The organism is Marisediminitalea sp., from assembly GCF_984433645.1.
On record NZ_CFIDRX010000005.1, the window covers coordinates 1 to 57,671 of the forward strand.

At 48.3% G+C, this 57,671-nt stretch carries 50 protein-coding genes; 25 read left to right on the top strand and 25 right to left on the bottom strand.

The genetic code is table 11. The features are described 5' to 3' along the window. Both AC4MRN_RS01435 and AC4MRN_RS01440 read right to left on the bottom strand, forming a co-directional pair. A partial coding sequence (locus tag AC4MRN_RS01435) for an MFS transporter (protein WP_491202287.1) occupies positions 1-1,044 on the bottom strand: 1,044 nt, incomplete at its 3' end. A gap of 12 nt (positions 1,045-1,056) precedes the next feature. Continuing rightward, positions 1,057-2,394 (bottom strand): GH1 family beta-glucosidase, encoded by a 1,338-nt coding sequence (locus tag AC4MRN_RS01440; protein ID WP_155016484.1) that lies wholly within the window; start codon positions 2,392-2,394, stop codon positions 1,057-1,059. Between the two features lie 457 nt (positions 2,395-2,851). Between AC4MRN_RS01440 and AC4MRN_RS01445 the strand changes: the two genes are divergently transcribed. From AC4MRN_RS01445 to AC4MRN_RS01460, 4 genes are all read left to right on the top strand, one after another. Next, positions 2,852-5,851: a TonB-dependent receptor gene (locus tag AC4MRN_RS01445; RefSeq protein WP_073318321.1), complete on the top strand. Its 3,000-nt coding sequence runs from the start codon at positions 2,852-2,854 to the stop codon at positions 5,849-5,851. A 110-nt stretch (positions 5,852-5,961) separates the two neighbouring features. Beyond that, positions 5,962-7,539, top strand: a complete 1,578-nt coding sequence (locus AC4MRN_RS01450; protein ID WP_491202288.1) for a tryptophan halogenase family protein — start codon at positions 5,962-5,964, stop codon at positions 7,537-7,539. Next, the gene (locus AC4MRN_RS01455) at positions 7,536-9,032 is read left to right on the top strand and encodes a tryptophan halogenase family protein (RefSeq protein WP_491202289.1); all 1,497 of its coding nucleotides are present in this window, start codon (positions 7,536-7,538) and stop codon (positions 9,030-9,032) included. The genes AC4MRN_RS01450 and AC4MRN_RS01455 overlap by 4 nt, the downstream gene beginning before the upstream one ends. 94 nt (positions 9,033-9,126) lie before the next feature. Then, a complete protein-coding gene (locus tag AC4MRN_RS01460; protein WP_491055812.1) occupies positions 9,127-9,603 on the top strand; it encodes a GNAT family N-acetyltransferase in 477 nt (158 codons plus the stop codon). Positions 9,604-9,638: 35 nt separating this feature from the next. On the opposite strand, the gene AC4MRN_RS01465 is transcribed toward AC4MRN_RS01460, so the two are convergent. The 4 genes from AC4MRN_RS01465 to AC4MRN_RS01480 form a co-directional block, all read right to left on the bottom strand. Then, on the bottom strand, positions 9,639-12,269 hold the full coding sequence (locus tag AC4MRN_RS01465) for a DUF2339 domain-containing protein (RefSeq protein WP_491202290.1): 2,631 nt from the start codon (positions 12,267-12,269) through the stop codon (positions 9,639-9,641). 173 nt (positions 12,270-12,442) lie between these two features. Continuing rightward, complete coding sequence (locus AC4MRN_RS01470; protein WP_491202291.1) at positions 12,443-13,816, bottom strand: HipA domain-containing protein; 1,374 nt, start codon at positions 13,814-13,816, stop codon at positions 12,443-12,445. Then, on the bottom strand, positions 13,807-14,112 hold the full coding sequence (locus tag AC4MRN_RS01475) for a helix-turn-helix domain-containing protein (RefSeq protein WP_491202292.1): 306 nt from the start codon (positions 14,110-14,112) through the stop codon (positions 13,807-13,809). Before AC4MRN_RS01475 ends, AC4MRN_RS01470 begins: the two co-directional genes overlap by 10 nt. A 503-nt stretch (positions 14,113-14,615) precedes the next feature. Continuing rightward, complete coding sequence (locus AC4MRN_RS01480; protein ID WP_491202293.1) at positions 14,616-14,849, bottom strand: hypothetical protein; 234 nt, start codon at positions 14,847-14,849, stop codon at positions 14,616-14,618. 293 nt (positions 14,850-15,142) lie between these two features. Here AC4MRN_RS01480 and AC4MRN_RS01485 point away from each other — a divergent pair, with 293 nt between their 5' ends. The 4 genes from AC4MRN_RS01485 to AC4MRN_RS01500 are packed head-to-tail and all read left to right on the top strand — an operon-like array spanning position 15,143 to position 17,897. Beyond that, positions 15,143-15,346 carry a helix-turn-helix domain-containing protein gene (locus AC4MRN_RS01485; protein ID WP_491202294.1) on the top strand — a complete coding sequence of 68 codons (204 nt, stop codon included), beginning with the start codon at positions 15,143-15,145 and terminating at the stop codon, positions 15,344-15,346. A 12-nt stretch (positions 15,347-15,358) separates the two neighbouring features. Beyond that, complete coding sequence (locus AC4MRN_RS01490) at positions 15,359-15,892, top strand: restriction endonuclease subunit S domain-containing protein (protein ID WP_491202295.1); 534 nt, start codon at positions 15,359-15,361, stop codon at positions 15,890-15,892. A 40-nt stretch (positions 15,893-15,932) separates the two neighbouring features. After that, positions 15,933-17,291 (top strand): AAA family ATPase, encoded by a 1,359-nt coding sequence (locus AC4MRN_RS01495; protein WP_491202296.1) that lies wholly within the window; start codon positions 15,933-15,935, stop codon positions 17,289-17,291. Positions 17,292-17,294: 3 nt separating this feature from the next. After that, a complete protein-coding gene (locus tag AC4MRN_RS01500) occupies positions 17,295-17,897 on the top strand; it encodes a hypothetical protein (protein ID WP_491202297.1) in 603 nt (200 codons plus the stop codon). 148 nt (positions 17,898-18,045) lie between these two features. Here the strand turns inward: AC4MRN_RS01500 and AC4MRN_RS01505 are convergent, their stop codons facing one another. The 3 genes from AC4MRN_RS01505 to AC4MRN_RS01515 form a co-directional block, all read right to left on the bottom strand. Next, positions 18,046-20,607 (bottom strand): DUF723 domain-containing protein, encoded by a 2,562-nt coding sequence (locus tag AC4MRN_RS01505; protein ID WP_491202298.1) that lies wholly within the window; start codon positions 20,605-20,607, stop codon positions 18,046-18,048. A 500-nt stretch (positions 20,608-21,107) separates the two neighbouring features. Then, complete coding sequence (locus AC4MRN_RS01510; RefSeq protein ID WP_491202299.1) at positions 21,108-21,959, bottom strand: tyrosine-type recombinase/integrase; 852 nt, start codon at positions 21,957-21,959, stop codon at positions 21,108-21,110. A gap of 193 nt (positions 21,960-22,152) precedes the next feature. Beyond that, complete coding sequence (locus AC4MRN_RS01515) at positions 22,153-23,016, bottom strand: YicC/YloC family endoribonuclease (protein ID WP_073318286.1); 864 nt, start codon at positions 23,014-23,016, stop codon at positions 22,153-22,155. A 201-nt stretch (positions 23,017-23,217) separates the two neighbouring features. Between AC4MRN_RS01515 and rph the strand changes: the two genes are divergently transcribed. The 3 genes from rph to tusA are packed head-to-tail and all read left to right on the top strand — an operon-like array spanning position 23,218 to position 24,828. Further along, complete coding sequence (gene rph, locus AC4MRN_RS01520; protein ID WP_073318283.1) at positions 23,218-23,931, top strand: ribonuclease PH; 714 nt, start codon at positions 23,218-23,220, stop codon at positions 23,929-23,931. A 14-nt stretch (positions 23,932-23,945) separates the two neighbouring features. Next, entirely contained in the window at positions 23,946-24,587 is a 642-nt protein-coding gene (gene pyrE, locus AC4MRN_RS01525) for an orotate phosphoribosyltransferase (protein WP_491202300.1), read from the top strand. Further along, the gene (gene tusA, locus AC4MRN_RS01530) at positions 24,577-24,828 is read left to right on the top strand and encodes a sulfurtransferase TusA (RefSeq protein ID WP_491202301.1); all 252 of its coding nucleotides are present in this window, start codon (positions 24,577-24,579) and stop codon (positions 24,826-24,828) included. The genes pyrE and tusA overlap by 11 nt, the downstream gene beginning before the upstream one ends. A 3-nt stretch (positions 24,829-24,831) precedes the next feature. On the opposite strand, the gene AC4MRN_RS01535 is transcribed toward tusA, so the two are convergent. The 4 genes from AC4MRN_RS01535 to AC4MRN_RS01550 form a co-directional block, all read right to left on the bottom strand. Further along, on the bottom strand, positions 24,832-24,999 hold the full coding sequence (locus tag AC4MRN_RS01535) for a hypothetical protein (RefSeq protein WP_174237820.1): 168 nt from the start codon (positions 24,997-24,999) through the stop codon (positions 24,832-24,834). 23 nt (positions 25,000-25,022) lie between these two features. Further along, positions 25,023-25,484 (bottom strand): hypothetical protein, encoded by a 462-nt coding sequence (locus AC4MRN_RS01540; RefSeq protein WP_491202302.1) that lies wholly within the window; start codon positions 25,482-25,484, stop codon positions 25,023-25,025. Positions 25,485-25,614: 130 nt separating this feature from the next. Continuing rightward, on the bottom strand, positions 25,615-26,154 hold the full coding sequence (locus AC4MRN_RS01545) for a YqaA family protein (protein ID WP_073318753.1): 540 nt from the start codon (positions 26,152-26,154) through the stop codon (positions 25,615-25,617). 55 nt (positions 26,155-26,209) lie between these two features. Continuing rightward, positions 26,210-27,499 carry a metal-dependent hydrolase family protein gene (locus AC4MRN_RS01550; RefSeq protein ID WP_491202303.1) on the bottom strand — a complete coding sequence of 430 codons (1,290 nt, stop codon included), beginning with the start codon at positions 27,497-27,499 and terminating at the stop codon, positions 26,210-26,212. Positions 27,500-27,744: 245 nt separating this feature from the next. Between AC4MRN_RS01550 and AC4MRN_RS01555 the strand changes: the two genes are divergently transcribed. From AC4MRN_RS01555 to katG, 3 genes are all read left to right on the top strand, one after another. Then, positions 27,745-28,068, top strand: coding sequence for a hypothetical protein (locus AC4MRN_RS01555; protein ID WP_491202304.1), 324 nt, complete (start codon positions 27,745-27,747; stop codon positions 28,066-28,068). A 48-nt stretch (positions 28,069-28,116) separates the two neighbouring features. Continuing rightward, positions 28,117-29,103 (top strand): LPP20 family lipoprotein, encoded by a 987-nt coding sequence (locus tag AC4MRN_RS01560; protein WP_491202305.1) that lies wholly within the window; start codon positions 28,117-28,119, stop codon positions 29,101-29,103. A 182-nt stretch (positions 29,104-29,285) separates the two neighbouring features. After that, complete coding sequence (katG, locus tag AC4MRN_RS01565) at positions 29,286-31,475, top strand: catalase/peroxidase HPI (protein ID WP_491202306.1); 2,190 nt, start codon at positions 29,286-29,288, stop codon at positions 31,473-31,475. A 65-nt stretch (positions 31,476-31,540) separates the two neighbouring features. On the opposite strand, the gene AC4MRN_RS01570 is transcribed toward katG, so the two are convergent. The 4 genes from AC4MRN_RS01570 to AC4MRN_RS01585 all read right to left on the bottom strand — a co-directional run bounded on the left by AC4MRN_RS01570 (position 31,541) and on the right by AC4MRN_RS01585 (position 35,539). Next, a complete protein-coding gene (locus AC4MRN_RS01570; protein WP_491202307.1) occupies positions 31,541-32,356 on the bottom strand; it encodes a hypothetical protein in 816 nt (271 codons plus the stop codon). Between the two features lie 11 nt (positions 32,357-32,367). Next, positions 32,368-33,348 carry a hypothetical protein gene (locus AC4MRN_RS01575; RefSeq protein WP_491202308.1) on the bottom strand — a complete coding sequence of 327 codons (981 nt, stop codon included), beginning with the start codon at positions 33,346-33,348 and terminating at the stop codon, positions 32,368-32,370. Continuing rightward, positions 33,338-34,546 carry a hypothetical protein gene (locus tag AC4MRN_RS01580; protein WP_491202309.1) on the bottom strand — a complete coding sequence of 403 codons (1,209 nt, stop codon included), beginning with the start codon at positions 34,544-34,546 and terminating at the stop codon, positions 33,338-33,340. Before AC4MRN_RS01580 ends, AC4MRN_RS01575 begins: the two co-directional genes overlap by 11 nt. Positions 34,547-34,693: 147 nt before the next feature. Next, positions 34,694-35,539: a DUF3014 domain-containing protein gene (locus AC4MRN_RS01585; RefSeq protein WP_073318251.1), complete on the bottom strand. Its 846-nt coding sequence runs from the start codon at positions 35,537-35,539 to the stop codon at positions 34,694-34,696. 242 nt (positions 35,540-35,781) lie between these two features. Between AC4MRN_RS01585 and AC4MRN_RS01590 the strand changes: the two genes are divergently transcribed. After that, positions 35,782-36,090 carry a DUF6482 family protein gene (locus AC4MRN_RS01590; protein ID WP_073318248.1) on the top strand — a complete coding sequence of 103 codons (309 nt, stop codon included), beginning with the start codon at positions 35,782-35,784 and terminating at the stop codon, positions 36,088-36,090. A gap of 6 nt (positions 36,091-36,096) precedes the next feature. On the opposite strand, the gene AC4MRN_RS01595 is transcribed toward AC4MRN_RS01590, so the two are convergent. From AC4MRN_RS01595 to AC4MRN_RS01610, 4 genes are all read right to left on the bottom strand, one after another. Then, positions 36,097-37,410 carry an ABC1 kinase family protein gene (locus AC4MRN_RS01595; protein WP_491202310.1) on the bottom strand — a complete coding sequence of 438 codons (1,314 nt, stop codon included), beginning with the start codon at positions 37,408-37,410 and terminating at the stop codon, positions 36,097-36,099. A gap of 6 nt (positions 37,411-37,416) precedes the next feature. Further along, a complete protein-coding gene (locus AC4MRN_RS01600) occupies positions 37,417-37,695 on the bottom strand; it encodes a hypothetical protein (protein ID WP_155016467.1) in 279 nt (92 codons plus the stop codon). 174 nt (positions 37,696-37,869) lie between these two features. Beyond that, positions 37,870-38,391, bottom strand: coding sequence for a DUF6702 family protein (locus AC4MRN_RS01605; RefSeq protein ID WP_491202311.1), 522 nt, complete (start codon positions 38,389-38,391; stop codon positions 37,870-37,872). Then, complete coding sequence (locus tag AC4MRN_RS01610) at positions 38,381-40,852, bottom strand: M1 family metallopeptidase (protein ID WP_139241501.1); 2,472 nt, start codon at positions 40,850-40,852, stop codon at positions 38,381-38,383. Before AC4MRN_RS01610 ends, AC4MRN_RS01605 begins: the two co-directional genes overlap by 11 nt. 222 nt (positions 40,853-41,074) lie before the next feature. Here AC4MRN_RS01610 and proB point away from each other — a divergent pair, with 222 nt between their 5' ends. The 4 genes from proB to AC4MRN_RS01630 all read left to right on the top strand — a co-directional run bounded on the left by proB (position 41,075) and on the right by AC4MRN_RS01630 (position 44,882). After that, complete coding sequence (gene proB, locus AC4MRN_RS01615; RefSeq protein ID WP_073318748.1) at positions 41,075-42,175, top strand: glutamate 5-kinase; 1,101 nt, start codon at positions 41,075-41,077, stop codon at positions 42,173-42,175. Positions 42,176-42,185: 10 nt separating this feature from the next. Continuing rightward, the gene (locus AC4MRN_RS01620; RefSeq protein WP_491202312.1) at positions 42,186-43,436 is read left to right on the top strand and encodes a glutamate-5-semialdehyde dehydrogenase; all 1,251 of its coding nucleotides are present in this window, start codon (positions 42,186-42,188) and stop codon (positions 43,434-43,436) included. 79 nt (positions 43,437-43,515) lie between these two features. Further along, the gene (locus AC4MRN_RS01625; RefSeq protein WP_073318232.1) at positions 43,516-43,953 is read left to right on the top strand and encodes an acyl-CoA thioesterase; all 438 of its coding nucleotides are present in this window, start codon (positions 43,516-43,518) and stop codon (positions 43,951-43,953) included. After that, a complete protein-coding gene (locus AC4MRN_RS01630) occupies positions 43,953-44,882 on the top strand; it encodes a D-2-hydroxyacid dehydrogenase (RefSeq protein WP_491202321.1) in 930 nt (309 codons plus the stop codon). The genes AC4MRN_RS01625 and AC4MRN_RS01630 overlap by 1 nt, the downstream gene beginning before the upstream one ends. 22 nt (positions 44,883-44,904) lie before the next feature. On the opposite strand, the gene AC4MRN_RS01635 is transcribed toward AC4MRN_RS01630, so the two are convergent. Continuing rightward, positions 44,905-45,186 (bottom strand): hypothetical protein, encoded by a 282-nt coding sequence (locus tag AC4MRN_RS01635; protein WP_370240358.1) that lies wholly within the window; start codon positions 45,184-45,186, stop codon positions 44,905-44,907. A gap of 138 nt (positions 45,187-45,324) precedes the next feature. Here AC4MRN_RS01635 and AC4MRN_RS01640 point away from each other — a divergent pair, with 138 nt between their 5' ends. Both AC4MRN_RS01640 and AC4MRN_RS01645 read left to right on the top strand, forming a co-directional pair. Continuing rightward, the gene (locus tag AC4MRN_RS01640) at positions 45,325-45,828 is read left to right on the top strand and encodes an RNA polymerase sigma factor (protein ID WP_491202313.1); all 504 of its coding nucleotides are present in this window, start codon (positions 45,325-45,327) and stop codon (positions 45,826-45,828) included. Continuing rightward, entirely contained in the window at positions 45,821-46,405 is a 585-nt protein-coding gene (locus AC4MRN_RS01645) for a hypothetical protein (RefSeq protein WP_491202314.1), read from the top strand. The genes AC4MRN_RS01640 and AC4MRN_RS01645 overlap by 8 nt, the downstream gene beginning before the upstream one ends. A 33-nt stretch (positions 46,406-46,438) precedes the next feature. Here AC4MRN_RS01645 and AC4MRN_RS01650 read toward each other — a convergent pair whose 3' ends face one another. Together AC4MRN_RS01650 and AC4MRN_RS01655 are read right to left on the bottom strand one after the other, a co-directional pair. Beyond that, on the bottom strand, positions 46,439-50,113 hold the full coding sequence (locus tag AC4MRN_RS01650; protein ID WP_491202315.1) for a translocation/assembly module TamB domain-containing protein: 3,675 nt from the start codon (positions 50,111-50,113) through the stop codon (positions 46,439-46,441). Further along, positions 50,110-51,855 (bottom strand): autotransporter assembly complex protein TamA, encoded by a 1,746-nt coding sequence (locus tag AC4MRN_RS01655; protein ID WP_491202316.1) that lies wholly within the window; start codon positions 51,853-51,855, stop codon positions 50,110-50,112. Before AC4MRN_RS01655 ends, AC4MRN_RS01650 begins: the two co-directional genes overlap by 4 nt. A gap of 242 nt (positions 51,856-52,097) precedes the next feature. Between AC4MRN_RS01655 and AC4MRN_RS01660 the strand changes: the two genes are divergently transcribed. The 4 genes from AC4MRN_RS01660 to AC4MRN_RS01675 all read left to right on the top strand — a co-directional run bounded on the left by AC4MRN_RS01660 (position 52,098) and on the right by AC4MRN_RS01675 (position 55,869). Then, positions 52,098-54,056, top strand: a complete 1,959-nt coding sequence (locus AC4MRN_RS01660; protein ID WP_491202317.1) for an alpha/beta hydrolase family protein — start codon at positions 52,098-52,100, stop codon at positions 54,054-54,056. A 105-nt stretch (positions 54,057-54,161) separates the two neighbouring features. Continuing rightward, positions 54,162-55,118, top strand: coding sequence for a polyphosphate kinase 2 (gene ppk2 / locus AC4MRN_RS01665; RefSeq protein ID WP_084526184.1), 957 nt, complete (start codon positions 54,162-54,164; stop codon positions 55,116-55,118). A gap of 254 nt (positions 55,119-55,372) precedes the next feature. Continuing rightward, positions 55,373-55,534, top strand: coding sequence for a hypothetical protein (locus AC4MRN_RS01670; RefSeq protein WP_155523178.1), 162 nt, complete (start codon positions 55,373-55,375; stop codon positions 55,532-55,534). Positions 55,535-55,566: 32 nt separating this feature from the next. Continuing rightward, positions 55,567-55,869: a hypothetical protein gene (locus AC4MRN_RS01675; protein ID WP_370240346.1), complete on the top strand. Its 303-nt coding sequence runs from the start codon at positions 55,567-55,569 to the stop codon at positions 55,867-55,869. Between the two features lie 49 nt (positions 55,870-55,918). Here AC4MRN_RS01675 and AC4MRN_RS01680 read toward each other — a convergent pair whose 3' ends face one another. Beyond that, entirely contained in the window at positions 55,919-57,544 is a 1,626-nt protein-coding gene (locus AC4MRN_RS01680) for a glycoside hydrolase family 43 protein (RefSeq protein ID WP_491202318.1), read from the bottom strand. Between the last annotated feature and the right edge of the window lie 127 nt (positions 57,545-57,671).

The following is a 57,671-nucleotide window of genomic DNA, read 5'->3' on the forward strand; positions in this document are numbered from 1 at the left end:
CCACGGGGTAGCAAAAGCCCCGGCGATAGACACCACCAGCAGCACAATAAAATACTGTCCGGTGAGTGATGCGTCGTTCAGGAAGTACTTGAAGTAATAAGCAATAACCCCGTATCGGATACCGTTAAACATCATGGTTAAAAAGCCCATGCCCAGCAAAATCAACCAGGGTTTATTGGTCAGCAAGTCTATGATGTCTTGTTGAGAACGCGAATTCTGAGATTCCGGGCGCGCCACTAACTTTTTGACGAACCACCAGCTAAGAAGCATCACAATGACAAACGCTGCCCCGGTCATTAAGTCCCGGTAATAAAAGAATGCGGTAATGGCAGACAGGGGTATTAAGATAAACGGCAGTTGTTTTGACAGATCCCCTAATTCTTTACCGAGGCTGGTCTTGGCTTGCTGGTGCGGGGTAATCCGCTCTTTGGTCGTAAATACCGTGATCAGCATAAGCGCAACCAGGAGTGCGGCAAATACGTACATGGTGTACTGGTAACCTATTGCGTCGTTTTCCCCGTCGCCGCCGAAAAAGGCAACCAGCATAGGCAGAAAGCCCATAACCAGTAATCCGCCAAGAAACGCGCCAGCAAACCGGAAACCAGATAACTTGGTACGTTCGTGGTCATCTTCGGTCATTACCCCCATAAGGGCTGAATAAGGTACGTTGTTTGCGGTGTACGCCAGGGTCAGGCCAATGTAGGTGATGTATGCGTATACCAGTTTACCCGTGTCTGAAAACGACGGGGTGGTAAAACACAGGATCATGAATAATCCCAGAAACGGGGTAGACGCTAATATCCAGGGCCGAAACTTACCCATTGCAGTATTTGTGCGGTCCGCAATCATGCCCATAATGATATCGGTTACGCCGTCAGACAGCCGCACCACCAGGAACAACATGGCTGCTGCCGCCGCACTTATGCCGAAGGTGTCGGTGTAAAATACGGCAAGGTACGCCAGCGCGCCACGCCATACTAAATTTGCTGCAGCATCCCCCAGCCCATAACCAATCTTTTCTTTTACACTAAGTGACTGAGACATGCTCTTACTCCTTTATGAACGCTGTGCTAACAACAACTTATAAGCGTGTGCGCTGTGCTTAAACAGACGGGTCTGGGTTTCAAAATCAACATAAACCAATCCAAACCGCTTCACGTAGCCTTCTGCCCATTCAAAGTTGTCCATCAGGCTCCAGGCAAAATAACCAGCGACATTAACACCCGCATCTATGGCATCGGACAATGCACACAAATGCGCTTCATAGTAATCGATTCTGTCGTTGTCGGCGACTTCGCCATTGACGAGCTTGTCAGCCATTGCCGCACCATTTTCTGTTATGTAGATGGGCGGTAAATCATAGCGGGCATTCAGCGACGTCAGTAGATCGTAAAATGCCTGGGGATAAATTTCCCAGCCAATATCGGTTTTGGGCTCCCGATGCGCATGCTCTGTGTATAGCTCGCCCTTTGTTTCGGCTGCGGAATAGGTCAGTCGGGTATAAAAGTTGACGCCCAGAAAATCCAGTGGCTGGCAGATGATTTCCATGTCACCCGGCTGAATGTCGGGTTTGTCTTCAGGGGCCAATTTTTCTAACACAGGTGGGTAACTGCCTTCCATTACGGGCTGCATGTACCATTGATTTATGTATTCGTCGGCGTAAATTGTGGCAAGCTGATCTGCAGGTTTTTCCGACACCGGATAGCAAGGCGTAAAGTTAAGCACAATACCGTTTTTCGCATGTGGGGCGTGTTCGCGAAGCGCCTGCATGCCAAGTCCATGAGCCAGCAGGATATGATGTGCTGCGGTCCTGCCCTGCTTTCGACCCGTTTTGCCCGGTGCATGCACACCAATCTCATACCCTAAATAGGCAGAGCAGAAAGGCTCATTAAATGTAGCGTAGGCCTGAACCCGGGTGCCTAATGCCTGTGTGATTTTTTCCACATACTGTTGAAATGCATAGGCGGTATCGCGGTTTAACCAACCGCCCAGGTCTTCCAGGTATTGTGGTAAGTCCCAGTGATAAAGCGTAGCAAAAGCCTGAATCCCCCGGCTGGCCAGCTCGTCCAATAAATCGATATAAAATTGCACGCCCTGTGGGTTGAGTTCGCCATTTTGTTGCATCACTCTTGGCCACGAGATGGAAAACCGATAGGCATCAACTCCCATTTCCTGAAGAAGGTCGACATCCTCTTTAAATCGAGCGACATGCTCACAGGCGATCAAACCATCACTTTTGTCAGCTATTTTGCCTTCCTGTTCGCAAAAGGTATCCCAAATCGATTTCAGTCGGCTGTCTGCCGCACCTTCGATCTGAAACGACGACGTTGCGGTGCCAAATAAAAAAGAACGGTCGCGAAGTGCGCTGTCCAGTGGAAGATTAATTGTTTTCATGATGTTGAGCGTTCCTAAGAGCCAGGTTGGACATCCGTTATTCACCTGAACGGTTAGTTGTGATGCTGCCCGTAAAACTGACAAAAAAGAACGGCAGCGTAAAATGTGTTTGGTTTATAGCATAATTTGAAGATTGCGAGAAAGCGCTTTCTTTAAATTATCGTAAATTATTTAACCAGTGAAAATTTTTTTAAATAAACGTAAATTTCAAATCACTTGAGTTATGTAACGCTATATATCTGTATTTGAACTATAAAATTCTTACTTTGTCATGTGTTTTGTTAACTAATCGCATTATGAAATTTTGGTAATGTAAAAAATATGTTGATCTTTATTGGGTGATCTTATAGCTTGAGAAAGCGCTTTCTTGTTGGGTGTGCCTATTTGTGCACAGGGCTGAGAAAGCCCTTTCTTGAAAGCGCTAATTTCAAGCACAACAAATGAAGAGAGAAAGACGGTGACACACACAATTCTTAAGAAAACCAAAATTGCGACCAGTCTGTCTTTAATACTGGGATCAGGTTTACTGTTCCCGGTACATGCACAGGACGCAAAGGATGACGTTGAAGTTATTCAGGTAACCGGTATTCGCGGCAGTGTTCAGGAATCAATGGGCATCAAACGTGATTCAGCCGGGGTAGTTGATGCTATCTCTGCGGTTGATATTGGTAAGTTCCCCGATACCAACCTGGCAGAATCATTACAACGTATTACAGGTATCTCTATTAGCCGTAATAACGGCGAAGGTAATCAGGTTACGGCCCGTGGTTTCGGACCCGACTTCAACATGGTTACTCTGAATGGCAGAACCATGCCAGGCTCTGCGTTGCCGGGCGGCGGTGGTGCACCGAACTCTCGTGCATTTGATTTCTCTGATTTGGCGTCAGAAAGTGTTCGCGCGGTTGAAGTATACAAAACTGGCCGTGCAAGTATTGCGACAGGTGGTATTGGTGCATCAATTAACATCCGTACTTCGCGTCCGTTTGATGCCGCTGAAACCGGTTTTACCGCAAGTGTGGGTGCTAAAGCACTAACTGATACAACCAACCGCGTTGGCGATGATGTTACACCTGAAGTCTCAGGCATGATCAACTTCGTCAGCGATGATGAAACCTTTGGTTTTACCTTTACAGGTTCATTCCAGCAACGTGACAGCGCGTCACAAGGTGCTTTCGTAAACCAATGGCGTGTTAATCCATTTGACGGCTCTATTCCGCAATCTCCGGATCCATCTAATCCGGACAGTGGCGACCCGGTTGTACTGAACAATGCACCAGCAATGGGTCAGCTTTTCGCTATCCCGTCTGATCTACGTTACTTCATGGCTGACCGAGAGCGTGAAAGAACCAACGCTCAGCTGACATTCCAGTATGCACCAAGCGACAATATGGTAGCGACGCTGGACTACACCTATTCAAAACAAGATCTGTTCGAAGCGCGTGCTGAACAGTCTATCTGGATGGACGACCGTTATTTCACCGAGCTAACGTTTGACGATGAAACGGTAAAAACGCCTATCCACATTACGCAGGAACGTCGTGACTTACTGCCTCGTGACTTAGGTCTGGCTATGCAGGAACTCAATCAGGTTAATGAAAACAAATCAATTGGCCTGAACATCGAGTACTTTGTCAATGACGATTTAACCCTGGAATTTGACTTCCACAACTCATCAGCAGAAGGTCGTCCGGATGCACCTTACGGTACCTGGACAAACTTAGGCTTGGGTGCAAACGTAGTGCGCGGTCAGGGTGCTGACTTCAGCGGTGACTTCCCCATCATGCTGGTGGATTACGACGATGTTGCTCGTGGCAACCTGAACCCCAATGGTGTGCTTGATCAGGACGACGTAGGTACGTCTATCCTGGATATGAACTACTCGCTACAAGATACTGAAATCACCCAGGCTCGCCTGGACGGTTCATATGCAATGGACTCTGGCAGCATTAACTTCGGTATCGAGTCTCGTTCTATGGAGAGCACCTCGCTGCAATCCCTGACTCGTCACACTATGGGTAACTGGGGTATCGAAAACCCAGGTGAATTACCAGCAGGTATCCTGACGCCACTGGATTTGGCGAAGGAGTTCAGCGACTTTAATACCACCGGTATTTTTTCTCAGGGCTTTACCGGTAGCGTGGCTGAACTGGGTGCATTTGCTGCATCTGAGTACGGCTTTAACTTAGTTGCTGACAACCCGTTTGCCACCAACCGTACTATCAAAGAAGACATTACCGCTGTGTATTTCGAGTTTGATTTAGACGGTGAACTTAATGGCATGCCGTATAACCTGTTAACCGGTGTACGATATGAAAATACCGATGTGACCTCAATTGCGAACATCAGTCTGCCAAGTGGTATTGCCTGGGAAGGTAATAACGACTTCAACGTGCGCTTTGGTAGCGACATGGAAGACGTAAGCGTGGATTCAAGCTACGACCACATCTTGCCTGCGTTGGACTTTGATATCGAAGTGGCAGAGAACATGATTGCCCGTTTCTCTTACAGCAAAACCATTGCTCGCCCAACGTATAACAATCTGAGTGCAGCAGCGACGGTATCACCACCTAGCGGTCCGACGCTGTTAACGGGCGGTGCTACTGCAACGGCAAGTTCTGGTAACCCTGCGCTGGTGCCTCTGGAATCAGATAACCTGGATCTGTCGTTCGAGTACTACTTCGACGAAACCAGCTATGTGTCATTAGGTTTCTACGACAAGCGCGTGAAAAACTTCATTGGTAACGAACAGGTTGAAGAGAACATCTTTGGTCTGCGCGACGCGACTGCCGGCCCTCGTGCACAGGCTGCTGCTGCTGAACTGGAGCGCTTAGGCATTCCATTAAGTGACACCACCTTGTTCAACATGGTGGCTGCAATGGAAAATGGCGTCGACTATGACTCAATGACCGACGAGCAGTTTGAAGCTGCTTACGATGTACTGCCAAATGCCGATGATCCGTTAATGACCTTCATTAACTCTAAGCCGGTTAACAACCGCGCGGCCAACATCTATGGTTTCGAGTTGGCGGCACAGCACTTCTTTGGCGAGAGTGGTTTTGGCGTAATGGGTAACTACACCACCGTTACGGGTGATATCGGCTTTGACAACAACGCTGATCCGTCGGTAACCCAGTTTGCCCTCGTTGGTTTGAGTGATACCGCTAACCTGATCCTGATGTACGAAAAAGAAGGTATTCAGGCGCGTATCGCCTATAACTGGCGTGACAAGTTCCTGGACACAACATCGCAATATGTGAACGAGCCGGGTTACACCGAAGCTTATTCGCAAATCGACTTCAGCGTGTCTTATGACTTCAGCGAAGACCTGACTGTGTCGCTGGAAGGGATCAACATTACTGAAGAAAATGCCCGCCGTCATGGCAGAACGAGTGCCATGCTATGGAGACTGGATGAACTGGGTGCACGCTATGCCGTTGGCGTACGCTACAAGTTCTAACACGTACTCATAGCAATAAGTGGAATGACGCAGGGAAGTGACCCCCCTGCGTCATTTTTGCGTTAAAGTAGGTCACGTTTATACAGAATTTACGTGAAGGGGATGCAGTTGTGAATGCACCTATTCAACAAGTTGTGATTGTCGGTGGCGGCACCGCGGGCTGGCTATGTGCCGGTATGCTGGCAGCCAAACTCGGCAAACAGGGCGAACGTCATCGGGGCGTTGAAATCACCCTGATTGAGTCGCCTGATGTGAGTACCATTGGCGTAGGCGAAGGTTCCTGGCCTTCACTTCGTGACACACTCCGCGAAATTGGCTTGTCGGAATCGGCATTCATCACCCATTGCCAGGCGTCGTTTAAGCAAGGCTCCACCTTTGTGGGCTGGCGCGATGGCAGTGAGCACGACCGTTATCATCACCCCTTCACCAATCCGGCAGGTTACACCGAAATTGATGTACACGCCTGCTGGCAAGCGCTTCACAGCAATAAGCCATACGATCGCGCTTTCAGTGTCCAGCCTGAGCTGTGCGAACAGCACAAAGCGCCCAAGCAGTTGGCCACGCCAGACTATGCCTACGTACTGAACTACGGGTATCACTTCGACGCCACCAGGTTGGCCGAAATGGTGTCAGATCATTGCGTTAACCAGTTAGGCGTTCGTCATGTACAAGCACACATCGACCAGGTGGTTAGTCATCACAATGGCGATATCAAGGCACTAACCACCCAATGCGGGCAAATCCTTGAGGGAGATTTGTTTATTGACTGTAGCGGGCAGTCGGCGTTGCTGGCAGGCAAGCATTACAATGTGCCCTGGCACTCGGTAAAAGACATTTTGCTGAACGATTCGGCTATGGCTGTACAGGTGCCCTACCATGAGCAGGACAACACCATTGCCTCCACTACCCTTGCCACCGCGCACCCACAGGGGTGGAGCTGGGATATTGGCCTGCAACACCGCCGGGGTGTGGGCATGGTATACAGCAGTGACTTTGCGTCTGCAGAGGACATTGAACAGTCTTTAAAACAGTATTTAACTAAGCGACTCCCACACGATGTGGTGGAACAGGCTACGTGCAGACAGCTGAAGTTTTCACCCGGCTATCGCAGTGAGTTCTGGACCCACAATTGCCTGTCGCTGGGAATGGCCAGCGGGTTTATTGAGCCGCTTGAAGCCTCGGCTGTTGCCATGGTGGAACTGGGTGTGCGCATGTTATGCGAGCAATTTCCGCAAAATCGCGATCACATGCGTATTCTGGCAGCCCGCTATAACGAACGCTTTGCCTACCGCTGGGCGCGGGTCATTGACTTTGTGAAACTCCACTATGCCATTAACCAACGCACCAACGATGCCTACTGGAATGTCCATCGCGATCCGGCAACCTGGCCAGATTCACTGAAAAGCTTGCTCTCGCTGTGGCAATATCAGCCGCCGTCACGCTACGACGTAGTGCAAAACGAAGAAATATTTCCCTCTGCCAGCTATCAGTTTGTGCTGTACGGCATGGGCTTTAAAACCCAGTCACCTGCGCTAGCCGATTCCAGCGATATGCTAAAACGCGCTGGTGCGATTTCTCAAAAATTACAGGCTACACTAATGCAATTTGGTCAGGGGTTACCCGATAACCGGGCGTTACTCAACGCTATCCGTGAACGCCATAAACACTCATCCGGAGCGACGTTATGAACAAGCCTGGCAACTCTTCAAACAACGTGAACAACGTCATCATAGCCGGTGGCGGAACGGCTGGCTGGATGGCCGCAGCAGCCCTGTCTCGATTAATTGGCAAGTCTGTCAACGTAACGCTGGTGGAGTCGAAAGACATCGGTATTGTCGGTGTGGGGGAAGCAACGATTCCGCCTATTCGCACTTTCCACAAACTGCTGGGCATAGACGAAAAAGCCTTTATGCGCGCTACCAATGCCACCTTTAAACTGGGTATTGAATTCGCAAACTGGCGCGAACCTGATCATGCCTATATCCACTCCTTTGGCGTTACCGGCCGCGAATGCTGGGCAGGTGAATTTCACCATTTCTGGATGCGCGCGCAGCAGGAAGGCCTGGGCTCAGCATTTGGCGACTACTGCTTTGAATTGAAGGCTGCACAGCAATACAAGTTTGGCATGAGCGAACGCATGCCGATTAACTTTGCGTACCATTTCGACGCAGTGGCCTACGGTAAATTCCTGCGGCAGTTTGCTGAAAAGCTTGGCGTTACTCATGTAGAGGGCGACATCGACAAGGTCAATGTGAATGTCACGTCAGGTGATATTGAGTCGTTAACCCTAAAAGACGGGCGTAATCTGGCTGGCGACTTGTTTATCGACTGCACCGGGTTTAAGGGCTTGTTGATCGAGCAGGCACTGCATACCGGATATGAAAACTGGTCACACTGGTTACCCTGCGACCGCGCGGTTGCCATGCAAACTGAAAGCGTTGAAGCGCCCGCCCCCTTTACCCGTTCTGTTGCCCATGAAGCCGGTTGGCGCTGGCAAATCCCGCTACAAAACCGCGTGGGCAATGGGCTGGTGTATTGTAGTCGCTATATGAGTGATGAGCAGGCCAAGCAAACCCTGATGGATCAGGTAACCGGCAACCCAATTAACGACCCCCGGGTGATTCAATTTACCCCAGGCAAACGCCGCCTGGGCTGGAATAAAAACTGTGTGGCACTGGGGTTAGCCAGTGGCTTTATCGAACCACTTGAGTCCACCAGCATTCACCTGATCATGACCGGTATCATTCGTCTGCTGCGTTTGTTCCCGTTCGATGGTGTAACCCAAAGCGCTATCGATGAATACAACAACAAGTACAACAGTGAAATGGCCGCGATCCTCGATTTCATTGTTATGCACTATAAAGTCACTAATCGGGACGACTCGCTATTCTGGCAACACTGCCAGCGCATGGCGATCCCCGACTCCCTGACCCACAAAATCAATCTGTTTAAAGAAACTGGCCGGGTGTTCTTGGACGATGGGGATATCTTCCGGGTCGATTCCTGGACACAGGTGATGTTAGGTCAAGGATTAGTGCCTGAGCAGTATCACCGGGTGGCGGATGAAATGAGCATTGAAGAGCTCACTCGTTTTATGAATGGCCTGCATCAGCATGTGTCTCAGCAAGTTCAAGCGCTACCTGCTCACGGCGATTTCTTAAAACAGTACCTCGGCATGTGACCGGTAACGCAGTGATTGCCTGAAGGCCGGTAAGTTTGCTTTAATCGGCCTTTTAGTTTTTGCCTGTCTGTTTTGCCTTTATGGGGGATACATCATGATCACCTGGACGTTACTGCCATTTTCATCGCTTACTACTCATCAGCTGTATGCGTTGTTAAAACTGCGCACCAATGTGTTTGTGGTTGAACAAAACTGCCCGTATCCGGAACTGGACGACAAAGATACCAAGCAAGATGTGTATCACCTGCTTGGTTATGAGCGATTGGATGATGGTCAATCTGAGCCAGAGCTGGTGGCCTATGCGCGTTTACTACCGCCGGGAGTGAGCTATCCCCAGGTCAGTATCGGCCGGGTTGCTGTTGCTGAGTCTGCAAGAGGCCAGAAGCTGGGCCATGCCTTGGTTGCCGAATCGCTGAAGGGCTGTGAGCAAGCCTGGCCCGGACAAGATATTCAGATAGGCGCGCAGGTGTATCTGGAAGCCTTTTATAAGAGCTTCGGATTTACCCGCCAGTCAGAGGACTACCTGGAAGACGGTATTCCGCACGTAGATATGTTGCTGTCAAAAGCCTGAAGTCTGCATCCCAAAAAACTGGTTTGCAAAAGGGATTAGACAGGCTCAGGTTCGTTTTTCTGCATCTTCTGGAACAGCCAGCCAATCCCGACCAAGCAAAGTCCCAGGCCAATAAACGACAGTGCGCGGAATAACCCTTCCAGATGTGCCATGTCTACCACAAACGCTTTCAGTAACACTACCGCAAGCCCAATAAAACCGGCTTTGACAAGCGTACTGTTTTCACGAAGCTGGGCCAGGTAAATAGTAAGGGTTGAGATAGCCAGCCACACTACGGAATAGGTATATAGCTCGGCTTGCTGCATGGGAGGTCCTAGGCGCAGGTAGCCAAGGTTAAACAGGGCCCTGATTTCTCCATTAATAAACAGGAAGCCAAGCACGGCAATCACGCCCAGTATGGCGTTGTTGTATTGTTTTGGGAGCAACTGGAATTTCATCACAATAGCCAGCACCACAGCGGGCATTAGCCATTGTAACCACAGCCAGTTCACCCAACCTTCACCAACAAATTGTTGGGTGATAAAGGGCGAATGCACCAAAGAGATGTCCAACTGAAGCAAGGTTGCCAGGGCCATGAGGGCAAAGCCCGCTTTTTGATACAATCCGCTTAGCGAGCCAGACAAGTGGCTTCGCCAAAAATATACGGCAGAGAGCACCAGCCAGTTCAGCGAAAGCAATATCGTTTCTGCGTAGCTCAGATTTACAAAATCCGGGTAATCGCCGGTTAGCAGGTAGCTGGTTTCGGTGGTCACCAGCAACGCCACAATATGCAGCATGACGCCTTGTAGCCATGCGCGCATCGAAGTCGATGGGTTGTATTTGATCGCAAAGCCAATGAGAGCAAGTGCCAGTGGGTACACAACCAGGGTCCAGTGGATACCGAGAATGGTTTCGTGTTTGTAGTGCGCTATCCAGGGAGATAGAGTTAGCCGGCAAATCACTACCAGCAAGGCGGCTTTGTACAACCAGTCCGGGATTCTCACTTTGAATTTCCAGCTCAGATAGCTCATCGACGCTACCTGCATGGTAATAGCCAATGTTAACGTACTGGCAGACAACAGCATGGTAAAGCACAGTGCCAGCATAGAGTTGGCGAGTATCAGATAAGTGACCTGCCTTATAGGCACATGGGATTTCACAGCGGCTATCGATGCGCCAGCTCCAATGAGTGCCATATACAACGCCCAAAGCGGGTACAAATAGGTTTCAGCCTCAATTGGCGCGGTAACATAGCTTACCCCCAACATACTTACCGGCGTAAGTACCAACAGGAGCAAATATGCCGGGCGATCGGCAAAGCGCAATAGCATGAACATACTAAAGGCAATGCCTGATAAGGTAACCAACTGCGCGAATAAATAACGCCCGCTAAAGGGGAATAAACCATCCTCGAAAGAAGCCAGGTCATGCATATTTTCATAGGAAAGCAGTGCAAATAAGAGCATTAAGAACGGCCAGGTATCCAGAGCACTGTGTCTGAAAGCTGCTACCAGCATAACGCCTGCAAGCAACAAGTTAACCCACCCCAGTACATCATTGGGGTTACTCAGCATAATAAACACGTACAGCAACCAGAGTGACAACACGACACCTGCTTGCTCCTTTCTGGGCATCAGTAAGTCTTTCACGGACAGCGCAGCAGTCATAGTGCCTTTTAATGCCCAGCCTAATACGCCAGATAAAACAAACAAATAAAGCGAAACCAGGGTGAATACAAACAGGATCCACACGTCGCTGGTGGAGGCCATTACCGTTGCAATAGCAAACCAGATAAAGTGCCCCGCAAAACCCTGCCACCACACCCAGCGCTGTTTAACATATTCAGCTACCCAAACCGCAGAAAGCGAAACAAATGCTACATACAGCAACAAGGCAAATACGTTATTGGAACCAGTGGAAACCAGAGCCGGTACCGCATAGGCACCTATGATCCCTACCCCAGCCAGCACCGGGCCAAAGCGCAGTGCTAAATAGGTTGAAGCCAGCGAGATAATGGCTAACACACCAAACGCTACATTGGCCGAAATAAATTGGTAAAAATCGAATGCGACCAATGCCATGGCAAAGCAGGTGATCACCCCGCCGCTGGCCAGTGCTGCGGAAATATAAGGCGTGTTAATACGAAGGCGTGTTTTGAAGTGATTGGCCAGCTCTGCTGCGGCCACTAAAGCGCAGCCAAACAATGCGCCCAGTATTACTCTGACCGATGGTGGCATCAGGCCAGCTTCAATAGAGTACTTAGCCAAAAAGATCCCGCCAATGGCCAGCACCGCTGCGCCCAACCAAAAAATGCCATTCCCCCTTAGCCAGGCTTCAAAATCAAAGGTGCTCACCGTCCTAGGCGGTTGCTTAGCAGACTTTGCTGAAGAAGTGGGTGATGCAACGGGTGCAGTAGGTTTAGCGGATACCTTCGGTGGGGGATTCACCGTAACCGCTCTTTGTGGCGTTGACACGACAGGCTTCGCCATATCGTTAACTGGTTCATACGGCTGAGACTTGATATGCCGTTTTAATTCCTCGATTTGCCGGGATTGTAATTCAACGGTTTTCTGTAGCAAACCAATTTGATGTAGTAAGGCGCTGATTTGCTGACGACTTTTAAAAGCAATCAACACTCCAATAAGCAAAAACACATTAAACAGAATTGAAATAAGTTCGGTTTCCATACCTAGACCAGGTCCCTGCTTTTCTTCTTTTTATGAGGTATCACTGTGCGCGATATTTCAGCAATATGCAATGGTGATGGGGCTGATAGTTATGGCTGTTGATGTAGGAATACCTGTGACGGTTTCCAGAAGTTTGCACGTATTTAGCGTGAAGCTAAAGCAACTGTTCGCTCTCATACTTCGATACTCGGTATGTCCGGCGCTTGTGATCTAAGGTGCTGTGTTCGTGCGAGAATGTGCGCTTGCACCTCAGCCATGTAATGTCGGTCGTCTTCGGTGAAGTGCGTCTCTTGCGTTATTGTCTCAATAAATGGCTGTTGCGTCAGTATGGCTATAACGTTATCAGCCAAATCACTTAACTGGCGGCTCAAAAGCTTTTTGTTCACTCCACAGGTTTCTGCGAAATCAGCCAGTTGGTATGCGTTTATACTTGTCGGTTCAAACTCATCGCCTATTGCCATTGCGAGCATATGTTTGAACTGCGGGAACATGGCAACATTGACTAAATCATACGCAGGCGTAAATCGATTATTGTGCTTATCAAAAAACACCGAGACGTTTTTACCATGACTGTCGTAATTGCTGATCATTAAATTAAACAGTTGCCAATTGATGAGCCATTGAAGACTCTCAACAGGCGATGTCATTGTATGTGCTAACTCAAAGAGTCGGGGCAAGCTTGCGCCATCCCGAATATGTCGCACATCTCTTCCATCACCTAAGTTTCGCTCGTATTTGTAGTCACGTGGTAGGTTCAGTGCCTGGCAGCCATCAATCACATGTCTGCGAAACACTTTTGATTGTTCAGGTGCATATTTACGATCAAACCTTTCTACAATCAGTGCAGGGTATTGTTCGAAGCGAGTAAATTGTACTTCTGCGGTAGGCAGGCCTGCTGCCTTAGACAGTTTCATGCAGAAGTATTCGTTGAGTACAAGATTGGGGCAATTGTGCTTTTCAAACTTGAGTATATGGGTTGAACATAACGTCCCGTCGCCAAACCCAAGTTTCCCCTGCTCGTTAATGAATATGTTGAGCTTGTCTTGTACGCCAGCCACACTCAGTCGTGGTTTGTCGTCCCATGTTAACAGACCAATATCTTCCTTGCTGGCCAGGCGCCTGGTTAGTTCGTCAGGTTCAATTACTCTGAATTGCGGCCCAGTTGTTTCTGATGCGTTGTATGATTTTTGTCTACTTGCCTTAAATGAGAAGGCTCCCGCCAAATCATTGCCGATGGCTCGCACCTGGGAGTAGACATTCTTTTCAGAGACGCCGAGGTGCTCAGACAGGAGTTTGCGCGCTTCTCCTTCGGGTAGTGCGTTGTCGAGATAGTTGTAGGCGACTTCGGGAGAATGGACATTATTTAACGTCAGTGCAGGAGAGAGTGGAAAGCCTGTTTGCTGCCAATCCTGCTCGTATTCAAGTTTGAGCAGGTTGGTGCTTTTATCCAGGGTTAGTTTTCCAATACAGCGAGCTGCCAACTGGATAAGCAACGTATATTCTGATGGTGGAGTAATATTATCTGCTGGCATGGTTTTTATACCCACTCGCTATCACTGTTACTTGAGTCATCCTGCTTTTTAAGAGATTCAGGTGAAAGCAACGGTGAGGTAAGTTTGATACCCAGTCCATGTAGCACGGCAAATAGAGCAGCCAGGGTGCAATTATCATTGCCATTTTCTATGCGAGATAATGTATTGATACCCACATTGCATAGCGCGGCGCAATCGGCGAGCTTCATGCCCATCTCTGTGCGCTTTGCCTTAATCAGTTGTCCCAAAACATGCGCGTTTTCAATAAATTCTGCCTCAGGCATTTTTGAACTAGTGACTTTTTTTGCCATCGCCCTGCTCTAATATTCATTAGTATCGGTGATTATAGTAAGAAATCTACGAATAACAAGTATATTCACCGTTAACGGTGATTTTATGGGTCTGCGCCAATTTCAAATCAATAATTAACCGATATCGGTGATTTATTGAGTGTGATGTTGTGAGTATCCGGACATGTCAATCGTTTAGGCATGACTATAATTCAGCCCATTACGGTGGTGAGTGCCACAGCCTCTAATCAACAACCTGAAAAAATAAAACCGCCTACACGGCGGTTCTATGGATATGTTTAACGACATGAATCAGATTGAAGCGTTATTCAATATTCTGAATCTGTTTATCGTTTTAAATTTGGCAAATCCATATACATCAAGGCCTGCAAGGTGCTCTTTGCTCGTTTCAACCCTCTCTTGCTCACCAGTGTACTCACCATAAAGAAATCGAAAAAATTTATGAAAAAATTAAAAAAAATACTCAATTTCTAACTGGGAAAGTTGGGATATGGGAAACATAGCTAACTATCTGCATCAGTACAAACACAAAATGGTGAGTGCAAAGAGACATTCACAGACAACAAACAATCTTCACGAGTGATCCAAAATTGTAACTTACTGCCTGCTTTAACCAGGTAACATTTATCGGTAGCCCGAACGTGTTTAAGAGTGGTACGTTCAATCGGCTTTGCTGACCTTGCTATATCAGCAAATTCTACTTTTTTAGCCCTGTTTATAAAGTCCATAGATTTCATAGAAGCCCCTTTTGCTATGAGGTTGGTAAGTTTTAGGCGCTTGCCGCCTAAAGGCGCGCCATACCTCATGCCCAACACGCACTACGTAGAGAAAAGCCAGTCAAGCTAGAAATCGCCCGAAGGGTTGCGAAGCAAGGGGGCCCCGCTTGCGGGGTTCCGATTTATGGCTTTACAGGATTTGAACGAAGTGGTTTAGGGCTTAATGCTTAATTTTGTCATTTCAACTTTAAAAATTGCTTCTTAAGTGTTGAATGTTATTCTGGTGAAATAAACATATTTGTTTGGAGCAATCAGTGATTAAGTGTCACCTCGCAAGACTAATGGGCGAGCACAAAATGCGAATTGCGGACGTTGCCAGAGAGACAGGGTTGAGTAGAAATACTATAACTCTGCTTTACCGTGAAACCGCACAAAAGGTTGACCTTGAGACTATTGAAAAAATTTGCCTGCTCTTTGATTGTGACGTAGGAGAGCTGCTTGAGCTCACAGAAAAATAAACAAGGAATGTTATGAAGTTTAATGAAGATTCTCGAGTTAATATTCCAAGTATTTTGCATTTAATGCGTCTAGGCTACCAGTACTTATCACCTAAAGGAGAAAGCTGGAACCTAGATACTAATATCTTCCGTGAATTATTTAAAACCGCTAATAGCAAAATTAACCCGGGTATTGAAGAAGCTGAAGCTGGTCGACTGTTAGAAGATGTAAAACTACTACTTGATAATGAAGATCTGGGTAAGTTTATTTGTGATAAGAAATGGAAAAACTATTTTTATTTATATTTTTTAAGGCCTGAATCAAGAGCAAGATTGGAAAAAATCGCTACAGGCAGTTCTCAAAAAAACTTAAGCTCTATTGATGCAGTTAACTTCTGGCATGTTTATCCAAGTGAAGAGTTGTTGAATAAATTTAATGAAGTGACAAAGTATTTCATTGGACAAATTTTAAGAAATTATCTGGAAAACGGAAAGCTCGCTTCACTACGATACTGGTTTCTTCCCACGTTAATGAACGGACAAGTCACCGTTGGGGAGGCGAGCTAAATGTTAAACGTTACACATCACCGCTTAATCAGGAGGTAATATGAAATTTAACTTTACACACTTAGGCGGTATAGATAAAGGCACCGTTGAGCTGGGTGATTTAACAGTGATTTGCGGTCCCAATAATATGGGGAAAACCTATATTAGCTATGCCATCTATGGCTTGTTGCGCCATTTTAAGCAGTGGGTTGATTTGTCGGTATCGCGTGAACGGTTAGCAAAGCTGCGCGATGAAGGTACGTTATTGATTGAATTAACCGAATATCAAGCGAAATTGGCTAGTTACCTTAAAAATGCCTCTTCAGAATTTTCCGAAAACTTGCCGCGTTACTTTAATGTTCAAGAAGACTTTTTTAATGGTGCAAAAGCCGAATTTAGCCATGACCAGCTTGTATTTGACTTTACTAATGAGTTTAAGCAAACGGTGAGTTTTGGGCAGTCAGAGCAGTTAAGCTTTTTAAAGGCCAAAAATGAATCGGCCTTATCTGTAACCTTCCAAACGAAAAATGGCAGCCGTGTTCCTAACCGGATTTTGGATGATGTAATAAGTGATCATATTGCTGATTGTTTGTTTGCGGATTTAATACCGCGGCCTTTTGTGGTGACATCAGAACGTACCGGCATTGCTTTGTTCTATAAAGAGCTGGATATCAGCAAAAACGCTATTATCGAACAGCTTACTAGTGGCGACAAAGTGAATCCAATCGAATTGCTAAACAGTATGCGCTCACGTTATGCGCAGCCAATACACGACAATATTAATGTGGTGCGTGAATACGAGAACCTATGCAAGCGAAAAAGTTTTATCCGCGAAGAAGTTGAGAGTTGCAAACCGATTCGTGATGCATTACAAAACTTGATGGGGGGGTCATATAAAGCGGTTGATAAACAAGTTATGTATATGCCGCGGAAAGAAAAAGGTCGCGATAAAGTCGCTGTGCCTGTCTATGTGGCATCCTCCTCAATTAAGTCGCTTTTTTTAATAGACCTCTACATTAACTCGCTGGCCGAAAAGAATGGCATGTTAATCATCGACGAGCCAGAGCTAAACCTCCACCCAGATAACCAGCGCAAAATGGCCGGGCTATTAGCCCGTTTAGTAAACTCTGGTGTGAAAGTTTTGGTGACGACTCATAGCGATTATTTGATCCGTGAACTCAACAACCGCGTGATGCTTAATTTGAGCGTGCAAAACAAAAAACAGATCATGAAGTTAGCTAAGATGACTGATTTAGACTTGCTTAAACCAGCGCAAATTAAGGCATACAGTTTAAAAGATGACCACCTAATTCACCCCGTAGAAGTAGATAAATATGGCATCAATATGGAAGTGTTCGACAACCTTATCGCCGATGCCAACGAATTGGCTGATAAAATTTACTACGGTATCCAGGAGTGATATATGCTGGCAGCAATGAAGGAAATCATCAATCCTGATGTGGTTATTGAAAGCAACACTGCCAAAAAAGAACTGTTACTTAAGGAAAATGGAGCTGATAGTAAAATCAAGAAGTTATATATCACCAATATGCCCGAAAATGCATTTGCGTTTACTTTAGATTATCAACCCGGTGGCTCTGAGAACCGATGGTTTAAGCAGCTCTCACCTTACGTTAATGTAGGTAATGATAAGGGGGTGAATAAAGGTTGTGATTTGATCATTCTATGGTTAGATGAGGAGCAACCATATGCCTTAGTTTTTGATCTTAAATCGGACAAACCAAAGCCAGAAGCGACACAAAGGCAGCTCAATAACTCAGAATTGTTCCTAAATTATCTTTTAGCAATGGCTAATTGCCATTATGGGATTACGACTGGAAATGTACAGATAAAGAAAGCAATTGGCGTAACAGACAGTCGCGCAGTACGTAAAGGAGCCACATATCGGCCCAATGCAACATCAACCAATGTGGCTGATTATCATATTGAGGTGATTTCCCCTAAAGCTTACAAGACAGGCTATATTTCCCTGGGGCAGTTGGTAAGGGGCGCCGTAAATGGCTAGAGACCTAATCGCATTGTCTCGTTCTTCCCTTCTATTAAGAACGACATTTTTTAATATTTTTGCTTAAAAGCAGCACACACCAATTCTTAAGAAAAACAGCCCAATATAATGGGCTGCGCGTGTTGGATTCTAACAACCCGAGGGAAATTCAAATTCTGTGAACCTTTGCCCATCCTTCACAATCGCAAAGGATTTTATTCCTTGATAATTGGTTTCGATTAAAGGGGGTAACTGGCTTACGGCAGTAATTACACTCACCTTCATATAGGTTTTCATAACCCGAGCCTATCCATTCCTTAGTGGTAAGCTTGATACCTTGTTGGTGGGTAGTTTGAGAAAGCTTGGTCAGGTACTTTGCACCTTGTTGACTATGAGTTGCCCTTTTCTTTTCCGAACCGATTTTCCTAGAACACTTAGGGCAGCATTTATATTTTGCGATTTTTCGTTGATACAGTGAGTTTGAAAATTTATGCTTGCACGTATTACATTGCCAATGGTGAGATTTATCTTGCCCTTTCCAGACTAACTCGCTAACAAGTGTAATATTGTGTTCATGCTCTATTTTTTTTATTTCTTTTAGCTTATTTGTTCCCTTTGTTACTTTTTCAATTGTGCTGTCTATATCTAATAGTTTACTTGCATCTAGAGATATACCAGCATTGTTCATTCCCTCATGCAATCTAGCTAGGACGTCTTCTTTATTGAACGAGTATTCGTTAAACAGCTTAATTTCGATAAGAGTGATCCCTTTTTCTTTGCACATTTGGCGAGTATCTTCGTCACGTTTTAGCTGCGCTAGCCACTTATCCTCACTATCATGAAATTTTCTAAGAATGTGCGGTGCGCCTTGATATTCAAACGCAAGCTTATGTTTCTTATTGTACCCATCCAGTTCTAAGAACGGATAATGCTTGTATTGAAAGCGAACCTTCTTAAATTGAATATCGAAATAAGCTGACAGCAGAATACGAGTGATTTCCTCTCCGATTCCACCAGAACATTCCGGACAACCTTGTTTAGCGGTGAGAACCTTTTCTATTTGTTTGCGATTCACATGGTTATTCTGGCATTCAACGAGTAGTTTAGTCCTTCCATTTTCGTACTCATTTTCATCCGATAAAATATGAAGTCCGACAGCAGAAAATGCTTTGATAACGTCATTCCAGGGCCTTCTATATCGTCCCCGAGCTTGGTCAGATTTACACATTTTACACCCCCGGCCCCCTGACTTGCCATTTGTAATGTGCTCAGATGCCGGGAAACGAGGTAAATCTTCGTCATGAATGTTGCAGTGTATCGTTATCTCATCGCCCTTTAAAAAGTACTCGTCTTCGATGAATGGGTAGCTGTAATGGCCGTCACCATGTATGTTTATTGCTTTTTTAAGGAAATCTTCTATGTTTCTCCTTTGATTTAAAACCGCATTTTGATTTTTCGCATTGGTGATCTTCTCGCCTCTACATGCGTGACAACCTTCTTTCCCATCCAAGTGTATATTGGCATACTGTTCATATGACCTGTTATGTTTAATACATTCGAGCGGTAGTCGTTGGTTAGCAAGAGGAGTATGGGATATTTGAACTTTGGAATAGCTCGTCCGATTTTTAATCTCATCGGGTAGGTTGTCAAAAAAATAAGATTCATTGCTTTCCTGTAAGCAATGAGTACATCCATACTTCCTTACAACCTCAATGGGCAATGTTTTATTACCGTGGGAATTGCATGCGAAGCTAACGTATTTTTCATGCTCAGATAGTGCGTAGTTTGAAAAGTCGAGCTGGGGATGATTCTCTATAAGCTTCTTCATTTTCCTACGTACGCTTAGTGAGACTCTAGGCTCGCAGGTTAAACAACGCTGTTTTCTGCTTGCCTGCCCAAAGCTAATTTTTATAGGTTTTGGCATATGTGCTTTACATTGGATTGTAAAAACAGAGTCGGTACGTTTTGGAGCTCGTTTTTTTAACTTCACATGGTAATGACCTTCTTGGACGCTATCGATATGCTGAATGACATCTGACTCATCGAACGGAATATAATGCATGCGCGGAAAGCAGTTGGGGCATCCAACTCCCTCAAGATGCCGACTGGCACGAGTTGTAATAGAGTTTTTACAAGATACGCAATCGAACGTTAAGTCTTTACTTAAACCTCTATAGAGGTCTTCTCGGTACTGGTATTTTTCTCCATGTATACCTTTTGCCTTTTCTACATAATTTATGAAAGAAGTTGTTTTTGATGCGGAGATAGACTTTCCTTTACGTTCTAGCTTTATTGATTTGCATTTCTCGCAGCCCGCACACTTTCCTTGTTTGATTTGGTTGTACGTCGTTTCAAAAGGTAAGCTGTGCTCAGTACATACGCCCTTAATACGTTGATGGGCATTGATGTAAATAGCATGAGAAAAGTCATATTTATCACCATATATAGTGCTTGCAGTTTTTATTACATCCGAAAGTGTGTAGCTATACCTTTTGGCTGCCTCTTCTTGTTTGCATCGCTTACAGCCGCTTCCTTTTTTTATATTGAGGTGGTGGTCGGGACTAACGTCAACAGGAACTTCGGTGTGCTCCTCGCAACTTCTGTGTAAAAGGCAGTACAGGCGTACTTTGATTTTTGCGGTTTGGTAGAGGCAGTCGCGATAATCGAACTGATTAGGGTAGAGATGCTTGCTTTTATTGACAAAGTCATCATTGGACATTTTTCTAGGCATCTACGTTGCTCCCTGTAGGTGACGTTGATTAACGGCCATATTCTGAATAAGAAAAATAACTTATATTAATGATTGTAGACCTGAAAATCACTATTCTCCTTTACTAACATTTTTAAACTCTTTTGGAGGGAGTAACGAATTATTCCTGACCGAATGAAATTGTCATATACACGACTGGCAGATTTGATAACACCCCACGAAACAAACTAACAGTTAAAATTTACACTTTCCCAGCTATTTACATAATGCCTCTTGAAGAGCGGAGCATATGGCCTCGTGAACCTTTCGCCTTTTATCAAAATAGTCCCCTTGGTCATAAATCTCAGCCATACTGTCTATTTTATGATTTAAACAACGCTCTAAAACATCCCTATTGAAACCTAGTTGACCCGCGAAGGTTCGGAACGTTCTTCTGAAGTCATGAATAGTGAAGTGCTTTAATTGCCCCATACGATTTGGAGGCGGAACTTTTTTACTCTTGTCTATTCCAAATAGGCTGTTTACTGCACTATTAACAGTGTCTTTTCCCATGTGAGGTACTTTGCTTTTGCGTCTTGCAGGGAATACATATTCAGTTCCTCTAGCCAGCATATTACCTGTGGAGGAAGCGGTATGCTGATATCACTCTCTGTTTTTGTTCTTGCTTTAGGTAAGTGCCACACTGAGTTAGCTAAATCGAATTCCTTCCAGGGTGCCTGGATCAATTCTGACTTTCTAACGCCTAGCGTAATAAGTAGGCAGCAAACTAAGTAATTATCGCGTGTGAATGAATCTGAATGTTTTCTGAATACCGAAAAGGCATCTTCAACCTCTTCAAGGCTCAGGACTCTTTTTCTAGGCTTCTCTGTTCCTCCTGCATCTTTCCAAGAAAAAGCTGAAGCAGGGTTATTTGATGTAATACCAAGCTGAATGGCATGCTTAAAAAGTTGATTTAGTAGGCCCAGTACATCATTTGACACTGTTCGACGCCCACTGTTTGTAATGGTGTCCAAGATATTTCGAACATGAATTGCTGTTACTTGTTCAACCTTCAAGTGACCGATATGTGATGAAACGTTATTTTCATACTTACTTTTTGGTATATCTGGATGCTTATTGCGCTGCAATATCTTGTGTTGGTACATATCCTTGAATAATAGGTCAAATGTCATTCCGTCATAACTTTCAATTGAAGCAATAGAAAGAGGGTCGATCCCATCTCTAATTAATGTTCGAATTTTCTCTGCCTCACCACGAGCTTCAGCCAGTGTCAGTTGCCCGAATTTACCCAGTGACTTTTCCCTCCTCTTTTCGTTGAAGGTATATCTCAGGGACCAGTATGGTTCGCCACGCTTCGGAACGACGAAGGACAACCCATTGCCATCGGATGTTTTACTTGACTTGTTTAACTGTTAAATTTGGCATTCTTTCACCTCTTATACTCACCACAATACTCACCAATTAGATGAAACAGAATGAAAGAATACGGAGCCATAAAAAAACAAAACCCCACTATAAAGTGAGGCTTTTCAAATTGTTGTGAGTTTTTGTGAGCACTAGTGAGCTTTACTCAATATTCTGGATCTGCTCACGCATCTGCTCAATTAACACTTTAAGCTCAACGGCTGATTGCGTGATCTCAGTGCTGATAGATTTAGAACCCAGCGTATTAGATTCGCGGTTGAATTCCTGCATCATGAAGTCGAGACGTCGGCCGCATGCGCCGCCTTTTTTCAGGATTTTGCGGGTTTCTGCTACGTGTGAGTTCAAACGGTCGAGTTCTTCAGCTACATCGACTTTTTGTGCCAACAGAATCATCTCTTGTTCCACACGAGCGGCATCCAGTTCCAGTTTGGCTTCTTCAAAACGGGCCTGAATTTTCTCGCGTTGCCAGGTCAGGATTTCCGGCATGCGCTGCGCCACTTTCTCTGCTTCTACCTCAATGGCGTCCAGTCGCTGTTCAATTAGCGATTTCAGGGTTTCACCCTCGGCACCACGAGCGGCAATGAAGTCGTTCATGGCTTTGTCTAAGCCTTCCAGCATATCGGCCTGAATAGCATCCATATCGGCTTCTTCAGAGGCGATCACGCCCGGCCATTTTAATACGTCCAATGGATTAACCCCGGTAGACTGACCGTGAGACTGCACCCAATCGGCAGCGTGAAGGACTTGTTTAGCCAACTGTTCATTGAGGTTCAATTTCGTTACAGCAGAGTCATTAGCAGTGAAGCGAAGTGCGCACTCAACTTTTCCGCGTTGCAGACGCTTGCGAAAACGCTCGCGTAATACAGGCTCTAAACTGCGGAATTGCTCTGGTAGACGAAAATACGTTTCCAGGTAGCGCTGGTTAACCGAGCGAATTTCCCACACTGCGGTTCCCCACTCTTTTTTTACTTCGCTGCGCGCGAATGCCGTCATGCTGTAAATCATGTTGTATCCAATTGGCATAATGAAGATTTTTACTGTGGTTAATCATACTACAGTGCGCACATTAACCCTAACCTTTGGTAGAAATGCTGTGTTTCACATGAAACATCGGCGGTAGGTCGTTCATTTTCCAGTACCATTTACGCTATACTATGCGCGTTTAAACATTCAACGCACCCATACCGGTAACTTCAGGAGATCACCATGCGCCCAAGCGGCAGAACCGCCAGTCAAATTCGCCCTGTCACTATCACTCGACACTACACCTGCCACGCAGAAGGGTCAGTGCTGGTTGAATTCGGCAATACCAAGGTGTTGTGTAATGCAACGGTAGAAGAAGGCGTTCCGCGCTTCATGAAAGGTCAGGGTAAAGGTTGGATCACGGCTGAATACAGCATGTTGCCACGCGCTACCCATACTCGCTCACAGCGTGAAGCTGCACGCGGTAAGCAAGGTGGTCGTACGCTGGAAATTCAGCGTCTGATTGCGCGCTCTTTACGTGCCGCGGTAGATCTGAAGCTGTTAGGTGAAAACACCATAACCATCGACTGTGATGTTATTCAGGCCGACGGTGGTACCCGCACTGCATCTATTACCGGTGCTTGTGTAGCACTGGTGGATGCCCTTACGCACATGCGCAACAAAGGGATCCTGAAAGCGAACCCGCTTAAGTTTATGGTTGCCGCATTGTCGGTGGGTATTTATGAAGGTGCGCCAGTAGCCGATCTTGAGTATGTAGAAGACTCAGCGGCAGAGACAGATATGAACGTGGTAATGACCGAAACCGGTAAGTTGATCGAAGTACAAGGCACCGCAGAAGGCGAGCCCTTTTCTTTCGACGAGTTACAGGAATTGCTCGACATTGCCAAGCACGGATTGCGCGAATTATTCGACATTCAAAAAGCAGCATTAAATTAAGGCAGGCTGGTTTAATGAAAGCATTCCAACAAGAATTTATTGAGTTCGCCATTGCCCGTGGCGTGCTTAAATTTGGTGAATTTACCTTAAAGTCTGGCCGTAAAAGCCCGTATTTCTTTAATGCAGGCTTGTTTAATCGCGGCGGTGATCTGGCAAAACTGGGTCGTTACTATGCGGCGGCGTTAACCGATGCAGGCATTGAATTCGATGTATTGTTTGGCCCTGCGTATAAAGGTATTCCTATTGCCACAACAACAGCCGTGGCATTGGCTGATCATCATGACGCCGATGTACCTTACTGCTTCAACCGCAAAGAAGCCAAAGCTCACGGTGAAGGCGGCACGCTGGTAGGTAGCCCGCTTGAAGGCAAAATCATGCTGGTGGACGACGTGATCACTGCCGGTACTGCCATTCGTGAATCAATGACACTGATTGAAGCGAGTGGTGCCACACTGGCTGGCGTATTGATTGCGTTGGATCGTCAGGAAAAAGGCAAAGGCGAGTTGTCTGCCATTCAGGAAGTTGAGCGTGACTACGGTACCAAAGTGATTTCAATTGTTACGCTGACTGACGTAGTTGCTTATTTGCAGCAATCCGGTGGTCATGACGACAGCATTGCCGCTATTAAGGCGTATCGCGAAGCCTATGGCATCTAGTATCGACTATAGCAGCGCCGATCAGCAGCTCGATGCATTGGGCTTGCGTTGTCCCGAGCCCGTAATGATGCTGCGCATGACCATGCGTAAGCTGGAAGACGGACAAACGCTGTGCGTTACCGCCGATGATCCTGCCACTGTGCGGGACATTCCCAGTTTCTGCCGGTTTATGCAGCATACCTTGCTGGCTTCAGACACCGAATCACTGCCCTATCGTTATCTGATCAAAAAAGGCGTGTAGTCGCTATTTTGATTCCGACACTGCCTGCAGTAACAATTGCTGCAGGCATTGTTTCTGTTTAGCCGACGTACCGTGCACGTCACACAAATGGATGTTGTGACCTTGCAGTAATCGTTTCAGCACACTTACCCGCATTTTTACGCTAACAAACTCCTGTTCTACTGTGTTCATAAACGTCCCCTTTCTATGGTCAATTAATGTAAAACTGGTGGTGTTTTAGCGGTGGCGCCTAATTTCAACCAATGCATCAGTTCCTGAATAATGTGCATCAGCCGGGGTTCATTGGCGTACATGGGCATGAGTGCCGCTAGCTGTTGCTGTGTATCGGTAATCACTGTTTGTGCGGTAGCATTCGTGCTTGTTGTCGTTTCTGCACAATTCGCTCGTGCACAGCGATCAACCGCGATGGCGGAGGCTGCAAAAAACACCAGGTCTTTTTGACTTTCGGCCGAATACTGATCCACGGGTCGCAATGCCAACAGTACTGACTGAGCCACTTCCCAAACCAGCTGATTGAAGGTAAACGCTTTTTGCAGATCGCCACTGCGTTGGTACGCACGGGCCTGTTTGCGAAGTGCTTGTCGTTCTTCTCGCGCATGTTCAGGGTGAAGTTGAAGCCATTTACGGTAAACCGGGCAGAGTAATTGTGTACGCATGCAGACCTCCTTTGCTGTGATTCGCTGCGTGATACAATTAATCTAATCTAAATGATAATTATTATCAATTGACAATTTGAGATAAATGTTGTCCTTAATCGAATTGCGTCTTTGATAAATGACTTGAGGGTTAGCTAAGCACCAGCCACAGGCCGGCGCACAAGACGGTAATACCCACCATGGCTTTGGTGCGGTACCGACGTATGAATTGCTCTGCCTGGTTGCCGAGCAGTTTTACCGCCAGCGCTAATCCGAAGTAACGGATAGACCGGGCAATAATGGTGGCTAGTAAGAACAGCGCTAAAGAATACTTGGTGGCTCCAGCGGCGAGCATGGCAATTTGAAACGGGATGGGCACAATGCCCAACGTCAGCACGAACCAAAACCCCTGAGACGCCATTTTCTGTTCTACACGCTCAAACTGAGCTTCGGTGCCAAACAGGTCTATCAATGCACTGCCTATGGCATCAAACAGAAAATAGCCCAGTGCATAGCCAAACAGGGCACCGATAATACAGCCAACGGTGGCCATTAACGCGATATGCCAGAGTTTATCGCGTTTGGCCTGCATTAATGGAATCAACACCGCTTCCAGAGGAATAGGCACAATGGTTGATTCTAAAAACGACGCGATGGTAATGCCCCGTAACATATGACGAGACTCCACCATGGCTTTGGTTTTTTGCTTTAATACCCGTTTGGCTTTTTTCACCGGAACAATCTACCTATTGTTTGTAAATCTTGCCGTCTTTCATTACAAACTGTACGTGCTCGAGCACGGAGATATCGGTCAGTGGATTACCTTTAACAGCAATAATATCAGCCAGTTTACCGGCTTCCAGTGTCCCGAGGGTCTCTTCAACGTCTAACAGTTTGGCAGTATTGACGGTTGCACTTAAAATAGCTTCTGCAGGCGGCATGCCAGCTTCTACCATCAGCGCAAATTCCTGCGCGTTGTCACCGTGAGCAGACACTCCGCTGTCTGTACCAAAGGCGATATTCACGCCGGCTTTATAGGCTTTACCAAACGTCGCCTGAATGAGTGGGCCGATAGCCGCGGCTTTCGGACGAACGATGTCGGGGAAATAACCATCGATTTTGGCTTTTTCTGCCACGAAATTGCCGGCTAGGATAGTCGGTACATAATAAGTACCGTGCTTCTTCATTAGCTTCATGACTTCTTTGTCCATGTAGGTACCGTGTTCAATAGAGGCAACACCGGCCTTAATCGCGCGGATCATGCCTTCTTTGCCATGGGCATGCACAGCGACCTTCATACCGTAGTCTCTGGCTGTCTCTACAATGGCGGTTAATTCGTCGTCCATAAACTGCGGGTTCTGCCCGCTTTTCGCCACACTTAACACTCCGCCTGTTGCCGTGATTTTAATGGTATCGGCACCGTCCTTGTATCGCTGTCTGATTGCCTGACGGGCTTCGTCAACGCCATTAATGACCCCTTGCTCTGGGCCAACGTGAGGGCTGATTCGCTTGGCCATACCATTTGTCGGATCCGCGTGACCGCCGGTGGTGGCAATCGATTTTGCTGCAGTATAAATGCGAGGTCCGGTGGCAATTCCGCGATTAATTGCATTACGCAACGCGACGGTTTCGTTGTAGCTGTCGCCCAGATTGCGCACCGTGGTAAAGCCCGCCATCAGCGTTTTCTCGGCATAGTGTGATGCCATTAATGCGTAGTCCGCTTCGTTCTGGGTAAAGCGTTTAAGGTACGACGATGTACCACCTTGCTGAAAGCTCAGGTGGACGTGCATGTCCATTAAGCCCGGTAATACCACGGAGTCAGACAAATCGACCAGGGTGTCGCCCTCGCCTACTGTGATATGCCCTTTTTCAACCCGGGTAATAGTATTGCCGTCTACCACAATGGAAATCGGGCCTGTCAGCTTTTCGCTGGTGCTGGTAAAGGCTTGTCCGGCATGAATGATAGTGGCTGCCTGAAGTAAGCCAACGGGCAGAAGCGCCGTCGTCAGGGCGAGTGTTTTTAACCAAGTTTTCATTATTGTTCTCGTTTGTTGTAGGTGGATACGTCTGCCTTTACCGATGTATCGCAATGACCATCAGGCAGGGATTAGAAATAACTCTATGTGAACTTCTGCAGATAGGCAAAACAGCCGGGATAGTTTTCGGCGGAATTAAGGCTTTTCAAGGTGAAATTGGTTATAAAAAGTACAGCATGGCATGGTCTTTCTTATTGAATTCAGCAATACTGGAATGACTCAATGAGAATAAGGAAGTAGTAACCATGGAAACGTCTGTTAAGCGCTTATCACCGCACTCTTTTGCGCTCCACACTGCGCTGGTCTTTGCCATTATAGCGCTGCTGTTCATACTGCCCATGACGTTGTTTATGAACGCCATGACGCCAAATATGCCAGACGGTTCAATGCCGGCAGCCATGTTTGGTGTTATGACTTTTGTTATGCCGGTGATGTATTTTGTATTTACCTATATTTTCGGTTTCCTGGGCGCGCTTATTTACAACCTGATCGCGAAGAAAACCGGCGGGATCCGTTGCCAGTTGGAAACGCTACCTGTCACTAATACAGAGGCCACCGAAGAGGTTTAACCTAAGTCACCAGTGGTTACGTTAAGGATTAATTGCAAGGAGGCAAATATGTCTGCACGTCGTACATTAATAAATATACCCATGCTCCTGAGCATGCTTTGGTTTGGTTTCGTGGGTGTTGCCCAGGCAAAATTACCCGATTGGGTTGAGTCTCCCACCCCCGACACCGATACGCATTTATACAGTGTCGGGTCGTCGGCTACATTGGATTTAGCAAAAAAAGCCGCGTTGGTCGAACTCGCCGGAAAAGTGAATAGCCGGGTGCAGCAGCTCTATCAATCGAAAGAGCGCGCGGTGAACGACCAGTATACCAGTTGGACTTCAGTCGACACCGAAGTAGAGATTGGGGAAACTGACCTTCGCTACTTTTATGTGAATCAAACTGAGCAAATTGGCAATGTATATTGGGTAGAACTGGTGCTCGATAAAACCAAGATGGCGCAGGATTTGGCCGCTCGTCTGACTTTAGAACATGACACCCTGCAAACCCAGATGAACGCATTAATGCAACAGTCGGTGTTTGTGCAGTTTCTGCAGGCAAAAGTCGCCACCGGCAACATTGCATCAGTGAAACAGCTCATTATTCAGCTGCAGTTTTTTCAGCAAGGCTTCGATGCCAACGCATACAGCGAACAATACAACGTCTATTTACAAACCATACAGCAAGCCGTGGCGGGCAATCAGGTGTACCTGGATGCTAGTCACGCACAACCTCAAGTCGCTGCCCTTGTTCGAAATTGGTTAGCAGAACAAGGCGTTAATCTGGCATCCTCTAAGACATCTGAAACTGACGTGCTCGTGGTCACTACAGAGGTCAGCGAATTTCAGGATAAACGCGATGCGTACAACGCAGAGATTGTCACTACCATCAGGGTCGACTCAGCCAAACAAGGGCAAATTGGCCATGTAACCCTGCAAACCAAAGGACGTGACTATAAACGAGCGGAACAGGCAATTGGCAAAGCGGTAAAAGCGTTAAAACTGCGAATTCAAAAACAGCATCCTGTCGAACTTTTAAATATTGTGGTGATGTAAACCGCGCCGCTTGTTAGCGTCTTATCTATTTCCCGGACTACCCATTAGACAGCCGGGCACTCAAGTCTTGCTTGTTATTTGGGGAGCGTTAAACATGGCGAGATTGTCTATCTCGTCTACTATTACACCGTGTTCATTAGCAATATCTGCAACGTTAACTTCAGCGCAAAAGAGGAATGACTATGAATAACGCGACTATCGGTGACACAAATGATTCGATGAAGAAATGCCCGGTGATGCACGGTGGGATGACCGCAACCGGGTCGACAGTCATGGACTGGTGGCCTGAAGCGCTGAATTTGGACATTCTTCATCAGCACGATACGAAAACAAACCCAATGGGGGAAGAGTTCAACTATCGGGAAGAAGTCAAAAAGCTGGATTTTAAAGCCCTGAAAGCAGATCTAATCGCGTTTATGACCGATTCTCAGTCATGGTGGCCTGCTGATTGGGGGCACTATGGCGGTTTAATGATCCGCATGTCGTGGCATGCTGCAGGTTCTTATCGGATTGCAGATGGACGTGGTGGGGCGTCAACAGGAAACCAGCGATTTGCACCACTCAACTCTTGGCCTGATAACGCCAACCTCGACAAAGCCAGGCGTTTACTGTGGCCTATCAAAAGAAAGTATGGCAACAGATTAAGTTGGGCTGACTTGTTTGTTTTAGCCGGAACGGTTGCTTATGAAAGTATGGGGCTCAAAACTTACGGTTTCGCATTTGGGCGTGAAGATATCTGGCATCCGGAAAAAGACGTGTACTGGGGAGCAGAAAAAGAGTGGCTGGCGCCCAGTGATGAACGCTATGAAAATGTTGACGAAGCCGAATCCATGGAAAACCCCCTCGCTGCGGTTCAAATGGGCCTGATTTACGTGAATCCGGAAGGCGTTAATGGCAAGCCTGACCCGTTGAAAACGGCAGCGCACGTGCGGGAGACCTTTGCCCGGATGGCGATGAATGACGAAGAAACCGTGGCACTGGCGGCGGGCGGTCACACGGTTGGTAAATGTCACGGTAATGGCAGCGCTGAGGCGTTAGGTCCAGAGCCTGAGGCTGCAGGCATTGAAGAGCAAGGTCTAGGCTGGATGAACCACGACAGCCGGAGTGTTGGGCGTGATACTGTTACCAGTGGAATCGAAGGAGCCTGGACCACACATCCGACAAAGTGGGACAACGGTTACTTCCACCTGTTACTCAATTATGAATGGGAACTAACCACATCCCCGGCGGGGGCAGAGCAATGGCAGCCAATAGGTATCAAAGAAGAAGATATGCCAGTGGATGTTGAAGACCCGTCGAAGCGCACTATGCCAGTTATGACAGATGCGGATATGGCGATGAAGATGGATCCGCAATACCGTGAAATTTCTGAACGATTCTATCGGGATCATGAATACTTCAGCGACGTATTTGCGCGAGCCTGGTTTAAGCTTACCCATCGTGACTTAGGCCCAAAGGTGAGGTATATCGGGCCTGAGGTGCCGGAAGAGTCTTTGATTTGGCAAGACCCAATTCCTGCTGGCACCACAGACTATGATGTTGATGCCCTGAAATCTAAAATTGCCAACGCCGGACTGTCGGTAGGTGAAATGGTCGCGACGGCCTGGGATAGTGCCCGTACGTTTCGTGGATCTGATTTACGCGGTGGCGCAAACGGCGCCAGAATTCGGCTGGCGCCGCAAAAAGACTGGCATGGAAACGAGCCTGAACGTCTTAACAAAGTCTTGAACGTACTGACTCCTCTTGCACAGGATGCAGGCGCCAGCCTGGCCGATACAATAGTATTGGCGGGTAACGTTGGTATAGAAAGAGCCATTGCTGCGGCTGGGTTTGATGTGCCAGTGACGTTCTCTCCCGGACGTGGTGATGCAACGGATGACATGACAGATGCGGAGTCATTTAAACCGCTCGAGCCACTGGCTGACGGCTATCGCAATTATTGGCAGAAAACGTATGCGGTGAAGCCTGAAGAGATGATGCTGGACAAAACGCAGCTGCTTGGACTAACGGCAAAAGAAATGACGGTATTAGTGGGCGGTATGCGAATGCTGGGAACCAATTTTGCCGGCACACAACATGGCGTTTTTACCAATAACGTCGGCGCATTAACAACGGACTTTTTTGTAACAGTGACCGACATGGCGTTAAGTTGGAAACCCGTTAGCGACAATCTTTATTCCGTGAGAAGCAGAGACACCGGGCAAGAAGTATTTACGGCTACGCGATTTGATCTTGTGTTTGGCTCAAATTCAGTATTACGTGCATACGCAGAGCTTTACGCACAGGACGATAATCGCGAGAAATTTGTCAAAGACTTCGTTGCGGCCTGGGTGAAAGTGATGGAAGCCGATCGCTTCGATTTAACCTGCTGAAGATACTGTGCGTTGAACTTGTAGTCCGCGGTGTTGCGGACTACATACTTCAGCGGTCTGACACCTTAACCCCAATCACTCACAGAGTTAAATTCTTCCGTTGCGTCTTTGTCCAATTCTAAATCCTGGCTGTTGGCGTACTCAATAAAAAACTGAGCGGTCGTCACCAGTTTCGGTAAGTGTTTTGGCATGCCTTTTAATACCAGGTTCAGCGTGTTTGTTGCTTCAACGTAGTCACCGCCTTTAGTGGCCATGTCCAGCGCGCCGCCGAGGCTGAATCCGCTGGATTTCGCGCCCTTGGCGTCTTTCTCTACCACCTCAATCAAGGTTTCACCGTCTTCTTTGATTTGATATGTCTTGTAGGTACCAAACAGGTAGGTTGATGCGCCCAGAATAAAGGCTTTTTGTTGGTCCGGCCCAATTTGCTGTGATGCCAATGTCTTTTTACGAATTTCTTCGCTGGCGCCGGCGGCATACTGGCGGTGCTTCTTAATTTCTTTCTTACTCATGCTGGTGCCGCTTTTTAGGATTTCACGCTCTTTCAGCAGGCTTTCCTTCGCTGATTTTAAATCCAGTGATTCTGCCAGACAGATATTAGCCTGGTTAATCGCCAGCGCTGCCAACACGTAGGACGTCATCACCTGATCCGACGCGGCCTTAACCTGCTTACTGGCGGCTCGCTCGGGTGTGTATCTGCCAATAAAATCGCGAATAACCGTGAGATCCAGGTCCGAGCTGGACGTGTTGGTAAGAAAGCTGTCTTTTGCCCATGGTGCAGGTTTTTTGTCACTTGAAAACAAACCTGCGTGAGCCGATGAAGCTGTAAATACAGAGGCGAATAACAACGATGCAATTAAATAACGGGACTTGTGCGTAACCATACTATTTCCTTCTAGATAGATTTAGAGCTAAGTTGACCAATTAAGCCGGATGCCATTTCCTGCGCGGCGAGTTTGAGAGCGTTATTTTTGGCGACTATTGGGGTGGGACCAAGGCCGAGATACTGAACGGGGCCAATCGAAGCCATTGTGGCGCCCCGGCGTTTAACAGAAAGAATTTTCGCGGTAACCGACACTGGGACTTTGTATAATCCCGTTAAGTCATCCGTTACATGTTCGTCCACGTCCAGGGTGCCAATTGCGAGATATTGAACGGGATCTTCGAGGCTCTTTAACCCGCGAATCGCGTCGCGCTTGGTTCCGGGCGTCAGATCGTCGCCTTGCTCGTAGTCCATCAGAAAGTTATTCACGTCCAATTGTCCGGCGGTATCTTCTTCCAGAAGTGCGGCTTCGATCACATAGTAATTTGCATCGGCAAAGACTTCGCCTACGGCAATATCAATCTCGCTGGTGGTAGTGGCTTGCCAGAGCGTTTTCGCGCGCTTGAAATCACCCGACGCGGTGTCTTTCGCTTCTGTTCGTGAAGCGAGTTCCCTGGCTACAAAAACAAACGTAATATACTGGTCTTCATCGTCCATGCTACCGTCTTTGGCTCTGCCAACGGCCGTCAGGTAATTCAGTAGTTTGGTGTCATTGATATCAACCCGAACAACCACCCGATACTGCTTAATGTCTTTGTTGTTGTCTTTTGATACAACCGCGCTGCTAAGCAGATACTCATCTATGTTTTCAGTAATGTCGTCTTTCGCCAGGGAAAAGTTACGCTCCTGGTACGGCTGAGAGGTTGCAATCCAGGTTTCAACGGCTTTTACCTTCGCCTGCAGAATGGCGTCTGCTTTTTCTTCGCTGTCCAGTCTGCCGGAATAGGTATAGGTAAACGTGCTTTTGCTTTCAACGGCATGCGTTGGAAGTGCACAACAGAGCGCTGCAAGTAACAGCATGAAAGAGGATTTGCGCAGTGATTTAAAGGCCATTTATGTGTTCACTCCATTTCCGAAAGGTATTGTAGGTGCGGCGCTTAAGTTGTGAGTGGTTGTCGAACCATTTTTTCTCTGGCGCAGAAAGTTGTTGGGCAAGATCGGATAAAACGGTTTCTAATGCGTCCTCATACGCCGCCCAATCATCAATATAGGTTTGCTTGTCGCTGACTAATTTAGCAACAGCCGCATGAAAGTAATCATCGAGCATAGCGTCACTGCGGGTGGCTTCTTTCGCGGTAAATTTCACCCGGCTGGCAAACAAGTGCTTATTCGGCTGTGCAATGTGTTTGAAATTGCTGATATCTACCGTAAATACGTAATCCGCCTCGGGTAACGTGAGAGTGTATACGTCGCCGTTAGCCATGCGACCGGCCATTTTATTGCCAATGGCATAGCCTTTTGTGTAGGGGATCATATTCAGCCCACCAAGGTGCGTTAACTGGGCTGTAAAGTACTGGCCGAATACCTGAGCTAGGGCATCGTGTTGGACGCGCTCCGGTACCAGAGGGCTGGCTTTATCGCCAATATTCACAGCATGTACTTTAAAGCGCAGCACGCCTTCTTTAGGTAGACCGAACTGTCTAATGTGGCCGGAGGCAACGGACAGCAGGCTATTATCCGCATTACTGGTGGGCTGATATAACGCCGTGAGGTTGTCAGTTCTTGCCTTATCGAGGGAGGCGTTGAGATTGATCACATCGTTGCGGGCAATATCAACGGGTATGCTGGCAATGAGGCGCATGGCCTGAAAGTCGAAAAACAGGACCTGGGCGCTAATTTCGGCAACGACTTTCCGGTAGTCCTCGAACGTCTCGATACTGATGGACTCACGTTCAATTGCCAGTGTCATAGCAATCGCTGGTCCGGATTTATAGTTGGCCAGGTTTCGCGACAACGAAAAAGGCAGTGTCGCTGATTGTGCTGATAACAGCTCAAAGAACGCTTTATCGAGCGCAGCTTGAGGCTGTTCAGGGGTCGCTTTATTTAGCGCTGTGGCAACCGGGTAATTGGTGTCTATGAATCGGTGATCGCCCAGAAACGACACACCGGCAAAATACACCACGGGCTTACTGGCATAAACCGGTGAGGCTATAAACCAGAAGGCAGCCAGCAATAACAAAAGTATGTTCTGTATTCTGGTCCGGCGTTGAAAATAATCCGGGAAGGACACGAATCCCTGTGTATACCGCACGTAACGCTCCCTGTACTTTGGCGGTGATCAGAGTTCTACTATGGCAAAGTCTGTACTTTAGTACAATATTTGATCAGCGTTTGGCGGGAAAATAAACAAAAAAAGCAGGTCTGATAACCTGCTTTTCGCTATTAGGGTAAACCGTGTTTACAGCGAGGAAAGTGCCTCACGCAATTCACGTAGTTTCGCTTTTATACGGCGCATGTTGTCAGGGCCTGTTCTAAGCAGTTGCTTTTGTGGCGAAGAAAGGCTTTCCAGGCGCTCATCGGCATACTTGTACATGACTGAGTCTGTATATACTTCCACAGGCATTTTCACTTCAGGCGTATCTAACAGCGTATCGATAGCGGTGATCATAACTTCGGTGAAAGACTGGTCCGGATCGCCAATTTCTGCATACTTGACCTGAATTTCATCCAGATACGTGGTGTACAGCTCAATGAGGTCGTCGTTACTCATGGACTCGAGCACGTCTACATACGGGGTGTAACGCTTGTAGCTTGCTGCATCAATCCACTCACGATCGGCCTGGGTGTATACCCGGAATTCCTGATCCGGCGGCGTTAACAGGCGGTGATTCGGTGCCATGTCGTCGTCGGCCAGATTGGTTGTTGTAACAACAAAGCGTTGCAGCAAGCCGTCGTTTACCATCAGTCGGCTCAGCATGGGAGAGCTGGCAATGGTTTCTAAAGCCGCTTTCACTGCGGTGTCGCTGATGTCCAGAGGTTCTGGCTCTGGCGCAGCTTCTGGCATTGGTTCGACTTCCTGGTTTGGATCGATTTCAACCGGCTCAGGTTGCGGTGCCGCTTCAAATACATCAGCCGGTTCAGGCTCAATCGTTTCTGGCTGAGCGATAGCCGGTGGCTCAATGGGTTTGGCTGGCTCTGGTGCTGGCTCGCTGGAAGGCCACAATAATACCGCCAGTAACACAATCACAACCACGCCAATGATGACGTAGGGTAACCAAGACTTTTGCTCGGAATTCTCGCTCATAGATATCTACCTTGATTTGATGGCTGCTAAAATCATACTACCAGAGTTATTGGCAATCCGCTGAAATTCAATGTCGTTTTTTTATTCTTTTTTCAAATCTCAACAATTACTGTTTTATTCAATAGCAGGCCCAGTCTCAAGAGTAAACCGTTAACAGGTACGATTTTTCAGACCATTTTGTATTTCATCCATTTGTAGTGGGTTGTCGTATTCAGTCAGGTAACTAGCGGGGAGTACCAACAATGTATAAGTTTTGGCGAAAAGATCTTGAGACTAACGAATGGGACATCGATGTACTGGAAGTCCAGTCGTTCGAAATGAATGTGTATTTGGTCCAGCTAACCAGTGGCAATAAAACCGGGTTGGTTTACGACGATTCCGACAAACCCATGCGGTTTTACAGCGCGGGTCATATCAGAGAGTTTTTTGCGCATTGCACGGTAGCAAAGTCTTACATGAAACATGAAACGCCTTACGACGAAATGATAGGCAATCCGCCAAAAGCCGAACACGCTATGGCGCTACCGTTTAGTATGGATATGCCCTATTAGTGCGCGTTAAAGCCATTTTTGAGCGGCTTGGCGCAAGTCCACTTGTGTGTCGAGCTGCTTAGCTAACAAATACAGGCCGCCTAGTTTTCTATGAATGAAAATGGCGTCGACGGGGGGGATATGCCAGAAATCTTCGTCGAAGTTGAGCTGCATACCCATCGCCTGAACCCGAGTGAGCAAATCGGTCTTACCAAAGTCATAGGGGCCATCGTGGTACAGAGACTCACAGGCCAGCTTTCCTAACGCAACAACCGTGGCTTGTTGCGATTCGCTGTGGTTGGACTGCATTAAGCCGATATCTAAAGCCGCTTGTGCAACGCCTGCCATGTCGTCATTTGCCATGGCCTGCAGCAATGCTAGGTAGCCTCTTGATATAACGTCTGGAATTTCACGACAAGCACCAAAGTCCAGTAAGGCCACGGTTTCGTCTTCCGCGATATAGCGGTAATTTGCCATGTTCGGGTCGCTTTGAATCAGGCGAAACGAAAAGACCTCCTCAAAAAACAAACTGAACAGTGCTGTCATAAGCTTATTGCGAACGGCCTGTGGTGCCTGCGCAAGCTCAGTAATAGGTTCGCTTTTAATGTGGGTCATCGCCAGCGTTGTTGCGGTGGTGAATTCATCGAAAACCTCGGGGACAACAAAGTCCGGATGTTCGCCCAATGCTTCGCGGTAGCGTTTCAGCATGTCGGCTTCACGCAGGTAGTTGGCTTCATCGTGCAGCTGGGCTTTGGCCTGACCTAATAAAGGCTTTATATCCAGTGAGCCGGGCAGCAAACCAGACAACTTTATAATACTCGCCACATTGTCTACATCGCTGTTAATGCTGTCGCCTATGCCTGGGTATTGCACTTTCATTGCCAGTGTCTCGCCGTCAAAAGTGATGGCTTTGTGAACCTGACCAATGGACGCCGCTGCAATGGGTGCGTAGGAAAAGTAGAGGAGTTTGTCTTGCCAGTCCTGTCCCAGGGCGCTATCTAACACAGCCTGAAGCTGCGCTTTGGGCATCGGGTCTGCGTCTTCGCGCAGTCGCGCCAGAATGGCACTGAGTTCCGGCGGCAGCAACTCTCCGCCGTCCATTGAAATGAGCTGACCCAACTTCATGGCGGCGCCGCGCAGGGTCGCCAGTTGGTCGGTAATGCGTTGAATATTTTTAGGCGTGAGGACTAAGTCTGAAAGTGCCGGGCGTTGGCCCGACAACAATTTTGCTGCACCTTGCGACACCACACTACCGGCAATTTTTCCCGCCAGCGAGCCAATTCGCGTCATGCGCGAAAGTCGGGAGCTAGGAATAGGCCGGGACTTCGGTGTGTCGTTCATGTCCTTCTAAACGAATTGCGAGATCATTTGGATCAGCATACCGATGCCGCTGCCGATTGCAAAGCCTATCCAGCCGTTGCGTTCGTTATATCGGGCCAGTGCGGCAGCAAATATCCCGCACCACAACATGGGGCCGTAAACGGCAATTACAGAGCCGCCCATGCCAGAATTGGGTAAGAACATCATTACCACAATGGTTAGCGCCATAGCGCCAGAGAGGTACACCCACAATACATTCTTTTTCTTGTTTTCAGGTGCGTCGGCGGGTTGTTGGGTATCAGTCATTATTTCGTGCCCTTTTTTAACCAGCATAATGACGTAATCAAGGGGACGGGGTCAATTGCGACCTTGGTCTGAATCGTAAAAGTGTGCGTGAATGCGGTGAATTCGTGTTAGGAAAGTCTGCTGCGTAGCCGGTGTGAACACCCGCTGCGCAGCAATAAGCAATGAAATGCGTAGTTAAAAGTGCATTTCCAGTAGGGCGACGTTGTCGGTAAAGGTTAAGGTTTTCAGATTGCCCTTCCCTTCAACGTTTAACGTGTTTACCTGACTTGGCCAGATATCCCGCAGTGCGTCATGGCGAACCTTGAGCCCTTCCAATGACGGTGGCTGGTCGGTTTCCTGATACACCCAAAAGTACTTGCCCTCTGTTTCGAATCCAATCAGCGAGAGCCCTAAGGGGTCGCCGGCGGCATTCAACAGTGAGAAGCGCTCAGACACGTAAGCGGCGAATTCCGCCTGAGTAGACTGGTCGTCCAGTATGTCAGCGGTTTTCTTAAACAGCATTTTAACGGCGTGTTCAGCATCGTGCAGGTTAAACCGGTGCATCACCTCAATGTTTTCTGTTCTCGGGTTGAACAGCACTGTCGTGATGGCCGCTTTTTGCTGGTGCGCCGCAGCTTGTGCACTTATTACGCATAACAGCAGGGCACAAAGCCCTGCTTTAACAACCTCGGTAACGCGCGAGAGGTTAGTTGTCATCGCCTTCCTTCTTATCGTCTTCACTGTCTTTGTCAGTCTTCAGCTCGGTTTTGATGTCGTGCATGATATCACGACGCACTTTCGCTGAGCTTGGCTTAGACTTATACGCTTCAATACGTGAAGGGATGATTTGACGAGGGTAGTGGTTGTTTTCCACGTCAACGTCAGCGGTTTCCCAATACGGGTCAACGGTTACACTGACCAGTTCTTTGTCTTTGTCAGTCACTACCAGCTTGCTAACCGCTTTAGGCGTACGACGCCAGATTTCTGCCGGAATACGCAGTTCTTCGGTGGTACCGTCGGCGTAAGTCATTTCCAGAATGATCGGCATAACCAGACCGCCCAGATTTGAGAACTCCATTACGTAGTAATTTTTGTCTTCTTTCACCGCGCGTTCGAACGCTTTGCGCTCCCAAGGATCCAGTTTGTCTAACCAGCTCTTATAGCTGTTGCGCTCTTTGTTAGTAACGGTGAACTGATCGTTCTCGTCGTAGAAGTCGGTAATGTCAGGATAACGGTCTACCCACAGTTCTTTACCTTCTGCTTTGTTGCGCTCAACTGTCAGTGACTTAGGCTTGTCCTGTTCAACCTGACGTTCGCGGGCGAAATCGATATCTGGGTCTTTAGTATCTAAACGCAGTTTGTACACTTTGTCGATTGAGATATCTACGTGGTCAGTGGTGTAGAACCAGCCACGCCAGAACCAGTCCAGATCAACCCCTGAGGCTTCTTCCATAGTGCGGAAGAAATCAGCAGGCGTAGGACGTTTAAACTTCCAACGCTGCGCGTATTCTTTGAATGCAAAGTCAAACAGCTCACGGCCCAGAATGGTTTCACGCAGAATATTCAGTGCTACCGCTGGCTTGGTGTAGGCATTCGGGCCTAGACGCAGTACCGAGTCAGATTGGGTCATAATTGGCACCTGAGTCTGTGACTTCATGTAGCCAACAACGTCACGCGGCTCGACACCCCATGGAATGTCCGGATCCCATTCACGACCAGCAACACCGTCCAGGAAGCTGTTCAGACCTTCGTCCATCCAGGTCCACTGACGCTCGTCAGAGTTTACGGTCATTGGGAAGTAGATGTGACCTACTTCGTGAATGACAACGCCAATCAGGAAGCGTTTTTCTGCCAATGAATAAGTACGAGAACCGTCATCACGCAATTCTGTACGCGGGCCGTTGAAGGTGATCATGGGGTATTCCATGCCGCCTACCGGACCGTTAACCGATTGTGCAACCGGATAAGGGTAATCAAACGAGAAACGCGAATACACTTCCATGGTGTGAATGATCGACTCGGTTGAGTACTTCTTCCACAGGTCGCCACCTTCTTTCGGATAGAAAGACATCGCCATAACCAAAGGCTGTTCTTTACCGCCCTGGTGATAACCACGCGCATCCCACATAAATTTACGTGAAGAGGCCCAGGCAAAGTCACGCACATTTTCTGCTTCGAAATGCCAGGTCTTGGTTTTATCCGTGCCTTCTTTTTCGTTTTCCAGTGCTTCTTCTTCCGTCACGATGAACACAGTACGCTCTGCGTCTTTCGCCTCTTCCAGACGCTTGCGTTGCTCGCTGGTCAGGACGGATTTAGGGTTTTGTAGTACACCGGTAGACGACACAATGTGGTCGGCAGGTACGGTGATTTCAACGTCGTAGTTACCAAATTCAAGGGTAAACTCACCACGGCCGATGAACTCTTTGTTGGTCCAAGCTTCGTAGTCGGTGTAAGCCGCTAAACGAGGGAACCACTGGGCTAACAAGAAGATGTCGTTGCCGCCTTCGCGCTCGTCATCCGGGAAATGCTCGTAGCCGGCACGGGCAGATACCGCATCTTCTTCAACAATGTTAAAGCCAAAGTCGATATTCAGTTCGGTCTTTTTACCCGGCTTCAGTGGTGATGCCAGGTCTACACGCATCAGGGTGCCAACGATCACATAGTGCAGGTCTTTGCCGCTGCCATCAGTGACTTTCTTGATTTGATAGCCCAGCTCGTGATCTTCAACAAACTGTTGACGACGGATAGCACCCATAGACAGTTTCGCGGGTGAGCTAGCGCTTGGCGCTGACGTTGCAGGGCCTCGGTTACCAATACCACCAAAGTTTTCGCTCAGCGCCGACAGTGAGTCAGGACGGAATTTGTTTTGATCCAGCTGAATCCACAAATATTTTAGCGTATCCGGGGAGTTGTTCTGGTAAGTGATTTCTTCAGAAGCGTCAATACGGCGTTTGGCTTCGTCCAGGGTTACGTCAATCTCGTAATCGACCTTTTGCTGCCAGTACTGGTGGCCCGGCTCGCCTGCTGCGTTACGGTATACGTTTGGAGTCGGTAATACTTCATCCAACTGGCGGAATTTGTCTTCGAAGTCCCCTTTCGTCTGTTTAATGGCAGCATAGGCTGACACTGAGCAAGTCAGCATAGACAGTACCGGCATTAACCAGATCAACTTGGGCATACGATTGCTCATGTGTGATCCTTAGTCGTTATGACGCTTAGTTATTATGATAAACAAGTAGTGTAATTCTAATGTGTTAAAAATTGCCAGCCGTTTGCCGTAAAATGCATCAGCCTTAACGCAAAGCCTGCTATACAAGGCATAACGATACTGTTTTTTGTTTGTTTTATGGGCGCTTTGTAATATTCTTGAAAGCCCGTTAATTTCTTTGTCTTCATGCTAATGAGTGGGTTTTCCTGGCAGCGTGCCGTAATTAAAATTGGCAGTGCGCTGATCGCGCCCGATGGCCAGCAATGCAGTGGCCGTTATATTCTTCCTATCGCGCGTTTTATTACTTCTGCCCGTGAGGCAGGGAAAGAGGTTATTTTAGTGTCTTCCGGCAGTGTCGCTGCGGGCAGAGCGAAAGTACCAATTCAGCACCCGGCGTCTATTTCAGAGAAGCAGGCTATGGCCGCGATTGGCCAGATGTACATGATGGCCAATTGGCAGCGTTTTTTCGATTTCCCGTGCGCTCAGGTATTGCTTACCTATGACGATCTGCACGACCGTACCCGTTACGTAAATATCAAGAACACCATCCGTGAATTGTTGAATCACCAGGCTTTGCCGGTAGTGAATGAAAACGACACGGTCGCGGTGAATGAATTAAAAGTAGGCGACAACGACAATCTGGCCGCATATACCGCACTGGTAGCAGGCGCAGATACGCTAATCATTTGTTCTGACATAGACGGACTTTACACCGCAGATCCACGCAAAGACACGACTGCTACGCTTATCCCCGTAGTAGAAGAAATCACCGCGCACACCTACAGCATTGCCGGCGGCGCTGGCACATCGGTAGGTACCGGCGGCATGCGAACCAAAATTGAGGCCGCTGATAAGTGTGCCCGCAGTGGCATTCAGACCCTGATCGTAAACGGACGCAACGGCCATGTTTTTGATGATCTACAGGAAGGGAACATCCCCGGTACGTTGTTCAAAGCCAAACAGTCACCGAAAACCGCACGGCGACTTTGGTTGGAACACACCCTGAAAACCCGTGGGAAAATTTTTGTTGATCAGGGTGCAGAAAAAGCCTTGGTGTCTAAAGGCGCCTCTTTATTGCCATCGGGTATAACCGAAGTAAGTGGTCACTTTGAGTCTGGTGATGCAATTGAAATAGTGAGTCAGGATAAGTCCCTGGCCAAGGGCCTGGCGCTATACAGTGCCCAGGAACTGAAAATGATCAAAGGTGAGAAAAGCCAGCGTATCCGGGACATTCTTGGCTACGATAACGGCGAAGTTGTGGTCCACCGCGACGATCTGGTGTTATTGAAATAAGGAGCACACCATGAGCTTTTCGATACGACGAGCTGCCAAAGACGCTAAACATGCCGCCCGTCAGGTTGCTCGCCTGAGCCCGGAGCAAAAGCGTGAAGTGCTGCATGAAATCAGCCAGCACCTGATTCAGCAAACCCAGAATATTCTGTCGGCGAACCAGCTGGATCTGGAACACGCCAAAGACATTCATTTAGATGCCGCTATGGTCGACAGATTAACTCTGACAGAAGACCGGGTAATGGCCATTGCCAATGCCGTGGCATCGATTGCCGAGCAGGATGATCCGGTGGGTGAAATCAGTCAGATGAAGACTATGCCGAGTGGTATTCAGGTTGGCAAAATGCGAATCCCGCTAGGCGTAGTGGCGATGATCTACGAATCGCGTCCAAACGTGACGGTAGATGCCGCTGCTCTGTGTTTTAAAGCGGGCAATGCAGTTATTTTGCGCGGCGGTAAAGAAGCGCTGCATTCTAATCTGGCATTGGCGGCGTGCTTGCATCATGTGCTGCGCAAACATGACATAGACGCTGCAGCCGTGACGGTTGTCCCTGATCCGGATCGCGCGATTATGAATACCCTCATGACCCTGAAAGACGATGTGGATCTGATTATTCCGCGCGGTGGTGAAGGCCTGATTCAGTACGTGAGTGAGCGCAGTCAAATCCCGGTTATCCAACACTACAAAGGCGTATGCCACTTGTATGTCGATCAGTATGCCGATATCGAACAAGCCCTGGCCTTGCTGGAAAACGGCAAAACCCAGCGTACTGGCGTGTGTAATGCGTTGGAAACCTGTCTGGTTCATAAAGCCGTCGCAGATGAATTTTTGCCACGTGCCGCCGCCATGCTAAAAAGCCACAACACCATGATCCACGCCTGTGACTCTTCAATCAGTCATTTCAGTGATGCGGTAAGTGCAACGAATGCCGACTGGCAGGCTGAATACCTGGCAATGGAGATAGCCGTGCGTGTGGTAGACAGCTACGAAGATGCGGTGGACCACATTACGCAATATGGCTCGGGTCATACCGAAGTGATTGCCACGCAGCACTACGCGACGGCCAATGCCTTTATACGCGATGTAAATTCAGCGGTTGTCATGGTAAATGCGTCTTCGCGCTTCTCTGATGGCGGTGAACTGGGTCTGGGCGCAGAAATTGGGATCTCCACCAGCAAGCTGCACGCCTATGGCCCTATGGGCGCTGAGTCACTGACTACCGAGAAATTTGTGGTGCTGGGTAACGGACAAACCCGAAAATAAGTATTGATTACACTTTGCCCGTAGCGACCGCGTGTACAACGCGGTAAGCTGTAACCATCATTGAAGGATGAGACGAAAAATGACGGATATAACCCCTTCGCTGAATGACTATCCCTATGCGGTAACCCTGCCGACACGCTGGCAGGACAATGATGTCTATGGCAATGTGAATAACGTGGTGTTCTACAGCTTTTTTGACACCGCAGTAAACCGTTTTCTGGCTGATGAAGCGGGTATGGATTTCAGACACAGCCCGGTGATTGCGCATGTAGTTAGTTCGCAGTGCCAGTTTATTTCAAATATTTCCTACCCGGAAGATGTCGAAGTGGGCGTACGCGTTGCTAAAATTGGCCGTAGCTCGGTGACTTATGGTGTGTCTATTTACGCGGGTACTAATCAGCGTCGCGTGGCTCACGGGCAGTTTGTGCAGGTATTTGTCGATCGCACGACGAATCGTGTTGTACAAATTCCACCGCGCATCAAGAGCGCATTAGAACGGATCATCGAAGCCCTGTGATGCAGGTTGTTATATTAGATGGCGATTCGTTAGGCCGGGACGCCGATTTGTCGGCGTTACACTCGTTACCCGTGTCTGTTACCTATTACCCCTCAACAACGGCAGCAGAAACAGCTTCGCGGATAGCGAATGCCGATATTATTCTGGTTAACAAGGTTGTACTCAGCGCTGAGGTGCTAGAGCAGGCCCCTCGCTGCCGCTACATCGGTATTCTGGCAACCGGCATGAATAATGTCGATTTGGACTACTGCAAACAACGTGGGATTACCGTCAATAATGTTGCTGGCTACGGTACCGACTCGGTGGCCCAGCATACATTAATGCTGATGTTGAACCTGGCCACGTCAGCGTTAGCGACTATGCGTCAGGTACAACAGGGCGAATGGTCGCAATCGCCGTTTTTCTGTTTACTCGACAACCCAGTTATCGAATTGGCTGGAAAGCATCTGGTCATCGTGGGTTATGGCACACTTGGGCAACGTGTAGCCGAACTGGCAAAGGCATTCGGTATGCGGGTGTCTGTTGCCGCGAGGCCTGGCACTCAGCACGCTTCGCGCAGACCATTAGATGAATTATTGCCTGAGGCCGATGTGGTGAGTTTGCACTGTCAGCTTAGCGACGATACGGCAGAAATGATCAATGCCGAACGGCTTGCGCTAATGAAGCCCGGTGCGTTTCTGGTTAATACCGCCAGGGGTGGTTTGATTGATGAACAGGCATTGCTGACCGCACTTACCCAAAATCAGATTGGCGGCGCAGCATTGGACACCCTGAGTGTCGAGCCTCCACCAGCAGACCATCCACTGCTTAATGCGCAGCTTCCGAACTTGTTGATCACCCCACACAGTGCCTGGTCGGCAAAAGAAGCCCGCCAGCGCTTAATTGCGCTGGCCGTGAACAAACTCTCTGCATTTCTGGACAGCGAATAAGCCAGGTGCAGCTTGCGTAACGCTACTGGCGACTGAGTTTTTTTAGCTCTTCGTTCAGGTCGTAAGCAGGCTCAGTCACTATGGCTTCCAGTACCGCAATACGCTCCTTTAACGCAGCAATTTCAGCATCTTTCGCATCGGACTTTGTTTTTTCTGGCGCTGCCGACTGGTGTTTAAACGGGTTTACACTCTCACCCGAAAACCAGGCGCTTAACTGCCAGCGGTACTTCGCATCGAGGTAATGGCAAATCAGGCTGAGTACGAGTAACGCAGACACAAGTGCAACAATGTGAAATGGGGTCATGGTCGTTTCCTTTAAAATGGCGTTTATATTTCACTAGTCGTCAAAGAAATAAAAAAATTACAACGAACTGTAATTTTTTTTGCGCAAGCGTGACTATAAGCAATACCTAGACTCATCAACGAACACTCAGGACGGTTAGTGCAAGCGGATTTTAAGGACATCCTCAACCAGCATCAGGCTTTATTAAGTCGTGTTGCTGCGAGCTATGAGGCGAATGAAGCCTTGCAGCAGGAATTGTTGCAGGAGATCGCACTGGCCGTGTGGCAAGGACTGACGCGTTTCAATGGCGAGGCTTCACTGAAAACCTATATCCTGAAAATTGCCCATAACCGGGCCGTTACCCATGTCTGTAAAGAGGTCAAAAAGCAGGAAGAGTCTGGTCACGACAATATGGCGTGGGAATTCGCCCAGGGTAACGAGAACGCTGAGCCACATGCGGTGGCGGAACAGCAAGGCAATATCGAGCAATTACTGATTGCCGTGCGTGCTTTACCTGTGGCCATGCGTCAGGTGTTAACGCTTACGCTGGAAGGCCTTAGTTATCTGGAAATCGCTGAAGTATGCGGGATAACCAAAAATCATGTAGGGGTGTTATTGCAGCGTGCAAAAATACAGCTACAACAGGAGCTTAAACATGTCTGATACGTCAGCAGATTTATCGGCACTGTGGCAACAGCAGCCTACCAACCACATTGATATGCAGGATCTAACCCGCCGGTTAAAGCGCCAGCAACGCGCTCAGCGACTCTATTTGGTATTGGATATGTTGGGCTTAGTGCCGGCAATTTGGGTGCTGATAGCAACCTGGGATGAGCTGTCGTCTTTGCTGGCTGGCTGCGTGATCACCTTAGTGGCGGTGACGTTTGTGTTTTATTTGTATATCGCCTGGTTGCGACGCCATGCTGCTTTGGCTACGTTCGGGGATACGTCTCACTATGTCGATACGCTAAAAAAACAGCTGCTGAACAACCATAAAATTGCCCGCCTGACCTTCCACTCCTGCTGGATGTCTGGTGTCGCGCTTGTCGCTATTCTGGGCATGATGGCGGTGTTTGAAGACTACACACTGGACAACCTGAGACGCAGTGTCTGGGTGCTGGTATTAATTGTTTCCGGCTTGGTTGGCACTGGCGTTTGGGCGCACAAGCGCGCGAAACGGTTCCATCGTGAATACTTACACCTCGCGGATTTAGGCAACAAGGGGAATACGGCCGGGTAGCCTAAACAAAGTCCTGAACATACCGTTCGGAGATTACTCTGATGACGGTGTGTCTTCGTCTTCTTTGCCGCGTTTACCGAGCGTAAACTGATAGTACAAATCCACCGCGGTGTGCAGACTTCTTACCACCTCGAGGTACAGGTTATTCATGATCTGATAGCGCAACGCCACTTCCTGGCCGCCACTGTCTTCACTGGAGAACATACCTACACCGTATCGTACCGTCAGGTTAGGGGCGATTTTGCCAGAAATCGCCAGTTTGGTATTGTCGCCCTGCCCGGTGGTCGATACGGTTAAGTCTTCAATGCCGAGCGCTTCACCCACACCGCTGGTCAAGCCTTCTGAGCTGGACAAACCGAAGCCAATCAGCAAGCTGGCGTAGGCGTTCTGGTCCATTTCACTATTGCTGCCGCCCAGTCCACCGCTACCGCTTAACAAGTAAGCCAGGTTTTGCGCCTGATCCATGGTCGGCTCTGAAAACAAATTCACACTGGGTTGCGACGCTGGCCCCTCAATACGCACACCGGCAATGACGTCATCTTCAGTTAGTTCGGGATCGCGAATGGCTTCAACCAGTAACATAGGCTGGTCGATAGGGCCGTTAAACTGCACTTCACCGGTTCGGATAATCAGGTTTTGACCATAGGCTTCGTAGCGGCCGTTTAATATCTGCAGGTCACCAAAGCCCGTTAACGCAGGCTGAGTTTGAACCTTGATGCCGCCACTTAACGAGGCGGTGAGGCCAAATGCGTCGAGCTTCACTTCCTGGGTTTTCGCATCGTCAATTGTCACCATTACATTGGCGTTGATTTGATCAATCAGCGCATCGCTGGGGGGCTCGCCGCGTAGGTGCACGTCTTTTGACGGGGCAATGGCACTGGGCGGCAGGTCATTCACTTTGATTCTGGCATAAGGAATGTCGACCTCGCCCTGAATATCGATTTTTTGCGGCGTAATATGGGCAGTCAAATCCGGTGATACTTTTACCTTGCTGTCGTCGTATTGCACGGTGAATGCTTCACCGGCAAGTGTGAAATTGACCTCAGGTACATCGCGCCAGCTCACATCACCACTCAAGGTGCCTGCGCCGTCGCCCAGCATATATTCGCCGTTAAAGTCGGCATTATCGCCATTCAGCGCGATGGTTTGCTGCCATTGGCTCACTTTCACCGGCAGGTCGTCGCTGTCGATATGGCCGTCGCGGATCGCGAGCGAACCGTTAACAAGTGGCAACGTCATAGGGCCACTGAGAGCCAGCTCGCCATCTATCTGGCCGTCCAGCGCATTCATGTTGGGAAGCAAAGCCTGAAACGGAGCCAGTCGCCAACGATTGATATTGACCGTGCCATCCAGTGTTGGCGTGTCGGCTAAGGGTAGAAGTGTGAGATTAGCCATGATATCGCCAACCTGTGGGCTGCGCACCTCAGAGGTAAACGTTAATTGGTTATCTGCCCAGTTGCCGTTCAACGAGAAGGTGTCAACGGCGAGTACCACTTCACCTTTCGGGCCCACCCGCCAGTCATCGGCGGTTATATCGGCACTAACCCTGGCCTGGGCCTGTTGCGACGCGAGATCCAATTGGCCCTGGCTGGAAAACGACAGGGTTGCCTGATTGCGTTCAAACAACACCTCTGGCGCGAGTTCAAAGGCCCATAGCCCGAGCGGTAACTCGGTTGCGCTGATATCCCACAAAACCTGTTGTGGCGTATAGCTGGCTTCGTTAATGCACAGCTCGCCGTGCTCACGGGATTCCCAGCAATGCGCCGACACATTGAGCTGTTGCGGCGACTGCACAAAAGACAGGTTTACGTCGGTGTTGAGCGCCCAGCGCGTGTTGATCACAGCCAGTTGGGTATCACTCAGAACGCCCTGCCAGCGCCCATTTTGCCAGTTTCCGCTTAAATGCAATTCACTAGTGTAGTCGGGCAACTGCAACGAGGTTGTCAGCGTGTGTTCAGCCAGGCTACCTGCAACATCAACCGTGCCATTGAGCGGGCCTTGTTTAGCCATTGCTTCACTCAGTGCAGGGCTAAGTGTAATGTCGCGAAGCGCAATGGCAGATTGTACGGTTGGGTTATTCCAGTCGCCCTCAATATTCACTGAGCCATCTATGCCGCCTTTTACATCGGGGTACAAATAGCTCAGGTGTGGCAGCTTCAGAGAAATCAGTGCATCGATGTACTGTTGATTAAAGACTTGCCCGATTGCAGAGACTTCATTGTCTTCCAGTTGCGCAGTCAGGTTACCCACCATAATGTCGCTATTGGCTGAATAGACAGCGTCTCCCTGCAACAGAAAATCCCTGTCGTACTGCACACCAGACAGCTGAATATCTGACACCAGAAGGTTTGGACCGCGAGCCGTCATACTGAGCTGCGTTTTAAGCAAGCCGTCGACCATAGTCGGCGCTTGCGGACTCAGCTTTGCTAAGTCGAGTGTTTGAAGATGGGTAAGCCCTTCCCAGCTAATCGCATCGCTGAAATACAGCACGCCGCTGTTTGTGATGGTGCCGTCGAGTAGGTCTGCATTCATGGCACTGACCGCCAGTGAGCGCTCGCCTAATACGGCCTGAATATCGATGGCGGTCGAGGGAATGGCTTCACCCGACACCCCGGTCTGGGCGCTAAGGGCATATTGACCCATTTTTCCCTGTGCAGACAGAACGCCCGCTGCAAGCTGAATGTCCTGAATAGGTTTCAGGCTTTGTTCCGGCCAGTTAAGTTGCAACGACAAGGGCAACTGACTGTTGAGCAGGTTGGCTTGAGCCTGTGCATTGGCCGATACGGTGCCGCTCGCTGCCAGCGTGATTGAAAGATCGCTTAAATCGCCTTTTACTGCCAGGTTTGCTGACTGAGGAAAGTCTTCCAGCGAAGAGCTGGCATCCAGCGACAGCGTAACCGGGTAGTTGCCGGTAAACGCTACCTGGCCAGACACACTGGTTTTGCCTTGCGGTGCTTCAACACTCAGTTGCTTCCACTCAATCTGTCGTTTTTTCACCGCCGCCTTTTGCAATGCGATGTTTAACTTAGTTAACAGGGATTCGCCCTGATAGAGCTGAAGTTGATTAATGGCAATGTCATTGAGGCTGACCAGTAACGGCATGGTAATAGCTGGCAGCGCTGGTGGCTGATAGCTTAAAACGACAGGCGCTGAAGCTGGCGTAGGTTGCGCTTCGGCTTCAGGTAGTGACACCCGAATATCATTAGTATGAAAATGCGCTACTTTGAGCGTGTTTACCCACTCGGCTCGGGCGCTTAGCTGCGCAATGCTGATATTTGCCGCAAAGGTTGAGACGTCGATACCAGTAACCGTAAGGTTATCCAGATGAATGGCTATGGGTAATTCAATGGCGTTGACTGGCTCGTCATTGTCTGGCGTTTCAGGTGCTTCGGCCAATTGCTTTACAACAGGCTGATTAACCGTGAGGGTGTTTATGCACGCCGACGATTGCAATAAGCAGGTCCAATCGTGATCCAGTTCGATACGCGCTACGTCGACTTGCCATTGCGCATTTTGAAAGCGCAATTGTTCTACGGTCAGCGTTGACCACAAACTGCCGGATAGAGACGATACCGAGAGGCCCGGCACGCTGTGATTGGCGGCGTATTGAATGACTGGCATGCCCAGTGGCGATAGCAGCACGCCGGCGAGCGTAGCCACACTCACCACTGAATACAAAAATACTTTTGCGAGGCGATTTATACTCATAGTTCAGGCCCCAGCGTAAAGTGGAAGCGCCAGGTATTTTCGAATTCGCTGTGCCCCCGGGCAATGTAGAATCGCACCGGGCCAATTAGCGTAAGCCAATGGGCACCAATGCCGTAACCGGTGGTCAACGGGTCCGCAAAATCATTGGTTGCTGTACCGACATCGGCAAAGACCGCCGCGCGCCAGGAATCAGTGACAGGGTAGGCGTATTCCGCACTGGCCGTTGCCAGGTACTTACCCCCGGTTAATACGCGTTGGCCCTCGTCGTTTAATACCGAGGGTGCGATTTCCTGATAGCTAAAACCACGGATACTTTGGTCACCACCGGTAAAGAATCGCAAACTCGACGGCACGCGGTCGAAATCTTCGGTTTCGATGGCGCCGGCTTCGGCACGTAAAAATAGCCGGTGTGTGTTGTTGAGCGTGGCAATATACTTGGCTTTGGCGGTCATTTTCAGCAGTGAGATGTCACTGCCGGCATTTTCATGTGCGCCCTGCATGGCAACCACAAAAAATTTGCCCTGGTTAATGCTCAGGGCGTTGTCGGATTCACTGTAGCCAATAGAGTATCCGGGCATGAGCAAACTGATGGTTTGCGGGTCGCTGATACCTTGGGTAAACATTTCACGTTCGTAAGACAGGGAAATACTGCGCTGCCAGGGCGAATCGGCTTCTTTCCAGAACCGGTGACCGGAAATACTCAGTTTTTCACTTTTGGTGTCGCTGGTGGTGTTGTCTTCAAACTCATAACTGGTTTTGATGCTGGCGTAATCGTTGTTCACGTCTTCCAGCGGAATCCGGTAGTCCAGACTGGCGGCCTGCTCGGGTTTAGAGATGTATACTTCACCGGTAATAGAGTGTCCACGGGAGTTTACCCAGGGGCGCTCCCAGCGGCCTCGCACCCGGGGGCCGGTGTCAGAGCTGGCTCCCCCACCCACGTTAAATATGTCCCTGGGTAAGTGAGACAGGGTTATTTCAATTGGTACGTTTACACCGTCGGCCTGACTTACCAGAGGACGGGCAATGGCGCGTTGGAAGTAGCCGGTTTCATTTAGACGGCGATTAAACGTAGTGAGTTTTGCTGCGCTGTAAGGATCGCCAGATTTGAAGGGTTGCAGACGGCCAATGATCGCCTTGGCTCTGTCATCGCCGACTAACCTGACCTCGCCGAAGGCATACTGCCTGCCACTTTGCGCGATTAGCAGCACGTTTGCTTCGTTTTCCTCTCTCACCAAATCGAGCCGGGTTGCCTGCCAGTAAAAATCAAAGTAGCCGTTCGACAATGCATAGTTAAACATGTCTGACTTAAACTTTTCGTAGGTTGGCTGATGCAATACATCGCCTTTTTTGATGGCCAGCGCGTTAAATCTCTCGCGAAAAGCCGGGTCATCCCTGCCCTCGCCGATAATCTCCCGGTTCACGTTGGCCACGATAAGCGGATCGCCTAAAACAACGTTAATAATGACGTCTTCGTTTTCAATGGAAACTGCTACGTCAGCGTTGTAGTAACCAAATGGCTGAAGCGCAGTATTGACTGTCTTTATGATACGTTCCTGGGTTGCTTCGTCGGGTACCGTACCGGAAAAAGAGATGTTGGCCAGGTACAAACCGATATTCTTTTTTAATTCACTTTTTTCTACGCCCGTGAGTTCGTAGTCCAGCGTTGTGGCTGCCTGCAAAACAGGCGCAGTGGCAGTCACAATAAGTAGGCTAAGGGCGATGATTAACGTGCGAAGCGACATGGGTTAACGTGTGGTTCCTTACACCGGGTATGGCAAGTAGCTATTTGAGTGATGACAGGTAAATCGAGACGTCAGTTTACCGTTATCACGCGTATTGCTACAGCAATTTCGTTGAAACGTGGCGTATTTACGACACAGCGTGTAACAACTACAGAGCCAACAGAGGCTGATTTGATTGCCTCGACTGCTGCGATTAATTATATTACTGATCATAATATCCTATAAATACAAGGAATGTTGCCATGAAGCGCTTTGCAAAAGGCGTGATTATGCTGTGTTTGTGCATAGTCTCTGCTGCCCCTGTTTCTCTCGCCACTGCTAATGAAGAAGCAAAATTAACGCCAATTGAAGTCTTTAGCCGATTGCCGCAGTTCTATTCTGTTGCATTATCGCCGAGCGGGAATCGCATTGCGATGGAACGCAACTCCGAGAGTGAAGACCTGGCGGCACTGATGACGCTGGATATAGAAACCGGCAAGGTTTTTTACCTGCTAAGAGCTGACAACAAGAAAGTTAAAATTAACTGGTACCGCTGGGCTAACGATGAAGATCTGTTGGTAAGCGCAAAATATGAGATATCGGAAGCGGGCACCAAGTACTTCAAAACCCGACTGTATGTCATGAAGTATAACGAGCAGGGCGGCGATCCCGAGCAAGTTATCGACTGGCGTCATATCAAACGATATCAGGAAAATTCAAAACGCGCGCCGCAGTTCCAGGACGAAATCATCGATATGCTGCCGGATGATCCTGACCACATTTTAATGGCTATCGATATTGCGCGCCCTCTTGAACCGTCTGTGTTCAAAGTGAATGTTAAAACCCGCAAGATCAGCCGTTTGGAAAAAGGCAAGAAACGCATCCGCGACTGGATGACTGATCGCCAGGGCAATCTGCGTATTGGTATTACACTGAACTACGAAACCGGCGACCGTGATATCTATCTGCTGAATGAAGAAGACGAATACGAAAAGCTGTTCTCTTACAATGTGTCTGACGACAAACCGATAAGCATTGCAGGGTTTGCGGCCGATCCGAATATCCTGTATTTCAAGAGATACCTGGGCGACTACCGGGCCTTGTACAAAATGGATTTAACTACCCGCGAAGAAACCTTGGTTTACGCTGATGACGAGTACGATGTGGACGGCAGCCTGATTTATTCGCCTGTCACCAAAGACGCAATTGGTGTACGTCACGCTAACGCCAAAGGCGGACGTTACTATTGGGAGCCTCGCTATGAAGCGTTGCAGGAGAACCTGAATAACGTACTAAAAGATCGCAAAAACTACCTGGTTAAGTTCAGTCAGAATGAGGATGTGTACCTGTTGTATTCTGAAAGTGACACCCACCCGGGCCGTTATTACGTTGGTAACCAGCGCGAAGGAACCTTGAAATTCCTGTTCGACCAGTATCCCGATATTGTGCCGGAGTCGTTGAGTGACCACACACGGGTTGATATTACCATGCGTGATAAAGCGACCATTGAGGGTTACTTAACGTTACCTAAACACGGCGAAGCGCCTTACCCTACGGTTATTTTCCCACACGGTGGCCCTGGTGGCCGTGACTACGCGGGATTCGATTACTGGACTGCGTATTTCAACAGCCGTGGTTACGCCGTTATGCGCCCGAATTTCAGAGGCTCGACAGGGTATGGTTACTCGTTCAGTGAAGCACAGATGCAAAGCTGGGGCATGGCCATGCAGGACGACATAGCCGATGCAACGCAATGGATGATTGACCAAGGCTATACTGATAAAACCAAAGTCTGCATTGTGGGCGCCAGTTACGGTGGTTTCGCTGCGTTGGCCGCTACGGTTAAAAGCCCTGAAATGTATACCTGTGCAGTGAGCTTTGCAGGGGTGAGTGATTTAGACAGACTGGTATTTCGCGCCCGTGCCTTTGTGAATAAAAAGCTGGTGAAAAAGCAAATTGGGGAAGACCAGGATGATCGTGAGCGTCGCTCACCGATTAACTTTGTGGAGAACATTAAAACGCCTATTTTGCTGATCCACGGTGAGGAAGATCGCGTGGTGCACGTTGAGCAAAGCCGCAATATGGCCGAGGAGCTGGAAGATCACGACAAAGTCTTCGAGTATGTGGAATTGCCTTTTGGTAATCACCATCTGTCTATTCAATCCAACCGCATGAAAACGTTTGAAGCGATGGACACATTCCTCAGCAAATACCTGCAATAAAAGGAAAGGCTGCCTGGCGTTGATCTGGATCAGCGCCAGTGGCTTTAACACCTTATTCCGCAACGGTTTGGGCGTACACTAAGATCATCAACAGGAGATCTTACCGTGACAAACAGCCAAACCACTCAAACCGAAAACCCACAGCCGCAAGCCGCTATTCCGGTAGTAGCTGAAGTACCCACAGCGCCCCACAGTATTGGTGAAAAACGCCACGACGAACAGTACATTGCTGAATCGTTTCGTTCCGGGGAATATCCATATAAACGCAAAATCACCCGGCAGTTTTACGAACAACACAAACGCCAGTTGCAGGTTGAGTTGCTAAAAGTACAGAAATGGGTAAAAGACACCGGCGAGCGTGTGGTAATGATCTTCGAAGGGCGTGACGCGGCGGGTAAAGGGGGCACGATAAAGCGCTTTATGGAGCACCTTAATCCTCGTGGTGCCCGGGTGGTTGCACTGGAAAAGCCGTCTGACGAAGAAAAAGGCCAGTGGTATTTTCAGCGTTATATAAAACACCTGCCAACGGCCGGGGAGATCGTGCTGTTTGACCGGTCCTGGTACAACCGTGCCGGCGTAGAGCGAGTCATGGGCTTTTGCGAACCCAACGAATACCTGGAGTTTATGCGTCAAACGCCAGAGCTGGAACGCATGCTGGTGAACAGTGGCATTCGCGTCTTCAAGTTCTGGTTCTCGGTAACTCAGGAAGAGCAGACCCGTCGGTTCCAACGTCGCGAGACTGATCCGCTGAAGCAATGGAAGCTCAGCCCGATTGACAAACTGGCTCAGCAAAAGTGGGACGATTATACTGAAGCAAAAGAAGCCATGTTCTTCTACACCGACACGGCTGATGCGCCCTGGGTCGTGATCAAGTCAGACGATAAAAAGCGGGCCCGTCTGAACTGTATGCAGTACTTCCTGCATGAACTGCCCTATCCGAACAAAGACAAGCACATAGCCAAAGCGCCCGATCCGTTAATTGTAGGCAGGGCGGCTACTGTAATTGAGCGCGACAACCACATCCTGGGTAAAACCCTTCACCCTGAACAACAAAAAGCCTGATTGTCGATGACTACCCACGCCCGGTAAAAGTGTCTGTTACGACAGACACTTTTACTGGGTTGTGTCGGAAGCGTTTCTTGTTGTTTTTGTAACTCATTGTTAATTAATAAAAATAAAAGTTGGCAAGCTTTTCGCTATATCTATGTCACTAGACATTTCTCGTGATGAAGTTAATTACAAACCGCGCCCGACACGTACAAGCCGCATTGGCTCAAATACCGTGATTCGGTGAGGTTTGAGAAAGGAGAACGCCAATGTTGTTGATAATTGTGCTTATGACTGTGCTAACCGGTGTCGTAATAAAACGTCTGGGGGTATCGCACAGTATGCAAGGCATGGGTAAGCTGGTTCTGCTTACCAGTATTTATCTGGTATTTTTGTACAAGGTAGTACTTGGCTTAATCACGCGCAGATAACGCATTAAGAAACAAGAGAAACGGAGACACACATGACACACGTAAAACAAGTATTCACCCTCATTTTTGTCGGACTATTCACTATTACCCTGGCGGCGTGTAGCGATGACAATGCCGAACAGGCAGAAGATAAGCTGGACAGCCTGAAAGAGAGCACCAGTAACGTGTTTAAAGACGCGAAGGAAGCGGCTGCAGACGCGACTGACAAGGCAAAAGAAATGGCTGAAGACGCTGCAGACAAAGCAGAAGAACTAGCCGAAGACACAGCCGATGCGATTGAAGATACCTGCGAAAAAGCGAAAGACAAGTTAGATATGGAAGACAAAGACTGTTAACTATTCAAACACGCCGGGTAACCTTATGTTACCCGGTTGTGTTAATTGTCTATGGCGTATTAGGTTTATAGTCAAACCACGTGTAACGCGCTTTGCTGTTACTGGCTTTGCCATTCCCGGTTGCATAAGGGCCTACATAGACACCGGTGAAGCCGCCTATGGTTTCGGAACTCAGGTAACGGGCACTGACACTGTCTAAAACGGTGGCCTTACCTTGCTGTTCAAACCCAAAATGGAAGTCACTTCCTGTTCCTTCTACCGTTAAGACTACCGGACCCGGTGCTAAAGTACGCTTTTCCGAAGTGTAGTTAATCTCGCCAAACTGGAAGGTGGCCTGGATATATCGGGTGCCATTGTCTGTACCGACCATGATATCGAAATGCGTACCGTTGTTGAGCAGCGTTAATCCGGCTTTTTCATGACTCGCGGCCGGCTCAAAATGTAACTCCGTGCTGGCTTTGAAGTGAGTGTGTTGCAAGCGGCGACCAACGAAACTCACGCCTTTTTGATGTGGATTACCCAACGTGTGGGCCGAGCCGGTCAGCACCAGGGCTTTTTTGTTGGTGTTTATACTGACACCCGCTGGTGGTGGCGACTGAACATAATTCCATGTAAGTCCCAGCGGCTTGTCAAAAGTAGTGCGCACCGGATCTGGGGCAACAGGCACTAAGGGCAACGTGGGAACACGCATTTCTGGCGTAATCGTGCCGTTACCGTTCACTTGGGGCCAGCCAAATTCCGGCCAGCTGACCGGCGACAGGCAGGTTTCTCTGCCCAGAGTGTGGTGAACGCCGCCTTCAATAACGCTTCGGTAACCGTGAAACACCATCCAGTGGCTGCCATCGTCAGCCTGAATCATGTCGCCGTGGCCGAGACCCTGAATGGGGTTTTGCTGACCGGCACGATTTACATGTGTCACAATGGGATTGGCCGGATTACTGTAATACGGACCAGCAATGTTGTGGCTGCGCGCAATGGTTATGGAATGTGCTTCTTCTGTGCCTCCCTCGGCCGCCATCAAATAATACCAGCCGTCCTTTTTGTAAATGTGTGGGCCTTCTGCATAGCGCCCGCCTTCGGTCGCCCAAACAGGGCCAGTCTCATTCAGCACTTTTCCGGTTTTAATATCGATTTCATACAAGGTGAAAGCAGAGTTGATGACGTACACTTTGCCGTCGTCATCGAAGAACAGGTCAGGGTCAATATGAGGTATGTCTATCCAGATAGGATCAGACCAGGGGCCGGCTGGGTCATCTGCTGTCATGATAAAATTCCAACCGTAGCCCACGTTGGTGGTAACAATATAAAACGTACCGTCGTGGTAGCGCAGGGTAACGGCGAAGATGTTCACGCCATCGGGTAACTGTTCAGGCCGGTCAATGACATGGCCAATCTGTTCCCAGTTAACCAGGTCTTTACTGCGGAACACCGGAATGCCTGGAAAATACTCAAAGGTGCTGGATACCAGATAATAGTACTCCCCCGCTTTTGTTATGCTCGGGTCTGAGTAAAAACCGGGAAGAACCGGGTTAGTGTAAGTAACAGGTTTTGACGTATCAATTGATGCATTGAAAGGTGTGCTAGCTGGTTGTGCAGCGATTGCCGGCATAGCTAACAAGAGTAAAAAGACCGGCCTCAAATGGCGTGTGGCGTGAGCAATAAAGTCAGTGAACATGGCGGAATCAGGTTAATTTCAATTGTTAATAGAATGTAGTTGACCGTACACGCTGTTAAGTCGCCTAACTATTATCAAAATGGGTTTTGCTGTTATTAAATTCGAGATCCATAGTCAGGGTTTATAG

Bases quoted from the DNA above. Each gene is read 5' to 3' on its own strand.
- AC4MRN_RS01440 (WP_155016484.1), bottom strand. From the start codon at position 2,394: ATGAAAACAATTAATCTTCCACTGGACAGCGCACTTCGCGACCGTTCT.
- AC4MRN_RS01455 (WP_491202289.1), top strand. From the start codon at position 7,536: ATGAACAAGCCTGGCAACTCTTCAAACAACGTGAACAACGTCATCATA.
- AC4MRN_RS01460 (WP_491055812.1), top strand. From the start codon at position 9,127: ATGATCACCTGGACGTTACTGCCATTTTCATCGCTTACTACTCATCAG.
- AC4MRN_RS01465 (WP_491202290.1), bottom strand. From the start codon at position 12,269: ATGGAAACCGAACTTATTTCAATTCTGTTTAATGTGTTTTTGCTTATT.
- AC4MRN_RS01475 (WP_491202292.1), bottom strand. From the start codon at position 14,112: ATGGCAAAAAAAGTCACTAGTTCAAAAATGCCTGAGGCAGAATTTATT.
- AC4MRN_RS01480 (WP_491202293.1), bottom strand. From the start codon at position 14,849: ATGAAATCTATGGACTTTATAAACAGGGCTAAAAAAGTAGAATTTGCT.
- AC4MRN_RS01490 (WP_491202295.1), top strand. From the start codon at position 15,359: ATGAAGTTTAATGAAGATTCTCGAGTTAATATTCCAAGTATTTTGCAT.
- AC4MRN_RS01495 (WP_491202296.1), top strand. From the start codon at position 15,933: ATGAAATTTAACTTTACACACTTAGGCGGTATAGATAAAGGCACCGTT.
- AC4MRN_RS01500 (WP_491202297.1), top strand. From the start codon at position 17,295: ATGCTGGCAGCAATGAAGGAAATCATCAATCCTGATGTGGTTATTGAA.
- AC4MRN_RS01505 (WP_491202298.1), bottom strand. From the start codon at position 20,607: ATGCCTAGAAAAATGTCCAATGATGACTTTGTCAATAAAAGCAAGCAT.
- AC4MRN_RS01515 (WP_073318286.1), bottom strand. From the start codon at position 23,016: ATGATTTACAGCATGACGGCATTCGCGCGCAGCGAAGTAAAAAAAGAG.
- rph (WP_073318283.1), top strand. From the start codon at position 23,218: ATGCGCCCAAGCGGCAGAACCGCCAGTCAAATTCGCCCTGTCACTATC.
- pyrE (WP_491202300.1), top strand. From the start codon at position 23,946: ATGAAAGCATTCCAACAAGAATTTATTGAGTTCGCCATTGCCCGTGGC.
- tusA (WP_491202301.1), top strand. From the start codon at position 24,577: ATGGCATCTAGTATCGACTATAGCAGCGCCGATCAGCAGCTCGATGCA.
- AC4MRN_RS01535 (WP_174237820.1), bottom strand. From the start codon at position 24,999: ATGAACACAGTAGAACAGGAGTTTGTTAGCGTAAAAATGCGGGTAAGT.
- AC4MRN_RS01540 (WP_491202302.1), bottom strand. From the start codon at position 25,484: ATGCGTACACAATTACTCTGCCCGGTTTACCGTAAATGGCTTCAACTT.
- AC4MRN_RS01545 (WP_073318753.1), bottom strand. From the start codon at position 26,154: ATGGTGGAGTCTCGTCATATGTTACGGGGCATTACCATCGCGTCGTTT.
- AC4MRN_RS01550 (WP_491202303.1), bottom strand. From the start codon at position 27,499: ATGAAAACTTGGTTAAAAACACTCGCCCTGACGACGGCGCTTCTGCCC.
- AC4MRN_RS01555 (WP_491202304.1), top strand. From the start codon at position 27,745: ATGGAAACGTCTGTTAAGCGCTTATCACCGCACTCTTTTGCGCTCCAC.
- AC4MRN_RS01560 (WP_491202305.1), top strand. From the start codon at position 28,117: ATGTCTGCACGTCGTACATTAATAAATATACCCATGCTCCTGAGCATG.
- katG (WP_491202306.1), top strand. From the start codon at position 29,286: ATGAATAACGCGACTATCGGTGACACAAATGATTCGATGAAGAAATGC.
- AC4MRN_RS01570 (WP_491202307.1), bottom strand. From the start codon at position 32,356: ATGGTTACGCACAAGTCCCGTTATTTAATTGCATCGTTGTTATTCGCC.
- AC4MRN_RS01575 (WP_491202308.1), bottom strand. From the start codon at position 33,348: ATGGCCTTTAAATCACTGCGCAAATCCTCTTTCATGCTGTTACTTGCA.
- AC4MRN_RS01585 (WP_073318251.1), bottom strand. From the start codon at position 35,539: ATGAGCGAGAATTCCGAGCAAAAGTCTTGGTTACCCTACGTCATCATT.
- AC4MRN_RS01590 (WP_073318248.1), top strand. From the start codon at position 35,782: ATGTATAAGTTTTGGCGAAAAGATCTTGAGACTAACGAATGGGACATC.
- AC4MRN_RS01595 (WP_491202310.1), bottom strand. From the start codon at position 37,410: ATGAACGACACACCGAAGTCCCGGCCTATTCCTAGCTCCCGACTTTCG.
- AC4MRN_RS01600 (WP_155016467.1), bottom strand. From the start codon at position 37,695: ATGACTGATACCCAACAACCCGCCGACGCACCTGAAAACAAGAAAAAG.
- AC4MRN_RS01605 (WP_491202311.1), bottom strand. From the start codon at position 38,391: ATGACAACTAACCTCTCGCGCGTTACCGAGGTTGTTAAAGCAGGGCTT.
- AC4MRN_RS01610 (WP_139241501.1), bottom strand. From the start codon at position 40,852: ATGCCCAAGTTGATCTGGTTAATGCCGGTACTGTCTATGCTGACTTGC.
- proB (WP_073318748.1), top strand. From the start codon at position 41,075: ATGAGTGGGTTTTCCTGGCAGCGTGCCGTAATTAAAATTGGCAGTGCG.
- AC4MRN_RS01620 (WP_491202312.1), top strand. From the start codon at position 42,186: ATGAGCTTTTCGATACGACGAGCTGCCAAAGACGCTAAACATGCCGCC.
- AC4MRN_RS01625 (WP_073318232.1), top strand. From the start codon at position 43,516: ATGACGGATATAACCCCTTCGCTGAATGACTATCCCTATGCGGTAACC.
- AC4MRN_RS01630 (WP_491202321.1), top strand. From the start codon at position 43,953: ATGCAGGTTGTTATATTAGATGGCGATTCGTTAGGCCGGGACGCCGAT.
- AC4MRN_RS01635 (WP_370240358.1), bottom strand. From the start codon at position 45,186: ATGACCCCATTTCACATTGTTGCACTTGTGTCTGCGTTACTCGTACTC.
- AC4MRN_RS01645 (WP_491202314.1), top strand. From the start codon at position 45,821: ATGTCTGATACGTCAGCAGATTTATCGGCACTGTGGCAACAGCAGCCT.
- AC4MRN_RS01650 (WP_491202315.1), bottom strand. From the start codon at position 50,113: ATGAGTATAAATCGCCTCGCAAAAGTATTTTTGTATTCAGTGGTGAGT.
- AC4MRN_RS01655 (WP_491202316.1), bottom strand. From the start codon at position 51,855: ATGTCGCTTCGCACGTTAATCATCGCCCTTAGCCTACTTATTGTGACT.
- AC4MRN_RS01660 (WP_491202317.1), top strand. From the start codon at position 52,098: ATGAAGCGCTTTGCAAAAGGCGTGATTATGCTGTGTTTGTGCATAGTC.
- AC4MRN_RS01670 (WP_155523178.1), top strand. From the start codon at position 55,373: ATGTTGTTGATAATTGTGCTTATGACTGTGCTAACCGGTGTCGTAATA.
- AC4MRN_RS01675 (WP_370240346.1), top strand. From the start codon at position 55,567: ATGACACACGTAAAACAAGTATTCACCCTCATTTTTGTCGGACTATTC.
- AC4MRN_RS01680 (WP_491202318.1), bottom strand. From the start codon at position 57,544: ATGTTCACTGACTTTATTGCTCACGCCACACGCCATTTGAGGCCGGTC.